This is a genomic window from Actinoplanes sp. NPDC020271 (assembly GCF_044388125.1).
Lineage (GTDB): Bacteria > Actinomycetota > Actinomycetes > Mycobacteriales > Micromonosporaceae > Actinoplanes.
In genome coordinates this window covers 1-57,671 of sequence record NZ_JBIRWQ010000016.1, presented here as the reverse complement: position 1 = coordinate 57,671, position 57,671 = coordinate 1, and the positions used below count along the sequence as shown (strand labels likewise).

At 71.4% G+C, this 57,671-nt stretch carries 48 protein-coding genes and 1 pseudogene (1 of these 49 running past the window's edge); 27 read left to right on the top strand and 22 right to left on the bottom strand.

What is annotated here, in order from left to right; translation table 11 throughout:
* Positions 1 to 3, bottom strand: partial view of an MFS transporter gene (locus ACH442_RS30050; protein WP_396341479.1) — the start only. 1,569 nt of this gene lie to the left of the window's left edge; the window shows 3 of its 1,572 coding nt (coding positions 1–3); its start codon is at positions 1 to 3; the stop codon falls past the left edge of the window.
* Between the two features lie 165 nt (positions 4 to 168).
* Between ACH442_RS30050 and ACH442_RS30045 the strand changes: the two genes are divergently transcribed.
* Positions 169 to 1,176: an aldo/keto reductase gene (locus ACH442_RS30045; protein WP_396341478.1), complete on the top strand. Its 1,008-nt coding sequence runs from the start codon at positions 169 to 171 to the stop codon at positions 1,174 to 1,176.
* On the opposite strand, the gene ACH442_RS30040 is transcribed toward ACH442_RS30045, so the two are convergent.
* A complete protein-coding gene (locus tag ACH442_RS30040) occupies positions 1,099 to 3,399 on the bottom strand; it encodes a putative bifunctional diguanylate cyclase/phosphodiesterase (protein WP_396341476.1) in 2,301 nt (766 codons plus the stop codon). The two genes, ACH442_RS30045 and ACH442_RS30040, sit on opposite strands and share 78 nt — an antisense overlap.
* A gap of 214 nt (positions 3,400 to 3,613) precedes the next feature.
* Entirely contained in the window at positions 3,614 to 4,024 is a 411-nt protein-coding gene (locus tag ACH442_RS30035) for a MarR family winged helix-turn-helix transcriptional regulator (RefSeq protein WP_396341475.1), read from the bottom strand.
* 179 nt (positions 4,025 to 4,203) lie between these two features.
* On the opposite strand from ACH442_RS30035, the gene ACH442_RS30030 reads away from it, so the two are divergent.
* From ACH442_RS30030 to ACH442_RS30015, 4 genes are read left to right on the top strand one after another with little or no spacing between them, the layout of a single operon-like run.
* A complete protein-coding gene (locus tag ACH442_RS30030; RefSeq protein ID WP_396341474.1) occupies positions 4,204 to 5,073 on the top strand; it encodes an SDR family oxidoreductase in 870 nt (289 codons plus the stop codon).
* Positions 5,070 to 5,942, top strand: coding sequence for an amidohydrolase family protein (locus ACH442_RS30025; RefSeq protein WP_396341473.1), 873 nt, complete (start codon positions 5,070 to 5,072; stop codon positions 5,940 to 5,942). The genes ACH442_RS30030 and ACH442_RS30025 overlap by 4 nt, the downstream gene beginning before the upstream one ends.
* Positions 5,939 to 6,394, top strand: a complete 456-nt coding sequence (locus tag ACH442_RS30020) for a MaoC family dehydratase (RefSeq protein WP_396341472.1) — start codon at positions 5,939 to 5,941, stop codon at positions 6,392 to 6,394. Before ACH442_RS30025 ends, ACH442_RS30020 begins: the two co-directional genes overlap by 4 nt.
* 9 nt (positions 6,395 to 6,403) lie before the next feature.
* On the top strand, positions 6,404 to 7,870 hold the full coding sequence (locus tag ACH442_RS30015) for a long-chain fatty acid--CoA ligase (protein WP_396341471.1): 1,467 nt from the start codon (positions 6,404 to 6,406) through the stop codon (positions 7,868 to 7,870).
* A 101-nt stretch (positions 7,871 to 7,971) separates the two neighbouring features.
* On the opposite strand, the gene ACH442_RS30010 is transcribed toward ACH442_RS30015, so the two are convergent.
* Positions 7,972 to 8,724: an SIR2 family NAD-dependent protein deacylase gene (locus ACH442_RS30010; protein WP_396341614.1), complete on the bottom strand. Its 753-nt coding sequence runs from the start codon at positions 8,722 to 8,724 to the stop codon at positions 7,972 to 7,974.
* Positions 8,725 to 8,854: 130 nt separating this feature from the next.
* On the opposite strand from ACH442_RS30010, the gene ACH442_RS30005 reads away from it, so the two are divergent.
* Positions 8,855 to 9,397 carry a hypothetical protein gene (locus ACH442_RS30005; RefSeq protein WP_396341470.1) on the top strand — a complete coding sequence of 181 codons (543 nt, stop codon included), beginning with the start codon at positions 8,855 to 8,857 and terminating at the stop codon, positions 9,395 to 9,397.
* Positions 9,373 to 10,578 carry a hypothetical protein gene (locus ACH442_RS30000; protein WP_396341469.1) on the top strand — a complete coding sequence of 402 codons (1,206 nt, stop codon included), beginning with the start codon at positions 9,373 to 9,375 and terminating at the stop codon, positions 10,576 to 10,578. Before ACH442_RS30005 ends, ACH442_RS30000 begins: the two co-directional genes overlap by 25 nt.
* 183 nt (positions 10,579 to 10,761) lie before the next feature.
* On the opposite strand, the gene ACH442_RS29995 is transcribed toward ACH442_RS30000, so the two are convergent.
* Complete coding sequence (locus ACH442_RS29995; RefSeq protein WP_396341468.1) at positions 10,762 to 11,619, bottom strand: alpha/beta fold hydrolase; 858 nt, start codon at positions 11,617 to 11,619, stop codon at positions 10,762 to 10,764.
* Positions 11,620 to 11,738: 119 nt separating this feature from the next.
* Here ACH442_RS29995 and ACH442_RS29990 point away from each other — a divergent pair, with 119 nt between their 5' ends.
* Both ACH442_RS29990 and ACH442_RS29985 read left to right on the top strand, forming a co-directional pair.
* Positions 11,739 to 13,394, top strand: a complete 1,656-nt coding sequence (locus ACH442_RS29990; RefSeq protein ID WP_396341467.1) for a GMC oxidoreductase — start codon at positions 11,739 to 11,741, stop codon at positions 13,392 to 13,394.
* Entirely contained in the window at positions 13,391 to 14,959 is a 1,569-nt protein-coding gene (locus tag ACH442_RS29985; protein WP_396341466.1) for a flavin-containing monooxygenase, read from the top strand. Before ACH442_RS29990 ends, ACH442_RS29985 begins: the two co-directional genes overlap by 4 nt.
* A 132-nt stretch (positions 14,960 to 15,091) precedes the next feature.
* On the opposite strand, the gene ACH442_RS29980 is transcribed toward ACH442_RS29985, so the two are convergent.
* The 4 genes from ACH442_RS29980 to ACH442_RS29965 are packed head-to-tail and all read right to left on the bottom strand — an operon-like array spanning position 15,092 to position 21,684.
* Positions 15,092 to 16,603, bottom strand: a complete 1,512-nt coding sequence (locus tag ACH442_RS29980) for a putative bifunctional diguanylate cyclase/phosphodiesterase (protein WP_396341465.1) — start codon at positions 16,601 to 16,603, stop codon at positions 15,092 to 15,094.
* Positions 16,600 to 17,766, bottom strand: a complete 1,167-nt coding sequence (locus ACH442_RS29975) for a PAS domain S-box protein (protein ID WP_396341464.1) — start codon at positions 17,764 to 17,766, stop codon at positions 16,600 to 16,602. The genes ACH442_RS29980 and ACH442_RS29975 overlap by 4 nt, the downstream gene beginning before the upstream one ends.
* A 37-nt stretch (positions 17,767 to 17,803) precedes the next feature.
* Positions 17,804 to 19,189: a family 43 glycosylhydrolase gene (locus ACH442_RS29970; RefSeq protein WP_396341463.1), complete on the bottom strand. Its 1,386-nt coding sequence runs from the start codon at positions 19,187 to 19,189 to the stop codon at positions 17,804 to 17,806.
* An 11-nt stretch (positions 19,190 to 19,200) separates the two neighbouring features.
* A complete protein-coding gene (locus ACH442_RS29965) occupies positions 19,201 to 21,684 on the bottom strand; it encodes an alpha-L-arabinofuranosidase C-terminal domain-containing protein (protein ID WP_396341462.1) in 2,484 nt (827 codons plus the stop codon).
* A gap of 508 nt (positions 21,685 to 22,192) precedes the next feature.
* Here ACH442_RS29965 and ACH442_RS29960 point away from each other — a divergent pair.
* The 6 genes from ACH442_RS29960 to ACH442_RS29935 all read left to right on the top strand — a co-directional run bounded on the left by ACH442_RS29960 (position 22,193) and on the right by ACH442_RS29935 (position 27,697).
* A complete protein-coding gene (locus ACH442_RS29960) occupies positions 22,193 to 22,732 on the top strand; it encodes a sigma-70 family RNA polymerase sigma factor (protein WP_396341461.1) in 540 nt (179 codons plus the stop codon).
* On the top strand, positions 22,716 to 23,948 hold the full coding sequence (locus tag ACH442_RS29955; protein ID WP_396341460.1) for a hypothetical protein: 1,233 nt from the start codon (positions 22,716 to 22,718) through the stop codon (positions 23,946 to 23,948). Before ACH442_RS29960 ends, ACH442_RS29955 begins: the two co-directional genes overlap by 17 nt.
* Before the next feature lie 70 nt (positions 23,949 to 24,018).
* Positions 24,019 to 24,492 (top strand): SRPBCC family protein, encoded by a 474-nt coding sequence (locus ACH442_RS29950; RefSeq protein WP_396341459.1) that lies wholly within the window; start codon positions 24,019 to 24,021, stop codon positions 24,490 to 24,492.
* Positions 24,489 to 25,586, top strand: a complete 1,098-nt coding sequence (locus ACH442_RS29945) for an acyltransferase family protein (protein ID WP_396341458.1) — start codon at positions 24,489 to 24,491, stop codon at positions 25,584 to 25,586. Before ACH442_RS29950 ends, ACH442_RS29945 begins: the two co-directional genes overlap by 4 nt.
* Positions 25,583 to 26,521, top strand: coding sequence for a phosphoglycerate dehydrogenase (locus ACH442_RS29940; protein WP_396341457.1), 939 nt, complete (start codon positions 25,583 to 25,585; stop codon positions 26,519 to 26,521). The genes ACH442_RS29945 and ACH442_RS29940 overlap by 4 nt, the downstream gene beginning before the upstream one ends.
* 75 nt (positions 26,522 to 26,596) lie before the next feature.
* Positions 26,597 to 27,697 (top strand): ATP-binding protein, encoded by a 1,101-nt coding sequence (locus ACH442_RS29935; RefSeq protein ID WP_396341456.1) that lies wholly within the window; start codon positions 26,597 to 26,599, stop codon positions 27,695 to 27,697.
* A gap of 79 nt (positions 27,698 to 27,776) precedes the next feature.
* Here the strand turns inward: ACH442_RS29935 and ACH442_RS29930 are convergent, their stop codons facing one another.
* Complete coding sequence (locus ACH442_RS29930) at positions 27,777 to 28,538, bottom strand: enoyl-CoA hydratase/isomerase family protein (protein WP_396341455.1); 762 nt, start codon at positions 28,536 to 28,538, stop codon at positions 27,777 to 27,779.
* A 99-nt stretch (positions 28,539 to 28,637) separates the two neighbouring features.
* Between ACH442_RS29930 and ACH442_RS29925 the strand changes: the two genes are divergently transcribed.
* Positions 28,638 to 29,537, top strand: a complete 900-nt coding sequence (locus ACH442_RS29925; RefSeq protein WP_396341454.1) for an endonuclease/exonuclease/phosphatase family protein — start codon at positions 28,638 to 28,640, stop codon at positions 29,535 to 29,537.
* Between the two features lie 52 nt (positions 29,538 to 29,589).
* On the opposite strand, the gene ACH442_RS29920 is transcribed toward ACH442_RS29925, so the two are convergent.
* A complete protein-coding gene (locus ACH442_RS29920) occupies positions 29,590 to 30,159 on the bottom strand; it encodes a helix-turn-helix domain-containing protein (RefSeq protein WP_396341453.1) in 570 nt (189 codons plus the stop codon).
* 51 nt (positions 30,160 to 30,210) lie between these two features.
* Between ACH442_RS29920 and ACH442_RS29915 the strand changes: the two genes are divergently transcribed.
* Together ACH442_RS29915 and ACH442_RS29910 are read left to right on the top strand one after the other, a co-directional pair.
* A complete protein-coding gene (locus ACH442_RS29915; protein WP_396341452.1) occupies positions 30,211 to 31,806 on the top strand; it encodes a methyltransferase domain-containing protein in 1,596 nt (531 codons plus the stop codon).
* A gap of 109 nt (positions 31,807 to 31,915) precedes the next feature.
* The gene (locus tag ACH442_RS29910) at positions 31,916 to 37,153 is read left to right on the top strand and encodes a DUF3320 domain-containing protein (protein WP_396341451.1); all 5,238 of its coding nucleotides are present in this window, start codon (positions 31,916 to 31,918) and stop codon (positions 37,151 to 37,153) included.
* 88 nt (positions 37,154 to 37,241) lie between these two features.
* Here ACH442_RS29910 and ACH442_RS29905 read toward each other — a convergent pair whose 3' ends face one another.
* Positions 37,242 to 38,591, bottom strand: coding sequence for a macro domain-containing protein (locus ACH442_RS29905; protein ID WP_396341450.1), 1,350 nt, complete (start codon positions 38,589 to 38,591; stop codon positions 37,242 to 37,244).
* 92 nt (positions 38,592 to 38,683) lie between these two features.
* On the opposite strand from ACH442_RS29905, the gene ACH442_RS29900 reads away from it, so the two are divergent.
* The 4 genes from ACH442_RS29900 to ACH442_RS29885 all read left to right on the top strand — a co-directional run bounded on the left by ACH442_RS29900 (position 38,684) and on the right by ACH442_RS29885 (position 42,017).
* Complete coding sequence (locus tag ACH442_RS29900) at positions 38,684 to 39,211, top strand: hypothetical protein (RefSeq protein WP_396341449.1); 528 nt, start codon at positions 38,684 to 38,686, stop codon at positions 39,209 to 39,211.
* Complete coding sequence (locus tag ACH442_RS29895; protein ID WP_396341448.1) at positions 39,208 to 40,953, top strand: hypothetical protein; 1,746 nt, start codon at positions 39,208 to 39,210, stop codon at positions 40,951 to 40,953. The genes ACH442_RS29900 and ACH442_RS29895 overlap by 4 nt, the downstream gene beginning before the upstream one ends.
* Positions 40,954 to 40,969: 16 nt before the next feature.
* Entirely contained in the window at positions 40,970 to 41,656 is a 687-nt protein-coding gene (locus tag ACH442_RS29890) for a TIR domain-containing protein (RefSeq protein ID WP_396341447.1), read from the top strand.
* A gap of 121 nt (positions 41,657 to 41,777) precedes the next feature.
* Positions 41,778 to 42,017, top strand: a complete 240-nt coding sequence (locus ACH442_RS29885) for a hypothetical protein (protein WP_396341446.1) — start codon at positions 41,778 to 41,780, stop codon at positions 42,015 to 42,017.
* Here ACH442_RS29885 and ACH442_RS29880 read toward each other — a convergent pair.
* Both ACH442_RS29880 and ACH442_RS29875 read right to left on the bottom strand, forming a co-directional pair.
* Positions 41,997 to 43,199, bottom strand: a complete 1,203-nt coding sequence (locus tag ACH442_RS29880) for a hypothetical protein (RefSeq protein WP_396341445.1) — start codon at positions 43,197 to 43,199, stop codon at positions 41,997 to 41,999. The two genes, ACH442_RS29885 and ACH442_RS29880, sit on opposite strands and share 21 nt — an antisense overlap.
* Before the next feature lie 73 nt (positions 43,200 to 43,272).
* Positions 43,273 to 43,605: a hypothetical protein gene (locus ACH442_RS29875; protein ID WP_396341444.1), complete on the bottom strand. Its 333-nt coding sequence runs from the start codon at positions 43,603 to 43,605 to the stop codon at positions 43,273 to 43,275.
* 389 nt (positions 43,606 to 43,994) lie between these two features.
* On the opposite strand from ACH442_RS29875, the gene ACH442_RS29870 reads away from it, so the two are divergent.
* Both ACH442_RS29870 and ACH442_RS29865 read left to right on the top strand, forming a co-directional pair.
* On the top strand, positions 43,995 to 45,392 hold the full coding sequence (locus ACH442_RS29870; RefSeq protein ID WP_396341443.1) for a non-reducing end alpha-L-arabinofuranosidase family hydrolase: 1,398 nt from the start codon (positions 43,995 to 43,997) through the stop codon (positions 45,390 to 45,392).
* Positions 45,393 to 45,565: 173 nt separating this feature from the next.
* Positions 45,566 to 46,417, top strand: coding sequence for a phosphatase PAP2 family protein (locus tag ACH442_RS29865; protein WP_396341442.1), 852 nt, complete (start codon positions 45,566 to 45,568; stop codon positions 46,415 to 46,417).
* 70 nt (positions 46,418 to 46,487) lie between these two features.
* Here ACH442_RS29865 and ACH442_RS29860 read toward each other — a convergent pair whose 3' ends face one another.
* The 5 genes from ACH442_RS29860 to ACH442_RS29840 form a co-directional block, all read right to left on the bottom strand.
* Positions 46,488 to 46,688 carry a ferredoxin gene (locus tag ACH442_RS29860; protein ID WP_396341441.1) on the bottom strand — a complete coding sequence of 67 codons (201 nt, stop codon included), beginning with the start codon at positions 46,686 to 46,688 and terminating at the stop codon, positions 46,488 to 46,490.
* Positions 46,685 to 47,875, bottom strand: a complete 1,191-nt coding sequence (locus tag ACH442_RS29855) for a cytochrome P450 (RefSeq protein ID WP_396341440.1) — start codon at positions 47,873 to 47,875, stop codon at positions 46,685 to 46,687. Before ACH442_RS29855 ends, ACH442_RS29860 begins: the two co-directional genes overlap by 4 nt.
* Before the next feature lie 108 nt (positions 47,876 to 47,983).
* Positions 47,984 to 48,622 carry a TetR/AcrR family transcriptional regulator gene (locus ACH442_RS29850; protein WP_396341439.1) on the bottom strand — a complete coding sequence of 213 codons (639 nt, stop codon included), beginning with the start codon at positions 48,620 to 48,622 and terminating at the stop codon, positions 47,984 to 47,986.
* Between the two features lie 83 nt (positions 48,623 to 48,705).
* Positions 48,706 to 50,241, bottom strand: a complete 1,536-nt coding sequence (locus ACH442_RS29845; RefSeq protein WP_396341438.1) for an AMP-binding protein — start codon at positions 50,239 to 50,241, stop codon at positions 48,706 to 48,708.
* Position 50,242: 1 nt separating this feature from the next.
* Positions 50,243 to 51,466: an acyl-CoA dehydrogenase family protein gene (locus tag ACH442_RS29840; protein ID WP_396341437.1), complete on the bottom strand. Its 1,224-nt coding sequence runs from the start codon at positions 51,464 to 51,466 to the stop codon at positions 50,243 to 50,245.
* A gap of 128 nt (positions 51,467 to 51,594) precedes the next feature.
* Here ACH442_RS29840 and ACH442_RS29835 point away from each other — a divergent pair.
* Positions 51,595 to 51,783 (top strand): annotated as a pseudogene (locus ACH442_RS29835) (cellulose binding domain-containing protein); the annotation flags it as partial.
* Between the two features lie 85 nt (positions 51,784 to 51,868).
* On the opposite strand, the gene ACH442_RS29830 reads toward ACH442_RS29835, so the two are convergent.
* A complete protein-coding gene (locus ACH442_RS29830; protein WP_396341436.1) occupies positions 51,869 to 53,146 on the bottom strand; it encodes an acetyl-CoA C-acetyltransferase in 1,278 nt (425 codons plus the stop codon).
* A gap of 54 nt (positions 53,147 to 53,200) precedes the next feature.
* Here ACH442_RS29830 and ACH442_RS29825 point away from each other — a divergent pair, with 54 nt between their 5' ends.
* Positions 53,201 to 54,541, top strand: coding sequence for a 3-oxoacyl-ACP reductase (locus ACH442_RS29825; protein ID WP_396341435.1), 1,341 nt, complete (start codon positions 53,201 to 53,203; stop codon positions 54,539 to 54,541).
* Position 54,542: 1 nt separating this feature from the next.
* A complete protein-coding gene (locus tag ACH442_RS29820; protein WP_396341434.1) occupies positions 54,543 to 55,388 on the top strand; it encodes a MaoC/PaaZ C-terminal domain-containing protein in 846 nt (281 codons plus the stop codon).
* 94 nt (positions 55,389 to 55,482) lie between these two features.
* Here ACH442_RS29820 and ACH442_RS29815 read toward each other — a convergent pair whose 3' ends face one another.
* Positions 55,483 to 56,835, bottom strand: a complete 1,353-nt coding sequence (locus tag ACH442_RS29815) for an alpha/beta hydrolase family protein (RefSeq protein WP_396341613.1) — start codon at positions 56,833 to 56,835, stop codon at positions 55,483 to 55,485.
* Positions 56,836 to 56,881: 46 nt separating this feature from the next.
* Positions 56,882 to 57,265 carry a hypothetical protein gene (locus ACH442_RS29810; RefSeq protein WP_396341433.1) on the bottom strand — a complete coding sequence of 128 codons (384 nt, stop codon included), beginning with the start codon at positions 57,263 to 57,265 and terminating at the stop codon, positions 56,882 to 56,884.
* Positions 57,266 to 57,671: the final 406 nt, after the last annotated feature.

The following is a 57,671-nucleotide window of genomic DNA, read 5'->3' as shown; positions in this document are numbered from 1 at the left end:
CATCCGGTGTTTCCCCCCGGTTTCGAAACGGAACTGTCTCGTATCTCAATAGGGACAGTAGTCCGGCACGATAGGAAACGGAACGCTCTCGTATCGAAAGTGTCTCCCGTCACTGAAGTCGCCGCCGGTGGTTGACCTGGAGCGCGCTCCAGGTCATACGGTCGGGTCATGGAAATGATCGAACTGGGTCAAACCGGCACTCAGGTCAGCCAGCTCGCCCTGGGCGCCATGCAGATGGGCGGCGCCACCGCCGAACCCGACGCCATCCGCATCCTCGACCGGTTCCTCGACGCGGGCGGCACCTTCCTGGACACCGCCGACTGCTACGAGTGGTGGTCACACCGCGGCAGCCGGGGCGGCGAGAGCGAGGAACTCCTCGGGCGCTACCTCACGGGCCGCCGTGACCAGGTCTTCCTCGCGACGAAGGGCAGCGCCGTCCCGGCGTACTCGGACGAGCTCTGGAACGCCGACGGGAGCGCGAACTGGGAGCTGGCGCGGCGCACCTTCGCCGGGGCGGGCGCGGACACGCTGCGGCACGCGCTCGACGGCAGCCTGCGGCGGCTCGGCACCGACCACGTCGACCTCTACTACGTGCACGTCGACGACCTGAGCACGCCGCTGGAGGAAACCCTGGAGGCGCTCGACGAGCTGGTCCGTGCGGGCAAGACGCGCTACCTGGGCTGGTCGAACGTACGGACCTGGCGGCTCGAGGCGATCCGGCAGCTCTGCGACCGGCACGGCTGGGCAGCACCGGTGGCACTGCAGCAGCAGCACTCCTATCTGCGGGCCAAGGCCGGGAACGCGTCCGCCTCGATCGTCGGGGTGGAGCAGCTGGAATACCTGGACCGGCACCGCGACCTGCAACTGGTCGCGTACTCGCCGATCCTCAAGGGTGTCTACGACGACCCGGCGGCGCGGCGGACCGGCGAGTGGGCACTGGAGAACTATGCCGGGCCGGACACGGACGCCCGTCTCGGCGTACTCAACGAGGTGGCCCTTGAAGTGGGGTCGACGCCCAATCGCACGGTGCTGGCCTGGCTGCTGCACCAGACCGCGCCGTCGGTCGTGCCGCTGATCGGGCCGAAGACGCCCGCGCAGCTAGACGACCTGCTCCCGGCCCTCGACATCAAGCTCGACGCCGGTCAGCTGGCCCGCCTCGACGCGGCCGGGGCGTAGCTCCACCGACTCGCGCGGCTCGACCTCGGCCAGTTCCAGGATGCCCTCCTGTCCGACGGGGTGGGACAGTAGGTAACCCTGGGCGAACTCGCAGCCGAGCCGCGCGAGGACCTGCAGGTCGGCGGCGTTGTCGACGCCCTCGGCGACGGTCACCATGCCGAGGGCGCGCGCCATCTTCACCATCGCGTCGGCCAGCGACGTGCGGGCCTGGTCGCGGTGGATCCCGGCGACGAACGCCCGGTCGATCTTCACCACGTCCCAGCCGTGGTCGGCGACCCGGGCCATCGACGAGTACCCGGTGCCGAAGTCGTCCACGGCGATCTTCACGCCGGCCCGGCGCAGCGGACCGAGCGCGGCCTCGACGGTCGCGGGCTCGGCCATGCCGGTCTCGGTCAGCTCGAGGGTGAGCATGTCCGGCGGGGTGCCGGTGCGCTCCAGCGCGGTCAGCACGAACTGGGCCGTGGTCTGGTCGAGCTGACGCGGTGACAGGTTGACCGCGACCGGGATCCAGCGGCCGGTCCGGTCGAACCAGCCGCGCTGCTCGGTCAGGGACTGGTCGAGGACGACCGCGAACACCTGCGCGATCGTGCCGGCCGCCTCGGCGATCGGCACGAACACGGCCGGCGGCAGCACGCCGTCGGCCGGGTGCCGCCAGCGGACCAGCGCCTCGACCGAGCTCAGCCGCCCGTCGTCGACCCGGAACACCGGCTGGTAGACGCAGAAGATCTCCCCCGGGTGGCTCAGTGCGCGCCGCAGGTCGGCGTCGATCCGCAGCCGCTGCGCCGCCTCGGCCCGGATCTCCGCGTCGAACCGCACCATCCGGCCCCGGCCGGCCGCCTTGGCCTGGTACATCGCGGTGTCCGCGTCCTGCACCAGGGCGTCCGGGTCGGCGTCGCGGTCGGCGGTGGTGCGCAGGCCGATCGAGAGCGACGCGAAGAACTCGGTGCCGTCGGCGAGGCGCATCGGCCGTCCGAGGTACTCGGCGACCCGGTCCGCGATCTGCGCGGCCTGCTCCTCGGTGGTCTCCGGCATCAGGATGACGAACTCGTCGCCACCGAGCCGGCACACCACGTCGCTGTCCCCGACCGCGGCCCGCAACCGGGTGCTGATCTCGATCAGGAGCTGGTCACCGGCGTCGTGGCCGAGGCTGTCGTTGACGTCCTTGAAGTGGTCCAGGTCGCAGAAGAGCAGCCCGACGCGGGCCTGCGGGGTGTGTGGCATCGAGCTGAGCGCCGGCGCCAGGCGGTCCATCAGCAGGCTGCGGTTGACCAGCCCGGTCAGGATGTCGTGCCCGGCCCGCCAGGACAGCTCGTGGATCGGACCGGCCAGCCGGACCGCGACCAGCGCCATCGACAGCGCCGAGCCGAGCACCAGCGGTGTGTCCGAGCCCGGCTCCCAGAACAGGTGCAGACAGGGCAGCAGCAGCGCCGCGCCGAACAGGATCAGCGCCCGGGTCAGCGTCAGCGTGGTGATCGCCGACCGCCGGGGCGCGGTCGCCACCATCGACGGGTGCAGCGCGGCCGTGCCGAGCAGGATCGGCATCGCCATCCAGCCCAGATCGATCAGACCCCCTTCCCGGTACGACCCGGTCAGCCCCTGATGCGTGTAGAGCGCGTCGGAGACGAACCAGGCCACCAGGCCCGAGAGCAGCCAGCGCACGCCCGGCGCGCGCAGTTCGACGCCGAGTGCCAGCGCGAGCGCGCAGTAGACCACGATCAGCGTGTTGACCGGCGCCGACATCGCGAAGAACCGGGCCGTCAGGCTGCCGCCCACCCTCAGCGTCGGGTCGACCACCAGGATCCAGGCGATCCCGGCCAGCGGGGAGAGGATCACCGCGGCGTCGACGAAGGCGGTCCGCCCGGCGCGGGACGCGAGCATCGCCGTGCCGGCCGCGATCGTCAGGTGGCCGAAGAGGTAGAGCACGTCGGCCGAGGACGGGAACGCGGGCGTGCCGTGACGGGCGGTGTGCACCGCGAAGATCACGTCCCCGGCCGCGGAGAAGGCCAGGCCCAGGCCGATCACCAGCCAGCCCCCGCGCCGCTGCGGGACGTGCCCGCGCAGGCCGATCCAGGTGGCGATCGGGGCGGTGCTGTTCACCACCACGTAGATCCACCGGGTTTCCGCGGTGAACGGCACGGTGAGGTAGACGACCGCGAGCGCGGACGTCACCAGCAGGTAGACCCACCACAGGTGGCGCGGGCCACCCCGGGTACGACCGGTCATGCCTCGTCACCGGTCTCGGGTCCGCGGGTCTGCACGCCGCTCCTATCGGCCGCCGTCCGGCCCGGCGGAGAACTCCGGGCGGTGCGGTTCCCCGCAAGTGCCACTCGGCGAATGCTGCCCCACGGGGGCGGTATCGGTGCGATCTTTCGCTCAGCGCTCATTCTTCGTCTTCGGCGGCGGGTTGCTTGCGGGTGGAGCGGCGCGCCCCTGCCGCTCAGGCGAGCGACTGCCAGGCCGTGATCAGCGACTGCCGCAACTCCGCCGCCTGGTTCTCCGTCAGCTTGGCGATCATCCGGCCCTCCAGTTCCCGGACCGGCTCGGCCACCGCCGCCAGCAACCCCCGCCCGCCGTCGGTCAGATGGATCAGCAGTTCCCGCCGGCTGGCCGGGTTCCGTTCCCGGCGGATCAGTCCGCGGTTCTCCAGCGCGCGCACCATGTCCGCCATGCTCTGCGCGGTCACGAACGAGTCCCGGGCGAGCTGGGCCGCGGACAGCCCGTCGTGCCGTTCGAGGACGGTGAGTGACGTGTATTGCAGGGCGGTGATGCCGTGTCCGCGGACCACCTCGTCGAGCCGGGCGCGGACGGCCAACTCGAGCTGTTTCACCAGGTAGAGCAGCGACGGCATGGGGCCCTCCGGGGTGCTGAAAGATGCTGCGACATTACCCCGTTGACAGGAAACCTGATTATCCGTGAGACTCCAGATCAACAGGAATCCTGTTAATTGTGATGGGTGTACCGAGTTCGACGGGCTGCGGGGCCCGGACCCGTCGCGCCGCCCACCGTCTTCGTGAGAGGTTGAGACACATGGATCTGAGCGGCAAGGTCGCCGTCGTCACCGGTAGCGGCCGGGGCCTCGGGCTGGCATACGCCAAGGCGCTCGCCGCGGCCGGCGCGTCCGTCGTCGTCAACGACGTGGACCGGGCCGCGGTCGACGCGGCGGTGGCCGAGGTGCCCGGATCCGTCGGGGTCGCCGCCGCGGTCGGCGACGCCGAGAGCGCGGAGCGGTTGGTCGCGGCCGCGGTCGAGGCGTTCGGCAAGCTCGACGTGCTGATCACGAACGCCGGCATCCTGCGCGACCGGGTCCTCTGGAAGATGACCGACGACGACTTCGACGCGGTGATCAGGACACACCTGCGCGGCACGTTCACCTGCGCCCGGGCCGCCGCGATCCGGATGCGGGAGCAGGGCACCGGCGGCCGGATCATCCTGATCGGCTCGCCGGCCGGGCAGCGCGGCAACTTCGGGCAGACGAACTATGCGGCGGCCAAGGCCGGGATCGCCGCGATGGCCCGCACGTGGGCCCTGGAGCTGGCCCGCAACGAGATCACGGTCAACGCGGTGGTGCCGGTCGCGGCGACCGAGATGACCAAGACGATCCCGGCGTTCGCGCCCGCGATCGAGGAGGCCGAGCGGACCGGGCAGCCCTATCCGGCCTGGCTGCGCCACGACGAGGGGCTCGGGACGGTGGAGGACGTGACCGGTTTGATCACGTTCCTGGCCTCCGACGCCTCGAAGGGGATCACCGGGCAGGCGATCGGCGTCGGCGGGGACAAGCTGGCGCTCTGGTCGCACCCGGCCGAGCGCGAGGTGCTCTACAAGGACGGCGGATGGTCGGCCGACGACATCGCCGGCACCTGGAACTTCGCGCCGGAGACCTACGGGATCCCGTCATGAACGTCGACGATCTCGCCGCCATCGACGTGCACACGCACGCCGAGGTCAGCAAGGACGGTCACGGCTCACTGAGCCCCGAGCTCCTCGGCGCCAGCGCGGATTACTTCAAGGCGCAGGACCACCGACAGCCCACGATCGACGAGATGGCGGCCTACTACGAAGAGCGCACCATGGCCGCGGTCGTCTTCACCGTCGACGCCGAGCATGCCACCGGCCACCCGCGCATCACCAACGAGGAGATCGCCGAGAGCTGCGCGAAGTATCCGGACACGCTGATCCCGTTCGCCAGCATCGACCCGCACAAGGGGAAAGCCGGCGTCCGCGAGGCCCGGCGACTGGTCGAGCAGTACAAGGTCCGAGGCTTCAAGTTCCACCCCAGCATCCAGGGGTTCGCGCCCGACGACCGGCTCGCCTACCCGCTCTACGAGGCGATCGAGGAGCTCGGCGCGGTCGCGCTCTTCCACACCGGCCAGACCGGGATCGGCGCGAACGTGCGCGGCGGGGGCGGTATCCGCCTCAAGTACTCCAACCCGATGCTGGTCGACGACGTGGCCGTGGACTTCCCGGATCTGCGGATCATCCTGGCCCATCCGTCGTTCCCGTGGCAGGACGAGGCGCTTGCCGTCGCCACCCACAAGGAGCACGTGCACATCGACCTGTCCGGCTGGTCCCCGAAGTACTTCCCGCCCCAGCTCGTGCGGTACGCGAACAGCCTGCTCCAGGACAAGGTGCTGTTCGGCTCGGACTATCCGGTGATCACGCCGGATCGCTGGCTGGCGGACTTCGCGAAGCTGGAGCTGAAGGACGCCGTACGGGAAAAGATCGTGAAGTTGAACGCCGCCCGTCTGCTTTTTGGAGGAGAGAAGTGACCACGATCGTGAACGGCCTGGACGAGCTCAAGGCCCTGGCCGGCAAGGACCTCGGCGCCAGCGAATGGCTGGAGATCACCCAGGAGCGGGTGAACACGTTCGCCGACGCGACCGGTGATCACCAGTGGATCCACGTCGACCCGGAGCGTGCCGCGGACGGCCCGTTCGGCGGCCCGATCGCGCACGGTTACCTGACGTTGTCGCTGGTCATCCCGCTCTTCGGTGACCTGCTCAAGGTCGAGGGGACGAAGATGGGCGTGAACTACGGGCTGGAGAAGGTCCGCTTCCCGCACCCGGTCCGGGTCGGTTCGAAGATCCGGCTGGCCGCGAAGGTGGTCAGCGTCGAGGACGTGCCCGGCGGCACGCAGAGCACGTTCGACTTCACCGTGCAGATCGACGGCGTCGACAAGCCGGCCTGCGTCGCCCGCACCGTCTACCGCCAGTACTTCTGAGGTGTGACCATGCACAATGCGGGGCTGGGCTCCTGGCCGGCGCGCCGGGCGGCGATGTCGCCCGGGCGCGTCGCGCTGATCTTCGAGGGCCGGCGGGTGACCTACGCCGAGCTGCACGTGCGGATCGCCCGGCTCGCCGCCGCACTCCGTGAGTCCGGGGTGCGGCGGGGCGATCGGGTGGCCTATCTCGGTCCGAATCATCCGTCGTTCGTGGAGTCGATGTTCGCGACGTGGGCCCTGGGCGCGATCTTCGTGCCGTTGAACTTCCGTCTCACGGCGACCGAAATCGAATACCAATTGGACCACAGTGGCGCGGCGGTTCTGATCAGTGCGCCGGGCATGCCTCCGGTCAGCGCGCCGGTCACTTTCCCGGCCGACGAGCTTCCGGCCGCGGATCCGATCTATCCGGATGAAATGGTTGCGCTCGACGACGTGGCCTGCATCCTCTACACCTCGGGGACGACCGGCCACCCCAAGGGCGCGATGCTCACCCACGGCAACCTGGTCTGGAACTGCTACAACCTGCTGGTCTGCGTCGACGTCGCCGGCGACGAGGTCACCCTGGTCAGCGCCCCGCTCTTCCACGTCGCGGCGCTCGACCAGTGCCTGCTGCCGACGTTCCTCAAGGGCGCCACCTCGGTGATCATGCCGGGCTGGGACGTCGACGCCTGCTTCGACCTCATCGCCGAGCATCGCGTGACCTGGATGTTCGGTGTCTCCACGATGTACGCCGGACTCAGCCAGTCCCCGCGCTGGGCGGACGCCGACCTCGGCTCGATCCGCTGCCTGATGACCGGCGGCGCGTCGGTGCCCGAGGCGCTGATCCACCGCTATCAGGAGCGTGGCCTGCTGTTCTGCCAGGGCTACGGGATGACCGAGACCGCGCCCGGCGCGACCTTCCTGGAGGCGCGCGAGAGTCGCGAGCACGCCGGCTCGGCCGGGCTGCCGGTGTTCTTCGCCGACGTGCGCTGCGTCCGGCCCGACCTGACCGAAACTGATCCGGGGGAGCGCGGCGAGGTGCTGGTCCGCGGACCGAACGTGACCCCCGGTTACTGGAACGACCCACAGGCCACCGCGGCGGCGTTCGAGAACGGCGGCTGGTTCCGCTCCGGCGACGTGGCGGTCGTCGACGAGCACGGCCACTTCCGGATCGTCGACCGCATCAAGGACATGTTCATCTCCGGCGGCGAGAACGTCTATCCGGCCGAGGTCGAGGCCGCGATCTTCGAGCATCCGTCGGTGGCCGAGGTCGCCGTGGTCGGCGTGCCCGACCCGAGATGGGGCGAGGTCGGACGGGCGTTCGTCGTGCCGCGCCAGGGCTCGTCGCTCGCACCGGACGACGTGCCGGCGTTCCTCCGCGGCCGTCTGGCCACCTACAAGATCCCGGTCTACGTCGACGTGGTCGGCGACCTGCCGAAGACCGGGTCGAACAAGGTGCGCAAGGGGCCGCTGCGCAGTCTCCCGCTGCCCCGCTGAAACCCGGCGGCGTTCCCCCTGCTCACGGTCTCTGCCGCCGGTCGCTCCGCGCTGCCGGTCGCGGCCACCACGCGGCAGTACGTCGTGAGCACCGCCCCACCTCAGCCCCAGGCGGCCGAGACCAGGGCCGGCAGGATCTCGGCGGCCGCCCCGCGCAGGTTGGCCGCCGTGATCGGGTCGAGCGGTGTGGCCTGCGGGTTCACCTGGATGACGGCGGCACCCGAGCGGGCGGCCAGCCGGGGGATCTCAGCGGCGGGATAGACCAGCCCGGACGTGCCGACGGTCAGCAGCAGATCGCACCGCGAAGCGGCCTGCGCGGCGGCGAACAGCGCCTCCTCGGGCAGCTGCTCGCCGAACCACACCACCCCAGGCCGGACCAGGTCGCCGCAGAGCGTGCAGCGTGGTGGTGGGATGCGGCTGCCCTCGCCGGGCTGCTCCACGGTCTCGGGCAGCGGCGCGGGGTGCAGACAGGAGACGCAGCGCGGCGCGAACAGGCTGCCGTGCAGGTGGACCGGTGCGTCCGAACCGGCGCGTTCGTGCAGGTCGTCGACGTTCTGCGTGATCACGGTCAGCTGCGGGGCCCACGCGGCCATCCGGGCGACGGCGAGATGGCCGTGATGGGGGCGAACCTGCTGGACGAGCCGGCGGCGCCACTCGTACCAGCCCCAGACCAGGTCCGGGTCCTCCTGGAAGGCCTGCGGGGTGGCCAGCGACTGCGCGTCGAAACGGGACCAGAGCCCGGTCAGCGCGTCACGGAACGTGGGCACGCCACTCTCCGCCGAGATCCCGGCGCCGGTGAAGACCACCACGTGGCGGGCCTGTGCCAGCAGTTTCGCGGCGTCGCTCAGAGTCATGTCGGCGCGCTCCTCGTCGGGTGCTGCTCGTTGTTCCACCGATGGGCAGTGTGGCAGCCGGGGTACGCGGGCCGCATCACCGTTCCCGCCGTGGGTCGTTTGAGGATCAGACGGGTGTGGTGGAGGTTCGGTGATTCGAGGGCGAACCCTCTTGGTGGCCGTGGTGCTGGCCGGGATGACGCTGTCCGGCTGCGGTGGGTCCACCGGGGCGGCGGCGGGACGGGCGCTCGGCCCGATCGCCGGGAGCCTGCCGCCGGGGACGGTGGCCACGACCGCCTCGCCGAGCGCGCCGGCCCGGGTGATTCTCGCGCCGGAGGATCCGGTTCGGACCGTTCTGCCCGGTGGTGAAACGCCGGCGGAGGAGGCTCCGTCCGCGTCTCCTCCACCGGCTACTGAACCCGTCCCCACGCGCGAGCCGACGCCGCAGCCGCGTGCGGCGCGCAAGTCGGAGCCACCGGCCCGGCCGCGCGCAGCGGTGGTCCCGGCCCCGGCCGCCCGGACCCCCGCGCCGGCCCGGACCTCCTCGCCGGCGCCCCCGATCAAGCCGAAACCGCAGTCCAAGCCGAAGAAAGCGCCGGCCACCGCGCCCGCGGCGACCACCCCGGCCCCCGCTCCGGCGACGACCCCGGCCGCGGCCCAGGAGAGAGCGTGCGCCGCCGCGGAGTGCCGTTGACCCCGGCGCGGACCGCCTCGGACTGGCGCACCCGGATCGATCGATTCGGATCCCGCGCGATGGCCGCGGTCGGCGACTGGATCGCACCCGGCCCGCGGCCCGGCCCGTCCGAGCCGCGGATCAGCGCGCTGGTCGCGCTCGTCGCCCTGGCCGGGGGCGTACTGCCGATCATGATCATGGTGGTGACCTGGGCGGCCAAGCCGAAACCGGTGCATCATGACTGCCCGGTGGCGGCGCACGGACGGTCCGGGACGGTGCTCGCCGACCAGCCCGCTCAGGAGCGCTACCGACCCGCCGGGCAGTGCAATTCGGCCGGATCGGAAAACCGGATCGAGCGTACGGCCGTGGGCCGCTACCGCGTGACCTTCGGCAAGCTGGGGCAGGACGGTGGCGTGGCCGAGGTCACGCCGGTCACCGCCGACGACCGGATCTGCACACTCACGGACTGGCGGCCCGACGGTGACGACGAGCAGGTCGAAGTGGCCTGCTTCGACCGATCCGGGGCGGCGGCGGACAGCGGCTTCTCGGCCCGGTACCGGTACCTGCGCGACGGCGGTGGGACGGCGGCCTACCTGCGGCTGGGCGATCCGGGGCGGACCAGTCAGACGGTTGAGGACGCGTACGGATACAACTCGGCCGGCGGGATCAACTCGGCGGACCGGGAGGACGTCGGCTCCTACGTGGTCTATTTCGGACGGCAGGAGCAGGCGGCCGGCGGGACCGTGAAGGTGTCCGCCGTCGGGGAGGCGGCGACGGTGTGCGGCGTCGAGCGGTGGTTCACCTATCCCGAGGGCAACTATCTCGCCGTCCGGGTCCGCTGCCGCGACGCCGCGGCGCAGGCCGTGGACTCGCGATTCGCGGTGTCGTTCACGGTGGGGGCCGACGGCGGGGCCTATCTGCGAGCCGATCGGCCGTCGGAAGCCGGGTACACCGCGACCGGGGACTACCAGTTCAACGGCGCGGGACGATCGAACACGGTCAGCCGGGCGGCGGTGGGTCACTATCTCGTGAGTCTGCCGGGTGTGCTTGCCGACGGCGGGAACGTGCAGGTCACGCCGTATGCCGGCGACGCTGTCTGCGTCGTCGACCCCCGGGACCGGAATTCCGCCGTACGGGTGGTCTGCCGGGGTCCGTCGGGGACGCCGGTGGACGCGCAGTTCCTCCTCGCCTACTGGCGCTGACCCTCTCGGCTGCTGGTTTCTTCCCGGCTGCTGCCTCTTCCGGACTGCTGCCTCTTCCGGACTGCTGGTCTCTCCCGTCGGCTGGTGATGGCCGGAACCGATCAGCCTGGCCGTCGGCGTGCCCGATGCGGCGTTTGACTCTGCCCCGAGGGCAGGGTTCAGGCTCTCCTCAGCGCCGGGAGCTCACACCGCGGCGGGATGCAGGAGCAGATCGGCGCAGCGTCGTGGTGCGTCGGGGAAGGGGAGGTGGCCGCAGCCCGGCAAGGGGACGTGACGGGCGGCGGGCAGGGCGGTGCGGGCACGGAAGGCCTGACGGCGATAGGGAAGGACAGCGTCCCGGGTGCCCCAGGCGATGGTGACCGGGATGGCGGCCAGAGCGCCGAGGTCCGCGGCGGACCACGGGGTGAGGTGGCGGAAAGCGGAACGGGAGGAGTGGAAACCGGGGGCACCGGCGAGCGCCCGGGCGTCGGCCAGGCAGCCGGCGGGGTTCAGGCTGCCCGGGTGGGCGTAGAAGACCGAGCACAGGGCCGTGCGGCCGGCACGGGTGGCCAGGAGACGAGGGAGCGAGGAGGCGAGCGCGGTGCTGCCGGCGTGGGCCGCGCCGACGACGAAACGGCACCACCGGCCGCCGCCGGGCGGCCAGAAGCCGACCGGGGAGAAGGCGGTGACGGCACGGGCGCGGCCACGGCGGCCGAGTTCGAGGGCGATGCCGCCGCCCATCGAGCTGCCGCCGACGTCGACGGCGCCGAGGCCGAGCGAGTCCAGGAACGACTCGACCAGGTCGGCGAGGTGCGGCACCGACCCGGGGACGACCCGGCGCGACGCCTGACCGGGGGCGGCTCGGTGGGTGGTGTTGTCGGCGGTGGGGAGTGGCGGCCAGAGAGGAGAGGTGCCGAAGCCGGGGAGGTCGATGGCGATGACCTCGCGATGCGGGGCGAGGAGATCGAGGATCGGGGACCAGACCTGCCGGCGGCTGCCGATGCCGTGGATCAGCAGCAACGGCGGCCCGGAGCCACGGCGGTCGTGGGCGAGGGACGTCACCCGAGCACCATGCCGGGACAAGAGGGGAAGCGGCAGTGTCGAGGGGGTGGATTCGCGGTGTGAGCGAGACCGGAAACGCGTTGTTGACATGTTGCCAATAAGGGCGTGATGCTACGGCGATGTCGTACGACTACGACGTCCTCGTGATCGGCTCCGGGTTCGGCGGCAGCGTGACCGCGCTGCGGCTGACCGAGAAGGGCTACCGCGTCGGCGTTCTCGAGGCCGGCCGCCGGTTCGCCGACGAGCAGTTCGCCAAGACGTCCTGGCGGCTGCGCGACTACGTCTACGCGCCTGCGCTGGGCTGCTACGGCATCCTGCGCCTGACGCTGCTCAAGAACGTACTGATCATGTCGGGAGCGGGGGTGGGGGGTGGGTCCCTCGGTTATGCGAACACGCTGTACGAGCCGCCGGACGCGTTCTACGCCGACCCGCAGTGGTCCGCCGTCACGGACTGGAAAGCCGAGCTCGCTCCGTACTACGACCAGGCGAAACGGATGCTCGGCGTGACCGTGAACCCGGTGGAGACCGACTCCGACCGGGCGTTGCGGGCAGTGGCGGAGGAGCTCGGGGTCGGGCACACCTACCGGCGTACGCCCGTGGGGGTCCTTTTCGGACGCGAAGCCGGCGCCGAGACGCCCGACCCGTTCTTCGGCGGCGCCGGCCCGGCCCGGCGGACGTGCACGCTGTGCGGGTCCTGCATGACCGGCTGCCGCAACAACGCCAAGAACACCCTGGTCAAGAACTATCTGTATCTGGCCGAGCGGGCGGGCGCGACGGTTCACCCGATGACCACGGTCCGCGACGTCCGGCCGCGGCCCGGCGGCGGGTACACCGTCGGCACCCGGCGGACCGGTGGTCTGCGGAAACGCACCTTTACCGCCGAGCAGGTCGTTTTCGCGGCCGGCGCGCTCGGCACCCAGCGGCTGCTGCACCGTCTGCGCGACCGTGGCAGCCTCCCGGCCGTCTCCCCGCGCCTGGGCGAGCTGAGCCGCACCAACTCGGAGTCGATCCTCGGCGCGCGCACCCGCCGCAGGGACCGCGACTACAGTCACGGCGTCGCGATTACCTCGTCGATCCACCCGGACGAGAACACGCACGTCGAGCCGGTGCGGTACGGGCCGGGCAGCAACCTGCTCGCCCTGCTCTCCACCGTCATGGTCGACGACGCCGGCCGCCGGCCGCGCTGGTGGGCCGGCCTGAAGCAGCTCGCCACAGCGGGCCGTGACCTGCGGCTCTACCTGTCCCCGAGGGACTGGTCGCGACAGACCGTGGTGCTGCTGGCGATGCAGCCGCTGGACAACTCGATCACGGTGTTCCGCCGCCGCGGGCGCCTGACCAGCAGGCCCGGCATCGGTGAGCCGAACCCGGAGTGGGTCCCGGCCGCGCACGACGTCGCCCGTCGCACCGCGGAGAAGGTCGACGGGGTGCCGCTGGGCTCCTGCACCGAGCTGGTCGGCAAGCCGGTGACCGGCCACTTCATCGGCGGCTGCGCGATCGGGGCGGTCGTCGACCCCTATCACCGGCTCTACGGGCATCCGGGCCTGCACGTGATCGACGGCTCGGTGGTCGCCGCGAACCTCGGGGTGAACCCGTCGCTGACGATCACTGCGCTGGCCGAACGGGCGGTCGCGCTCTGGCCGAACGCGGGGGACCCCGAGGTGCGCCCGGCGATCGGCGACGATTATGTGGCGATAAGTCCGGTCATACCGCGTCGGCCGGTGGTGCCGGAAACCGCGCCCGCCGCCCTGCGCCTGATCCCGGCGGAGAAGCGATGACCACCCGCACCTCCGGCGCGAGCACCCCGGGCGGAGAAGCGATGACCACCCGCACCTCCGGCGCGAGCACCCCGGGCGGCGAAGCGATGAGCCCCCGCATCATCGTCATCGGCACCGGCTTCGGCGGCGTGGCGGTCGCGAATGCCCTGCTCAAGGCCGGCTTCACCGACCTCACCATGCTGGAGAAGGCCGACCGCCCCGGCGGCGTCTGGCGCGACAACCTCTACCCGGGCTGCGCCTGCGACATCCCCGCGCCGCTGTACTCGTTCTCCTACGCGCAGAACCCCGCCTGGAGCAGCCGCTTCCCACCCCAGCGGGAGATTCTCGCCTACCTCGACGACTGCATCGAGCGGTTCGGCCTCGCCGACCGGATCCGATGCGGTACGGAGGTCGCCGCCGCCACCTGGACCGGCGCGTTCTGGCAGGTCACCACCACGACCGGCGAGACCCTGGAAGCCGACGTGCTGATCCCCGCGGTCGGCCAGCTGTCCCGCCCGATCGTCCCGGCCCTGCCGGGAAGGTTCACCGGTCCGGCCATGCACACCGCCACCTGGGACGCGTCCGTGCCGATCACCGGCAGGCGGGTCGCCGTGATCGGCACCGGCGCGAGCGCGATCCAGCTGGTCCCGGCCATTGCGGGCGTCGCCGCGCACGTGACGGTCTTCCAGCGGACCGCGCCGTGGACGCTGCCCAAACCGGAGCGCCGCTACGGGCGTACGCGCAAAGCTCTTTACGGGTTCTTGCCCGCGTTGATGGGCCCGGCGCGCGCCGGAACGTGGCTGATGACCGTCGTCACCGGACTCGCGGTGACCGGCAACCGGGCCGCCGGCGCGCTGCTGCGGACCATCTCGGTCGCGCAGCGTCGCTGGCAGGTCCGCGACCCGGAGCTGCGCCGCAAGGTCACCCCGGACGAGCCGATGGGCTGCAAGCGCGTCCTGTTCACGAACGCCTGGCTGCCCGCCCTGGCCCGGCCGGACGTGGACCTGGTCACCGAGCAGATCGTCGCGGTGACCCCGGACGCGGTCCGGACCGCGGACGGTACCGAGCACCGGGCCGACGTGCTGGTCTACGGCACCGGGTTCGCGGCCACCGACTTCCTGGTCCCGATCAAGGTCACCGGGCGTGACGGCGAGTCCCTGGAAGCGGCGTGGAAGGACGGCGCGCACGCCTACCTCGGCATGGCGGTGCCCGGCTTTCCCAACATGTTCCTGGTCTACGGCCCGAACACGAACACCGGCAACACCTCGGTGGTCTTCTTCCACGAGGCGCAGGCCCGCTGGATCGTCCAGGCCGTCCGTCATCTGACTCGAAATCAACACCCGATGGAGGTACGACCGGAGGTCGCGGCCGACTATGACCAGGAGCTGCAGTCCCGTCTGACCGGCAGCGTGTGGGCGTCCTGCCAGAGTTGGTACCGCACCGCGAGCGGCCGCATCGTCACGAACTGGCCCGGCATGGCCGCCGAGTACCGCCGCCGCACCGCCCGCCTGCGCCCCGCCGACTTCCAGCCGCTCGTGCCGGCCCAGCGATCCGCCCCGGTCACGGAGTCAGCTGACCGGAACTGATCGCAGCTCGACCACCCGCCGTGCCCGCATTCGTGACGGCCTCCCCGTTCGCGGCACGCCAGCGGGCCTGCGGCCGGCGAGCGACCACCCGCGGGCGTGGCGTGCGGGCGGGCCACCGGCGTACTGCGGGAATCAGGCGGCCGGGACCAGTGGGCGAGCCGGCAGCAAAGGGACCGCCTCGGGTGGGGTCGGGCGGTTGAGGTGGTAACCCTGGAGCAGGTCGACCCCGGCGCGCGCGAGGTCCGCCGCGGTCGGCTCGTCCTCGACGCCTTCGGCGACGACCTTCATGCCCAGCGAGCGCGCGATGGCGATCACCGAGTCGATGATCGTGGCGTGGGCGGCGGACTCGTGCATCTGGACGACGAACGAGCGGTCGATCTTGAGTTCGTCGATGGGCAGGCGGGGGAGCAGGCCCAGCGACGTGTACCCGGTGCCGAAGTCGTCGATGGCGACGCGGACGCCGCGCAGGCGGAGTTCGGCGAGCTGGGCGGCCACCTCGTCGGGCCGGGTCAGCACCGCGGTCTCGGTGATCTCGACGGTGAGCAGTTCGGCCGGGACCCGTTCGAGCCGGAGCATGGCCAGGATGGTGGGGACGGCGCGTTCCTGGGCGAGGTACGCGGCCGGCAGGTTCACCGACACCGGCACGTGGTGACCGTTCCGTTTCCAGGTCGCGGCCTGGTGCAGGGCTTCGGCGAGCACCCAGTCGGTGAGTTCGAGGATGACGTCGGAGCGTTCCGCGTCGGGCAGGAACACGCCGGGCGGCAGCAGGCCGCGCTGCGGGTGCTGCCAGCGGACGAGGGCTTCGACGCCGTTCATCTCGCGGGACACGGCGTCGTGCAGCGGCTGGTAGTGCAGGCGCAGGTGGCCGCTCTTGAGGCCGGACCGCAGTTCGGTGAGCTGACGCAGGTCGACCCGCTGGGTGCTGTCCAGGCCGGGCGTCCATTCGACGACGCCGGTGCGTTCCTGCTTGGCGCGGCGCATCGCGGCGGCGGCGCGGCGCTGGAGCACCTGGAAGTCGTGGTGGCCGGCCGGGCTGATCCCGATGCTGACCTCGACGCCGATCGGCAGGCCGTCGATCTGGTGCGGCCCGCGGATGCCGGCCGCGAGCTGCCGTCCCAGGCTCTGCGCGGTGTGCCCGCCGGGCAGTTCGGTGAGCAGGACCAGGAACTGGTCGCCGTCGAGCCGGGCGGCCAGGTTCCCGGGGCCGTGCGCGGCGGTCAACGCGACCGCGACCCGGTACAACAGCGCGTCGGCGCCGTGGTGGCCGAGCACGTCGTTGGCGTCCTGGAACTGGTCCAGGCCCAGGTGCAGCACGGCGACCAGGTCACCGCTGTCGAGCCGGCGCTGCCCCTCGGCGGTGATCATGCCGCGGTTGGGCAGCCCGGTGAGCTGGTCGGTGCGCGTCAGTTTGGCGTAGCGGCCGGCCATCGCGGCGAGCACGTCCATGACCGGGACGATCCCGCAGCGGCCGTCGGGCCAGACGACCAGAACCGGTTCCTCGCGTTCGCCGGCCGGGCGGGCCAGCGCCGCTTCGGCGGCCACGTCGATGTCGGTGCCGGCCGGCAGGGTGAGCGAGCCGACCGGCCGGCGGTTGGTCGGGACGGCGAGTTCGCCCAGCTTGCGGGGCAGGCGCGGCGCGCTCACAGGCGTTCGCCGTGGGTACGGTCGAGCAGGATCCCGTCCCACACGATCGCGCCACCGGGTTCGCGGTGCGGCCGGGCCATGCCGTGCAGCCGCCGGCGCTGCCCGTCCCGGCGGATGACCTCACCCCGCCATTCCCACGGTTCCATGGTCTGCGCGGAGTGCTGCACCGACGCGAGGTAGCTCTCCCGGTCCGGTGCGGCGATCCGGTTCATGAACTCGGCGGAGGAGGCGACCACCTCGGCCGGCTCGACGCCGTAGAGGTCGCGGCAGGCCTCCGACACGAAGCTGAACCCGGACGTGCCGTCCGGTTCGACGCGGAACTGGTAGAGCATGCCGGGCGCGTTGTTCACCGTGCTGCGGAAGCGCTCCTCGCCGGCGGCGAGCGCGGCCTCGGTCCGGCGGCGGGCGGTGTCGTCGATCGCGATCGTGCACACGCCGTAGACCGAGCCGTCCGGGTCGGCCAGCGGGACGCGGGTGACGACGTACTCCCGGATCTCGTCGCCGAACGGCAACTCCTCCAGGACCGTCCGCGCGTCGCCGGAGTCGGTCACCTCGACGTCGTGGGCGCGGCTGCCGGCGGCGATCGGGGCCGGCAGCACGTCCTCCTCGCCGCGCCCGGCCATGTCGGCGGCGCTGACCCCGAAGACACGCTCGTACTCGCCGTTGACGAACAGGTAGCGCCCGTCCAGGTCCTTGGCCGAGATCACCGCGGTGGTGTGCTGCAGGATCGCGTTGATCAGCTGGTTGCTGCGCTGCAACTCCTGGCGGCCCTGATGCCACTCGGTCTGGTCGGACAGGAACGCGCCGAAGCCGGCCTCGCCGAGCGAGTCCAGGTTCATGGTCACGTTCAGTTCGGTGCCGTCGCGGTGCACGGCCGGCATCTCGAAACGGTGACCCATGTCGGGGCCGTCGCCGAGCGCGACGCGGCGGGCGAACCCGGCGTTGTGCCCGGAGCGCAGTGCCGGCGGGACGATCGTGTCGGCCAGCGGCCGGCCCAGCACCTCGTCGCGCGACCAGCCGAACAGCCGCTCGGCGGCCGGGTTCCAGTCCTGGATCAGGCCGGCGCGGTCGACCTGCACGTACGCCAGGGAACTCGCGTCGACGGCCCGGAACCGGCCGTCGCCGGCCACCGGCTGCTCGCTGAGCTGAGGGGCGCTGAACACCCCGGCATCATCGGGCTGCCGGTGGCCGACCTGAGCGTTAGCTCAACCGGAACACGGTGCCGGTCTTGCCGGTGGTGACCACGCCGGCGGCGACCCGCAGGTAGACGGCCGGGTCGGCGACCGTCCGGATGGTCACCCCGCCCCGGGCCGCGACCCGGCGGACCGGCGTGCCGGTGGCGTCCAGCGTCACCGACGTGCCGTCGATCCGGAGGTACAGCGACGGCTTGTCGACCGACTGGACCAGACCGCTGTCCAGGAACCGGAACTGGGTCGCGCCCAGGTCGTGCGGTGCCGGCGCGACCTGCACGGCCGTCCCGGCGTGGTGCACGAACTGGTCGCCGGAGCTGAGCCGGACGATCGGGCCGCCGTCACCGACGGGCACGCCGAACAGCGGCGTCCCGTCCGGGTGCCAGTAGAGCTTCTGCACCCGGGTGTGGCGGTTGGGGTCGTACAGCGGGTCGCCGGTGATCTGCTTGTAGTCGCGGGCGTGGTAGACCAGCACGTCGGTCTTCCCGTCCTCGGCCACCGTGAACGAGTTGTGCCCGGGACCCCACCGTTTCGTGTCGTCGTTGCTGACGAAGATCGGGTCGGGGTTCTTGGTCCAGCTCGCCCGGTCCAGCAGGTCCGAGTGCGCGTCGGCGGTGAGCAGGCCCATGCAGTAGTTCGCGTCGGTCGCGCTGGCCGAGTAGGTGAGGAACACCCGCCCGTTACGGATGATCACGGCCGGGCCCTCGTTCACCCGGTAGCCCTGGATCTCCCAGCTCTTCGTCGGCGTGGTCAGCCGCGTCGGCTTGCTCTTCAGCGTCCACGGGTTGGCCAGTTCGGCGATGTAGACGCTGGAGTTCGCCACGATCTCCGGCTCGCTCTGCGCCCACAGCAGGTACTGCCGGCCGCGGTGACTGAACACGGTCGCGTCCAGCGCGAAGCTGTCCCACTCGAGGGCGATCTCGCCCTTCACGGTCCAGCCGGCCGGGTCCATCGGATCGTCAAGCGCCGATTCGAGGACGAACGGGCGGATGTGCCAGATGTCGTTCGCGTCGCTGCTGGTGAAGTAGACGTACCACTTCCCGCCGATGCGATGGATCTCCGGCGCCCAGACGAACCCGCCCATCTTGCCGCTCGACGGCCGGGTCCAGATGGTCGTCTCGGCGGCGTCGGTGAGCCCGGCCAGCGTCGGTGAGCTGCGCAGCACGATCCGGTCGTACTCCGGCACCGAGCCGGTGAAGTAGTACTTCCCGTCGTACCGCCGGCTGATGAAGGGGTCGGCCCGCTGACTGATCAGCGGCTGGGTGGTCGGCACGCCGTAGATCTCGGCATCGCTGCGGACCGGGTCGGTGTGCGGGGCGCCCTCGGCGCCGACGGGCAGGATGACGGCGAGCGTGCCGAGTGCGGCGCCGCCGGTCAGCAAGGTCCGACGATTCATGATCGGGCTCCTCATCGGGTCCGGATGCGCAGGAAGGTGACCGAGTTCGCCGGGAACTCGCGGGTGAAGCTCGACGAGACGCCCTTGATCGTGCTGGTGACCGGCAGGATCGGTTCCGCCGTACGGGTGTTCTGCTCCCCGGGGTCACCGGCGAGAACCGTCATCTTCGCCGTGCCCGCGACCTTGCGCTTGCCCAGGTCGATCCTCGTGGTCGCCGGGGTGTCCTGGGCGTTGACCACCTTGACGATCAGCTCACCGGTCTTCGCGTCGGTCGTGACGACCTGGGCGAACGGTTCGGTCACGGCGTTGTCGTCGAAGCTGCCCCACTCCTGGCCGTCCAGGTAGAGGGTCACCTTCGTACCGCGGACGGAGATCTTCAAGTCGTAGGTCCGACCCGTGGTGACCGTGTTGGGCTTGGTCAGGATCTGCTCCTTGGCGCTGGTGACGCCCTTCTCGACCGCGCCCTGCGTGTTGTTCCAGCCGCCCAGGTTCCACCAGTAGAAGTTGCCGGTGTCCTGGATGCCGAACGCGACCAGGAAGCCCTCGGCGCCGGCCTGCTTGGTCGCCTTGAGCGTGTAGTCGTAGTCGGTGTCCGTGACGGTCGCCGCCTTGACCATGGTGTCCTCGGTGTCGGTGGTCGTCTGCGCGTACCCGCCGTCGGCGACCGTCCAGTTGCCGCGGCCGGCCACCGGCGTCCAGCCGTCGGCGTTGCCGTCGTTGAAGTCGTCGCTGTAGATCACCGTGCCGTCCGGCCTGGTCACCCTGACGTCGTCGTAGGTGGCCGCGGTCCGCCAGGTCGACAGCCCGATCGCGCCGGTGATCGGCTTGGGTTGCACCACGCCGCCGCCGCTGACCGTGCTGGGCACGACCCGGTCGCCGACGTTGTTCATGAACAGCTTCTGCATCTGGTAGCTGGTCGAGCCCCACGACTCGTCGTTGTCGAACCAGATCATGTCCGGCTTCCACTGCACGTTGTCGACGTCGGCGAGCAGCGGCGCGTAGGACGCCATCTTCACCACGTCGGCATTGCGTTCCAGGCCGGTCATGTAGGCGGCCTCGGCCAGGGAGTTGGCGAACTTCGCGTCCAGTGACGCATATTCGCCGAGGAAGACCTTCGGACCATTTCTGTCGTACGAGTCGTAGCGCGCATTGTTCTGCAGGAACCACGACGGGCTGTTGTAGTAGTGCTCGTCGACCATGTCCGTACCGTGGGCCTTGTTCTTGGCCCACAGGTTCTCGAACGTGCTGCCCTGGTCATCGGGGCCGGAGTTGCTGACGACCGTGAAGTTCGGGTACTTCGCCTTGATCGCGCTCTCGAACTTCAGGAAGTTCGCCCAGTACGCGTCGGGCAGGTTCTCCTCGTTGCCGACCGCGACCGTGGTCAGCCCGAACGGCTTCGGGTGGCCCATCTGGGCGCGGAGCTTGCCCCACGTCGAGGTGACCGGCCCGTTGGCGAACTCGATCAGGTCGAGAGCGTCCTGGACGTGCCGCTGCAGCAAGGCGTCGTCGACCGTGGCCTGGTTCTGCCCGCAGCCGGTGACCAGCGCGGGCAGCACCGGCAGCGGCATCGCGCCGATGTCCTCGGAGAACTGGAAGTACTCGTAGTAGCCGAGGCCGTAGGACTGGTTGTAGCCCCAGAAGTTCTTGTTGGTGGCGCGCGTCTCGACCGGCCCGACCGTGTCCTTCCACTGGTAGGACCGGGCGCGCGGGTAGTTGGCGGCCGCGTCGTAGGAGTACATGCTGCCGGTGTTGACCAGGCAGCCACCGGGGAAGCGGACGAAGCCGGGGTGCAGCGCGGCGATCTTCTCGGCGAGGTCAGCGCGCAGCCCGTTCGCCCGCCCTTTGTAGGTGTCGCGCGGGAACAGTGAGACCTCGTCGACCTTGACCGCGCCGCTGCTGGCGACGGTGAGCCGGCCCTTGTCGGTGGTGGTGGCCGCCCGGAACGTGGCGGTGTACTTCTTCCAGGTGTCGCCGGCGGCCGCGATCGTGACCGGCTCGGCGCCGGTCAGCGTGACCCGCAGCGACGCGGTGCCGCGGGCCCAGACCGAGAAGTCGTACCGCTCGCCCTTCCTCGTGGCGATGCCGCTGTCGAAGCCGGCGTTGGTGACGCTGCCGTCGAGTGCCAGGTAGTTGCGGTTGCGGTCGTTGAGCCGCTGGTCGTCGTTCACCACGGTGGCCGAGCCGGTCGTGGTCCAGGCGGTGAGGCCGTTGAAGCCGGTGGCGTCGGTCGCGGTGAACTCGAACGAGCGGTTGCGGACCAGTTCGGCGTAGAGACCGCCGTCGGCCGCGTAGTTGATGTCCTCGAAGAAGACGCCGTACTGCTGCTTCGAGAGCGCGGCGCCGTTCGCGGTCGGGCTGACCCTGATCGTGTAGTCCGGTTCGACCGCCGAGGCGGAGACCGGCGGCGCGACGGCCAGCGGCAGGGAGACCAGCACGGCGGCGACGCCGACCAGTCGTTTTCTACTGTGCCACGGGAAAATCGAAGGTGTGGGCATGCGGGGGTTCCTCCGGTGCGGGTGGAGACGCAACGTGGATGTATCGGGGATGTTTCGTTCCGGGGCGGTAGGCAATGTGTACGCAAACATCGATAGCTCTGTCAAGAGGGCGACGTCGATGTTCTGCCTGCTGAAACTCGGAAGCTAGCGGGGTTAGGAAGCTCTTGTTAGCGTTAACGCGACCGGCCGCCGCTCGGTTCTGACAGGACAGTTTCCTATCGATGATCAGCGCTGCGTCGGACGTGTGTGACCACCCCGCGCCGAACCGTCGGCAAGCCGGCCTCGGCCCGGCCGGACGGTGACTACGCCAAGCCGGCGGTCATCGTGACGTGGCGCGCCGGCGGTGGCCCGGTCGGCAGTTGATCATCCCGTTCCGGCACCTCGTCGAAAGAGTTCGACCAGGGCGAATAAGGTCGGGCGGAACTTTTCTGAAAAAAGTTCGGCCCCGCTGCGTCCGCGGCGGGGCCTTCCCGCCGTCTAGTGCTCGGACAGACGGGAGCCACGGTTGGTGAACAGTGACGAAGAGACGAACTATCGAAGTTTCGTCGACGCGCAGGCGCACTCGCTGCGCCGGCTCGCCTACCTCACCTGCGGCGACTGGCAGCTGGCGGAGGACGCGGTGTTCACCGCCCTGGCGAAGCTCTACACCCGGTGGCGGCGCGTCGACCGGCCGGAGAGCTACACCCGCAGCATGGTGGTGCGCGCCGCCATCGACGAGGGCCGCCGCCCGTGGTGGCGCCGCGAGCAGCCGGCCGGCCACGGCATCCCGGAGCGCGCCGTCCCCGACCGCACCCATGAGGTCGACGAGCGCCTGCGCATCCACGCCGCCCTCGGCCAGTTGCCGCGGCGCCGCCGGGCCGTGCTGGTGCTCCGCTATTTCGAAGGCCTGACCGTGCAGGAGACCGCCGAGGCGCTCGACTGCCCGGAGGCCACCGTGAAGAGCCACACCACCCGCGGCCTGCGGACGCTGCGTGAGCTCCTGGGCGCCGACGCCGATCTGCCGGCCGGAGAGTCAGACGAGGAGGCGCGCTATGCCAGATATGCGTGAGTTGCTGGAGACGGCGTCCGCCGGGGAACCGCCCATGCGGCGCAGCACCGACGACTTCGTCGCGGGTGGCCGCAGCCGCCGGGCCCGCCGGCGCGCGGCCTGGGCCGCCGGTGCGGCCGCGGCCGGGACGACGCTGGCGGCCGTCGCCGTGGTGGTCGTGCCGCAGGTCGTCGCCGGGCACCCGGCCGTTCCGGCGAGCGCCCGGACCGCGATGCGGTACCCGGTGACGGCGTTCGGCTACACCCTGACCGGTTACACGGTCAGCGGCATCGCGGTCAGCGACCCGGTCAACGTCACCCCCGGCTACCAGCAGGCGCGCATCCGGCGCGGCGACGAGACGGCCCGCCTCGACCGCGGCGACGGCACCTCGGAAACGGTCGAGTCCAGCAACTCGGTGCTCACCGTCTACCGGGACGGGGTCTTCGATCCGTCAGTGGTCAGCGGCGGCGAGCCGGTGCAGATCGGCGGGGCCACCGGGCGGTACGTCGTCGCTGACACGATGCTGGCCTGGCCGTACGGGCCGGACGCCTGGGCGGTGATCCGCTCCAGCCCCGGTTACCTGACCCGGGACGACATGGTGCGCGTCGCCGAGGCGATGCGGACCGGGGCGAGTCGTCCGGCGACCCTGCCGTGGCGGATGACCTACCTCCCGGCCGGCTACCAGCTCAGCTCGATGGGGCTCGTCGCGGACGACAGCCTGTCGGGCGCGCAGGTGCAGCGGGGCGACGCCCGGTTCACCCGGCAGCCGGAGAAGTACTCCGGGCTGAGCGGGCCGCTGACCGGCGCGGACGCCGACAGCCTGCGGATCAAGGTCTATCCCCGGTGGTACGGCGAGAAGCAGTTCTCGATCGTCTTCGGCGGCGCTTCTGCTCAGCCGTCCTACGGGCCGTCGAACGTCCCGTCCTACGAGCCGTCGAATGTCCCGTCCTACGTCCCGTCCTACGAGCCGTCCTACGAGCCGTCCTACGAGCCGTCACCCGGATCCTCGGAGTCCCCCTCGGCCGATTCGCACCTCGTCGATCCGTTCTGCGTGTCCGGGCAGAGCCGCTGCTTCCGGTACACCGCCGACGGCGCGTACGTGATCGAGGCGACCACCACGACGCCGGAGCCGGACGCGGAGCTGATCCAGGTGCTGCGCGGCACCCGGCTCGCCGATCCGGACGACCCCACCACCTGGTCGGAACTCGGCGAGGCGTTGCCCGGCCCGGCCAAGTAATCACCGAACGTCACGCGCATTCACCACCCCTCGGTGGCGAATCGATTCGCCATGCCCGGACGGAGTTTTCATGATCAACATGCAACGTCGCGTCATCCCGGTGCCGGTCGATCTTCTCGGCAAGCTGCTCGGCCGGCTCGCGGGCCCGGACGGCCCGCTCCGACTGGACGGCCCGCTCGGTGTCGGCGCGATCGGCGGCCACGAGAACCTCAGGTACACCGTCACCGCGTACGAGCCGGGCCTGCGGGTCCGCCTCGAATTCCTGGCCGGCTCGCCCCTCGAGGGCTTCCACGAGCTGTGGGTGCGCCCGCTCGGCGTGGACCGGTCCGAGATGGTGCACACCCTGGTGGCCCGGCCGCGCGGCGTGATGCTGCTGCTCTGGCCGCTGGCGACGCGCTGGACGCACCAGGCGCTCGTCGCCGACCTGCTGGACGACGCCGAACGCGCCGCCACCGGCCGGGTCCGCCACCCGGCCCGCTGGTCACCGTGGGTCCGGCTGCCGCACGCGGTGACCGCGGCGCCGGTGACGGAGCCGGCGCCGTGACGATCACGGCGGTCGAACCGCCCCGGCTCACCGAACCCGCGGTCCCGGCCACGCCGGACGGCCGGCGCCCACGCCTGGCCGCGCTCGACCTGTTCCGGATCGTGGCGGCGCTCGGCGTCGCCCTCTTCCACCTGGTGGCGGTCGCCGGCACCGGGGCCGTACGCATCTGGGGCCAGCCGCCCGAAGCGGTCTTCGGCTCGTTCTACCGGATCGCGGCGTACGGCTGGGTCGGCGTCCCGTTCTTCTTCATGATCAGCGGTTTCGTGATCTGCATGACCGCCTGGGACCGCACCCCGGCGCAGTACCTGCGTTCCCGGTTCGTCCGCCTGTTCCCGGCCCTGTGGGTCTGCATGACGATCACCACCGTGGTCGCGGCGGCCTATCCGCGGGTGTTCACGCCGGTCCCGTTCCGGGCGTTCCTCGCCAACGTGTTCCTGCTCGCCGACCCGCTCGGCGTGCGCCGCGTCGACGACGTCTACTGGACCCTCTGGCTGGAACTCAAGTTCTACCTGTTGTTCCTGATCGTGGTCTGGATCGGCGTCAGATACCGCAACGTGGTCGCGTTCTGCCTGCTCTGGAGCGCGACGTCGGTGCTGGCGGCCGAGATCGGGCAACCCTGGCTGGACGCGCTGGTGATGCGCGGCAACTCCCACTACTTCGTGGCCGGCATCGCGTTCCACCTGATCCACCGTCGCGGCTCCCGGCCCGAGCTGTGGCTGCTCGTCGCGATCAGCTGGGCCCTGTCGATGCACTACTACGAGGGCAACCCCTGGCAGGCCGGCCACGGCATGTCCTACACGCCGTCGAGCGTCGCGGTGACGTTCTGCTTCGGAGCCATGGCGCTGCTGTCGCTGGGCCGCCTCGACCGGATCCGCTGGCGTCCGCTGGCCGCCCTCGGCACCGCCACCTACCCGTTCTACCTGCTGCACTACGTCGCGGGATTCGCGGTGGTCCACCTGCTCCGCCGGCACACGACCATCGACCCGGTCATCCTGCTGGTGCTCGTCGTGGCGGCCCTGATCGGCGTGTCGCTCCTGCTGAGCCGCCACGCGGAACGGCCGCTCAGGGCCCGGCTGGGTTTAATGGGCGGATGAAGGTGCTGCTGCCCGACTCCGTGGAACTCGACGTCACCCTGCCGGACGGCGTCACCGCCGTCACCTACGCGATCGCCGCGCCCGTCCCCGACGAGCACACCGACGCGGAGGTGCTGATCGTCTGGGGCAACCCGCCGGATCGGCTGGCCGACGCGGCGCAGCGGCTCAAGCGGCTGCGCTGGGTGCAGACCCTGGCCGCCGGGCCGGACGCGGTGCTGCAGGCCGGCTTCGAGCCGTCCGTCGCGGTCACCGCCGGGCTCGGGCTGCACGACCGGACGGTCGCCGAGCACACCCTGGCGTTGCTGCTGGGCGCCGCACGCCGGATCAACCTGCTGGTCCGGGCACAGATCGGGCACCGCTGGGCCGGCGAACTGGGCGGCCTCCAACCTGTCCGAGAAAACCGTTCCTTCCGTACGCTCCGAGACGCGCACGTGGTGATCTGGGGCTTCGGCGGGATCGCGGCGACGCTGGCGCCGCTGCTGACGGCGCTCGGCGCCCGGGTCACGGGCGTGGCCCGCAGCGCGGGACAGCGGCACGGCTTCCCCGTCGTGACCGACGCCGGCCTGCCGGAGTTGCTGCCGACGGCCGACGTGCTGGTCGCGATCCTGCCGGCGACCGCGGAGACCGTACGTACGCTCGATGGCCGGGTCTTCGATCTTCTGCCGTCGCACGCCTGGGTGGTGAACGTCGGCCGAGGCAGCACCCTCGACGAGGACGCGCTGCTCAGCGCGCTGCGCGACGGGCGGATCGGCGGCGCCGCGCTGGACGTCTTCGCGACCGAGCCGCTGCCGGCCGGCTCCGGGCTGTGGGACGAGCCGAACGTGATCATCAGCCCGCACGCGGCCGGTGGGCGCCCGCTCGGCGCGGCGGCGTTGATCGGGGAAAACCTCGCCGCCTTCCGGGAGGGCCGCCCCCTGCGCAACCGGGTCGCCTAGGTTGACCATGTAACGCAGAACGGGCCTTTCCGGCTTCTGGGTACCGGACCGCGCGCGGCGGCCCGGCAGGCCGGCGTGCTCTTCGCACTGGCCGGGCTGCTGGCCGTGCTCGGCACGCTGAACGAACCCGACCGCGTCCGGCGGCTGCTGCTCGTCGCCGTCTGCGACGCCCTCGTCGCGCTGGTCGCCTTCCTGGTCCCGTGGCGGCGGGCCCGGCCGGACGCGCCCGCGCTGATCGGGCTGGCCGGGTTCGGCGTGCTCGGCATGGCCACCTGGTCGTTCGGCGGGGTGGCGGCCGGCACCGGGCCGTTCCTGGTGCTGCTCTACGCCTGGGCGGCGCTGCACTTCCGGCGGTGGATCCTGCTCGCCTACACCGTCCCGGCGACCCTCGCCTACGTGATCCCGCTGATCGTCACCGGTCAGCCGCCCCTCGTGCTGAGCAGCGCGGCGATCCTCATGCCGATCGCGCTCGCCGTCGCGCTGCTGATCGAGGCGCAGGCCCGGCACCTGCGCGACGACCGGGAACGGCTCGCCCGCATCGAGCAGTGGCGTGCCGCGATGATCAATACTCTCGCGCACGACGTGCGCAGCCCGCTCGGCGGCGTGCAGATGGTGCTCGACGAACTGCGCGAGGATGCGACCGGGATCCAGGCGGTCATGCTCGACGGGGCCTCGCGGCAGACGGCCCGGATCCACCGGCTCGCCGACGCGCTGCTCGACGTGCAGCGGATCGACAGCTCGGGGCACCTGAAACTGGATCGGCAGGTGCATCCGGCGCTGGGGCTCGTCCGGGACGCGCTGACCTACCTGCGGCCGGACGAACTGATCGAGGTGGACGTCGACCCGGCGTCGACGATCTGGGCCGACAAGCAGAGGTTCGAGCAGATCCTGCTGAACCTGGTGGGCAACGCGCTGCGGTACGGCGCCCCGCCCGTGGTGATCAGCATCAGCCGCGACGGGGACGTGGACCGGCTGGAGGTCCGTGACCACGGGGCGGGGATCCCGGAAGCGCTGCGGGGGTCGCTGTTCGGGCAGTTCGCGGTGGGCGGGCCGGACGGGGTCGGACTCGGGTTGTGGATCGTGCGTCAGCTGGCGGTGGCGCACGGGGGGACGGCGACCGCCGAGCACCGTGATCCCGGGGTGGCCATGGTGGTCACCTTCCCGGTTCACGCGTGACGGCTCGCGTGGGTGGGCGCTTTTCCGGTTCACCCGTGACGGCCCCGTGCCGCTGGGCGATTGTGCAGGATACCTGCGGCTATTCGCCGGTGAAGGTCGGGCTTCGCCGGGCCAGACTCGCCGCGATGCCCTCCGCCGCGTCCTTCGTCGCCCAGTGCACCCGCTGCTCCGCCAGCTCGTGATCGAGCGCCGCCCGCACCCGCCCGGCCAGATCGCCGCGCAGCGTGGCCCGGATCGACCGCACCGCCAGCGGTGCCGACGCGGCGATCTCCACGGCGAGAGCCCGCGCGGTCTCCCGCACCCGCCCGGTCTCGGCGAGCCGGTCGGCCAACCCGATCCGGTACGCCTCCTCACCGCCGACCCGGCGTGCGGTCAACATCATGTCGGTCGCCTTCTGCCGCCCGACCAGGTCCGGAAGCGTCACGCTGAGCCCGAACCCCTGGTGGAACCCGAGCCGGGCGAAGTTCGCCACGAACCGCGTGCCCGCCTCCGCCACCCGGAAATCGGCGGCGCACGCCAGGCCCAGGCCGCCCCCGACCGCCGTGCCCTGTACCGCGGCGACGATCGGTGTCCGCACGTCGAACAGTTGCACCGCCCGCCGGTACAGCCGGGCGGCCGCGTCCACATGATCGGCCGCGAAGTCCCCACCGCCGAAATCCGCCCCGGCGCAGAAATGCCGGCCCTCCGAGGCCAGCACGATCACCCGGCACCGCGGATCGTCGTCCAGCTCCCGCGCGGCGTCGACGATCCCGCCGATCAGCACCTCGTCGAAATGGTTGGCCGGCGGCCGCCGCATCTCCAGCAGCGCCACCCCGTCGTCCACGCTCACCGAGAGATCCACAAAGCCACAGCTTAACCACCTTTTCCCGGACGCCGTGATCCCGGCCCCGATCGCGGTATCTACAGTGATCACTTCTTTCGATCACAACGGGGAGAGATCTTGAGGAAGCTTCGCGCCGCCCTCACCGGTGTCCTGGTCGTGCTCGCCGCGCTGATGCCGGTCACCCCGGCCGCGGCCGCCGCGCCCGCCGGGACGAACCTGCAACTGATGTCGTGGAACATGTGCGACTCCCAGCGCGCCAGCTGGAACTGCGGGGCCTACGGCACCTTCGCCGACAAGCTCGGCGTCGTCAAGGACCACGTGGACAAGAACTACGTGCAGGCCCTGCTCCTGCAGGAGATCTGCGAGAACGACCTCACCACGCTGATGAGCTCGCTCGGCTCCGGCTGGAGCAAGAACTTCGCGCCGTACTACTACTCGAACGACGGAGTGCGGACCAACAGCCGGTGCGGCGAGGACAACAGCAGCCGGCAGGACCGGTACGGCACCGCCATCGTGATCCACGCCGGGCTGTCCGACCCGCAGATCATCCCGACCACTCAGCCGTGGAACGGGCAGAACACCGTGCAGCAGTGCGCCACCGCCACGTACTTCGACGCCATCCGGCTCTGCAACCTGCACATCTCCCGGTACGGGGTCAACCCCGACCACCCCACCTGGGACTACGCCGACGACCAGCTGGCCGAGGTCAAGACGGTGGTCGACCGGTACGAGCACGTGGCCTTCGGCGGTGACCTGAACGTGGTGCCGCCGGACTGGCCCGGCGACAACTCCCGCGACTGGGTGTGGCCGGCCGGCCTGTACTGGGACGGCACCACCGGATACCGCGAGTGCGACCAGTCCGACCCGGCGAACCCGGTGCGGACCGGACGCTCCACCACGGTGTGGAACGTCAAGCTCGACCACGTCTTCAGCACCGAGCCGTGGCGCTGGTGCGTGGTCGCCGACACCCCGTTCTCCGATCACGACCCGGTCATCTACAGCATGAAGATCGCCTGACCGGCCCGCCCGGTCCGCCCGTGCGGGCCCGGAGCGGGCCGCGGGGTGGGGGTCAGGCCTTGGGGCGGGCGCGGACGTGGACCCGCTCGCCCTGCGGGCCGAACAGGCTGATGATCTCGGCGGGCTCGGTGCCCGGGTTCAGGACCAGGTGGGGCACCCTGGTGTCGAACTCCGCGGCCTCGCCCGGGGTCAGCACGATGTCGTGCTCACCGAGCCGCAGGCGGATGAGCCCGCTGAGGACGTAGAGCCATTCGTAGCCCTCGTGGGTCTGCTGTTCGAGCCCACAGTCCGGCGCGGTGGGCGGGATGATCTGCTTGAACGCCTGAACACCGCCGGGGCGGCGGGTCAGCGGGATGTAGATCTGACCGTTGCGCTCGACGGGCCGCTGCCGTACCCGCGGGTCGCCCGTCTCCGGGGCGTCGACCAGCTCGTCGAGGGTGACCTGGTACGTCTCGGCGAGCGGCAGCAGCAGCTCCAGGGTCGGTTTGCGGTCGCCGGACTCGAGCCGGGACAGCGTGCTGACCGAGATGCCGGTCGTCTCGGCGACCTGGGTGAGTGTCAGGTCGCGTTTCTGTCGCAGGGATCGCAGTTGCGGCCCGACCGAGGCCAGCGCTTTTGCCATAGCAGCAAAGATACTTGCCGTTCTGTGGCCCGGCGAGCGACCGTGGCGGCAGTGACGACGAGAGGGCAGACGATGGAGCAGACGTACGACGTCGTGGTGATCGGTGGCGGCGCGGCCGGGCTGAGCGGGGCGGTGACCCTGGCCCGTTCCCGCCGGTCGGTGCTGGTGATCGACCGGGGGGACCCGCGCAACGCCCCGGCCGGGCACGTGCACAACCTGCTCGGCCGGGAGGGTGTCCCGCCGGCGCAGTTGTACGCGGCGGGCCGGGCCGAGGTCGCCGGGTACGGCGGGGAGGTGCGCGACGGCACCGCCGAGCACGCCGAACGGGTCGACGGCGGGTTCCTGGTCACGCTGGCCGGCGGTGAGCGGGTGCGCGGTCGACGGCTGCTGGTCACCACCGGGCTGGTCGACGAGCTGCCGGACGTCCCGGGGCTGGCCGCGCACTGGGGCCGGGACGTGGCGCACTGCCCGTACTGCCACGGGTGGGAGGTGCGCGGCCGGCGGATCGGTGTGCTCGCCACCGGCCCGTTGAGCCTGCACCAGGCACACCTGTGGCGCCGGCTCAGCGACGACGTGGTCTACCTGCTCAACGGTGGTGCGGCGCCGGCGCCCGAGGCCGCCGAGCAGCTGGCGGCCCGCAGGATCCCGGTGGTGCGCGAGCCGATCACCGAGGTGTTGAGTGCGGACGGGCGTCTTTCCGGCGTACGGCTGGATGATGGTCGTGAAATTGATCTTGAGGTGATCGTGGTCGGCCCGCGGTTCGTGGCGCGCTCCGAGTTCCTCGGCTCACTGGGGCTGGAGCCTGGCCCGATGGAGATGAACGGGCACGTCATGGGCTTGCGGATGCCGGCCGAGGAGTCCGGCGCGACCGCGGTGCCCGGCGTCTGGGTGGCCGGGAACGTGACGAACCTGGGCGCGACCGTGGCGGTCGCCGCGGCGGCCGGGCAGACCGCCGGCGCGATGATCAACATGGATCTGATCGCGGAGGAGACGCGTGACGCGGTCGCCGAGTACCGCCGCCAGCAGGCGACCATGTTCGAGGCCGACGCCTGGGAGGAGCGCTACCGGACCCGGGACGCGATCTGGTCCGGGAAGCCGAACGTGCAGCTCGTGGCCGAGGCCGCGGACCTGCCGGCCGGGCGCGCGCTCGACGTCGGCTGCGGGGAGGGCGCCGACGCGGTCTGGCTGGCCGAGCGTGGCTGGGAGGTGACCGGCGTGGACATCTCGGCGGTGGCGCTGGAACGGGCGGCCGGGCACGCGAAGGCCGCCGGGCTCGCCGACCGGATCACGTTCACCCGGGCCGACCTGCGCGAACAGGCGCCGGAGGAGGCGTACGACCTGGTGTCGGCGCAATACCTGCACCTGCCGGCCGAGGTGCGGCGCGAGCTCTACGCGCGGCTGGCGGGCGCGGTGAAACCGGGGGGCACGCTGCTGCTCGTCGGCCACCACCCGGACGACCTGGCCACCGCGCCGCGGCCCATGCACTTCCCGGACATGATGTTCACGGCCGGGCAACTGGCGGCCGAGCTGGACCCGGCCGCCTGGGAGGTGCGGGTGGTGGAGAAGAGGCCGCGCGAGGGCCATGACGGCGTGGTTCACGACTCGGTCCTGGTGGCTCGGCGACGGGAGCCGGGCGCGGCCGGGTGACGCGTCACGGGCGGCGACGCGGCTCGCGGGACAGCGCCGGACGCGTAAACGCGGGTGTCTTTCGGACGAATCGCCAGCAAGGAATCGGTTGCCTTGCTGCAATGGGCTCATGCGGCGCGATGATGCAGAAGGACAGAGCGGGCCGGGCGACGACGCTCGCGCGGCCCTCGCCGCCTGGCGCGACGGGCTCACCGATCCCGGCGCCGCCGACCGGCTCGTCGACCTGCCACGGGCCGGGGCCGACCTGGTCGAGATCACCGGCCCCGGCCCGGACGCCGTGCTGGACCGGCTGCGCCAGGGGCGGGACTGGTCGTTCGGCGCGGGCGGCGACACCCTGCACACCGAGCTGGCCGCCGACGCCCTGCAGACGCTGCTGCGGCACCTGCGCCGGCACTCCCACCAGGAGAGCCTGGACCGCGGCGAGGACGTCCTGCACCTGGCCACCGGCCTGCTGCACTGGCAGGACGCGGACGGCTCGGCGCACGCCGGTCCGGTGCTGCTCACCCCGGTCGACCTGGTCGCGCTCGGCCCCGGCGACGTGCCGCGGCTGCGCGCCGGCACCGGCGACCCGGTGCTCAACCCGGCCCTGGCCCGGCGGCTGCGGGCGCTCGGCGTCGAGCTGAGCGCGGACCGCGCCGAGCTGCGCGAACGGATCGCGAAACGGCCCGGGTGGCGGCTCACCGACACGGTGGTGCTCGCCGCGTTCGACCTGGCCGCCGAGGCCGTCCGGGAAGATCTGACCGAACACGAGCCGGCCGTCCTGGAGCACCCGGTGGTCCGGGCGCTGGCCGCCGAGGACGGCGCTTTCGGGTTCGAGCCGGGCGAGCTCGGCGACGACGTGCCGCTGCTGCTGGACGCCGACGCGGACCAGCGGGCGTGCATCGCCGCCGCGCTCGACGGGCACAGCTTCGTCGTCGACGGGCCGCCCGGGACCGGCAAGTCGCAGACGGTGGCGAACATGATCGGCGCGCTGACCCACGCCGGGAAGCGGGTGCTGTTCGTCTCCGAGACCGCGTCCGCGCTCGACGTGGTCCAGCACCGGCTGGCCGCCGCCGGGCTCGGCAACTACCTGCTCGACCTGCACGGGCGGCGCGCCGGGCGGCGCCAGGTGGCGTCCTCGCTGGCCGCGGCTCTGGAGGCGGTTCCGCTGCCGTCGGCCGGGATGGACGAGCCCGACCGGGAGACGCTGCGGGAACGGCGGGAGCGGCTCACGGCGTACGCCGAAGCAATGAACGAAGTCAGGGAACCGCTGGGGGCAAGCCTGCATGACGTCCTCGGGCGCCATGCTCTTCTCGACGGGATCCCGGAGAGCCCGGCACCGGGGTTGCAGCCGCTCGCGCTGACCGAGGAGGCGCTGGACCGGGTCCGGGAGGCCGCGCTCCGGCTGCGGGACGCGTGGCGGCCGGCCACCGAGCGCAGCGGCTTCCGCTGGCGCGAGGTGATGGAACGCGAGTCGCTGGCCGCGGCGCTGGAGCAGGCTCAGCTCGCGCTGGACGTGCTGGGGGAGGCCACCGACGCGTACGCGCCGATCGCCGCCGCCTTCCACGTGCGGCTCCCGGTCGACGCGGCCGGCCTGTCCGATCTCGCCGCGCACGCCGCGGCGCGCCCGGCCGCGGCCGCCGACCACTGGCTCACCGCGGCCACCCTGCGCCCGGTCCGGGAAGCCGCGGAAACGCTGGCCCGCCTGATCGACGACGTCCGGCAGGCCGAGGAGCAGGCCCGCGCCCGCACCGGCCTGGACCCCGCCGCGCTGGCCCAGCAGGAGGTCACCGCCCTGCCCGAGCAGCCGGAACTCGACCCGCCCGCGGTCGCGATCGCGCCGCTGACCGCGGCCGCCGCGAAGACCCTGGCGGGCCGGTTCGCCGCCGACGCCGACGAGCTGGAACACCAGCAGAAGAGCCTGGACCGGATCACCGGCCGGCTCGGCCTGCCCGACGTGGTCAACTTCTCCGACGTCGAGCTGGTCACGCTCGTCGCCGAGCTCGGCGCCCGCCCGGACAAGCCGGAGGCGGCCTGGTTCGGGCCGGGCGCGCAGGCCGGCGTGCACGCCGCCGCCGGGGCGCTGCGCCGGCACGTCGAGGCGGTCGCCGGTGCCCGGGCCCAGGCCCGCGAGTACTTCACCGAGGCGGTGCTGCACGAACCGGTCGAGGACCTGGCCGAGCGGTTCGCGACCGTGCACCGCGGCGTGCGCAAACTGCTCGCCGGGCACCGCTGGGACAAGGAGACCGTGGCCGCGCTGGCCGAGCCCGGCGTCACCGTCGACGAGGCGATCGCCCACCTGCCGCTCGCCGTCGCCTGGCGGCGCGCCGACGAGGGGCTGACCGCCGCCGAACGGCAGAACGCGGCGCTGCTCGGCCGCTACTGGAAGCGGCTCGACACCGACTTCCTGGCCATCGGCCGGGCCCTGGAGACGGTCGGCGAGGTGCTGCGCGTGACCCCGCCGGAGGCGCTCGCCGCGGTCATCGACTACGTCTGCCACCGTGGCGACAGCGAACTGCCGCGCGTGGCCGGCGAGGCCCGCGACGTGTTCCGGCACTGGCGGTCCACGCTGCGGCCGGCCCCCGAGCCCGCGGCCCGCCCCGAACTCGGCCAGGGGCCGGTGACCGCCGCCGTCGCCTGGCTGCGGGCGCAGGTCGGACCGCTGCGAGCGGTCGCCGAGACGGTCGGGCAGCTCAGCGCGGCCACCGGGCGGGACCTGGACCTGGCCACGGCCACGGAGGTCGCCGCGGCGCGCCGGCAGGTGCTCGGCACCGCCCGGGCGCTGGCCGAGGCGACGCCCGGGCTGCAGGCCACGCTGGGCGACATGTTCCGCGGCCGGGACACCGACCTGCCCGCCGTCGACCGGGCGCTGGACTGGACGGCACAGGCCCGGACCCTGCGGACCGGCTCCGACGCGGCGCTCACGGCCGAGCAGGCCGCCGCGCTGCGCAGCGCGACCAGCCCCGACCTGTCCGACTTCATCGCCCTGTGGGACGAGGCCCGGCAGCGGATCATCGACGCGTTCGGCCCGGCCCGGCAGGTCCGGCTCGGCACCAGCCTGGACCGCTTCGAGACCGCCCGGGACCTGCTGCGCGACCTGCGCGAGGACGAGACCGGGCAGCGCGAGTGGTTCGACTACCTGGCCGCCCGCGAGGTGCTCGCCGAGCACGGCCTGGACTCGGTCGTCGACTACTGCGCCGATCACGGCATCGAGGTGGGCCGGCTCGGCGCGGTGATCGAACGGACCGTCTACCGGGCCTGGGCCGACGCGGTCATCGCCGACGACGAGCGCCTCGAACCGCACGCCGCGGCCGGGCGCAACGAGCTCGTCGAGGACTTCCGCCGGCTCGACACCGCCCTCATGCAGGACGCGGCCGGGACGATCATCGAGGCGATCGACGGACGACGGCCCCCGGTGACCAAGGACGGTGCGCCCGCGCTCCTGCGGGCCGAGGGCCAGCGATCGGACGGCCATCTTCCGGTCAAGGACCTTCTTGCCCGTACGTGGGAGACCGCCGCCGCCCTGAAACCGTGTTTCGTGATGCCGCCCGCCGCGGTCAGCCGCTACCTGCCGGCCGGGCGCCGCTTCGACGTGGTGATCATCGACGAGGCGTCCCGGATGACGCCCGCCGCGACGGTGGCCTGCGCGTACCGCGGGGAGTCGCTGATCGTGATCGGCGACGACGCGCAGCTCGCCCCGGCCAACGGCCAGGCGTCGGTGCTGGTCGCCGCCAACGACTGCGGGGCGTTCACCCGGCTGGCGCTGACCCGGCACTACCGCAGCCGCCACGAGTCGCTGATCGACTTCGCCAACCACACGTTCTACCTGGACCGGCTCGTCACGTTCCCGAGCGCGCACCCGGCCGGGCCCGACCTCGGCCTCGAACTGCTGCCGCCCGTGGACGCCACGGCCGAGGCGGACCTGGTCGCCGACCGGGTCGCGCACCACTTCACCACCCGCCCCACGCTGTCCCTGGGCGTGATCACGCTGACCGCCGGGCAGGCCGACGCGGTCGCCGATGCGGTCGAACTGGCCCTCGGCGCCCGCCCCGACCTGGAACGTTTCCTCGGCGACGACCCGCTCACCGGGTTCTTCGTCAAACCGGCCGACGCGGCCCAGGGCGACGAACGCGACGTGATCATCCTGTGCACCGGGCCGGACCTGGCCGCGGCCGGGGGACCGGCCGGCGCCCGCCGCCTCGACGTGGCGATCACCCGCGCCCGCCAGCGCCTCGAAGTCGTCACCGCGATCGCCGAGGCCCGCCGCGAGGAACCGGCCGACGAGGGCGAACGGCGGCTGGCCGCCTACCTCGGCGCCGCCGCGACCAGCCGGGACACCGCGGAGCTGTCGCCGCTGGCGGCCTCCGTCGCCGCCGTCGCCGAGAAGTGGGGCTACGCCGTCACGCGCCAGGTCGGCGCGGGTCACTGCCGCATCGAGATCGGCGTACGGCACGCCGGCACCGGCGCCTACGCCCTCGGCGTGCAGTGCGACGGCCCCGGCTACGCCGCGCTCGCCGACGCGCGCGACCGGGACCGGCTGCAGGAACAGGTGCTGCACGGACTCGGCTGGCACCTGCACCGGGTGTGGAGCATCGCCTGGTTCCGTCACCGGGCCGCGGAGGAGGACCGGCTGCGGGCCGCCGTCGAGAACGCGCTCGCCGTCCCCGACGTCTTCGCCGAACCCGACCTCGACCTGGTCACCCGGCCCGCGCAGCCACCCGAGTGGGCGCTGCCCTACCGCCACGCCGAACTGGAGCCGCTGCCCGCGGCCGCCCGGATCAACGACGCGGTGGTGCGGGCGTTGCTCGTCCGTACCGTCGAAGCCATCGCCGAGGTGGAAGGGCCCGTCCACATCGCCGTGCTCGTCCGCCGGATCCGCGAGGCCTGGGGCATCAGCCGGGTCACGCAACCGATCCGCCAGGCCATCGAATCCGCGATCCAGGAATCCACCACCGATTTCGACGGTACGTTCGTGACCGCGGCCGACGCCCCGATTCCCGCCGTGCGGGTGCCGGGCGACGGGGTGGCCCGCAAACCGGAACAGGTCGCCGACTCGGAGCTGCAGCTCGCCCTCGAATACCTGGTCCTCGACGCCGGCCTGGTCGAGAGCGACGACCTGATCGCGGCCGCGGCCCGGCTGTTCGGGTGGAGCTCGAACAAGGCGGGATCGGCCCGGCTCGCCGCGATGCTCGACGACCTGGTCGCCGGCGAACGACTGATCGCGCACCGCAACGGGCTGATCGCCGCCCCGGCCGACGACCTGTTCGACCTGCCCGACCCGGCCACCCTGCCGCACCGCGACGACACCACCCCGATCGGCCTGGAGGATCAGTCGTCGAGACCGGACATGTCCAGCACGAACCGGTAGTGGACGTCGTCCTCGAACGCGAGCAGCGCAGCAGCGGTGACAGGTCGTGCTCGGCGGCTTCCGCGCGGCCTTGCCCCGGAACCCTGCTCTACTGCTTGCCGAGGAACTCGGCCAGCGACTGCAGGTCGAGCCGGGCCAGATCGCCCGGGCGCAGGACGATCCGCAGCTCGGTGCTGAACCGGCCGGCCCGGTTGCGGGCGACGAACGAGCCGACGAGCAGCGCGACCAGGTCGTCCGGCGTCGCCGAGTCGATCCGCGACAGACCGGCACCGATCAGCGGGACGGCGACCGGCTGGAGCTGACCGTGCAGGTAGAGCGCGTCCCACAGCCGGTCCAGGCTGACCGTGAGGTCGTGCTCGGAGGAGCGGGCGACCAGGTCGTTGCCGAGTCTGCTGTAGGCCACCGCGTACATCTGCCGGCCGGCGGCCCGCAGCACCGCCACGGTCCCCACCGGGTACCGGATCAGCTTGCCGTGCCGCTTGCCGGCCCGCGTCTCCCGGGCCAGCGGCGTGACGTTCCGCAGGGCGGTCCGCAGGTGCTGGTCCAGTTTCTGCCGCCGGTCGCCGAACAGCCGCCGGGTCGCCTCGGCCTGCAGCGAACGACTGTTGATCACCAGGTCCGCGCGGGTGTCGGTGTCGAAGGTGTCGGTGAAGCCGATGACCAGGTGCGCGTCGGTCATGGCGAAGATGTCGCCCTCCACGACCGATACCACGAACGGGTGTGGACCGTCGAACACCCGGCGCAGCGGGTCCCGGCGGGCGCTCCGATGCCGGGCCCGCAGGCTCGTGATGAGGCGGGTCAGCTCAGGGTCGTCCGGCGCGCCCGCGCTCAGGCGATCCGCCAGGTCGAGTGCGTCCGCCGAGCGGCCGGCGTCGGCGTACGCCTGCACCAGGTCCCGATCCGCGGCCGCGCGCAGGTCGCGGAGGCCGCGGATGACCGGCGCCGCGAACGGCAGGTCGGCCACCTCCGGCATCGGATCGCCGCGCCACAGCGACGACGCGTCGCGCAGCAGGCGTACCGCCGTGGCGGCGTCGACCCGGCGAGCCTGCTCGACCAGGCGCCGGTAGCACCGGAAGTCGACGTGGTCGGCGTCGAGCCGCAGCCGGTACGACGACGTGTGGCCGTGCTGATACGTCTCGACGACCGTGCCGCCGGGAACCGGAGCCGCCCGGCGGATGGTGTTGACCGCCTTCTGCACCTGTGTGCGTTCGACCCGGCCGATCGTCCGGCGGTCGCCACCCCACACGTCCCGGTACAGCTCCGCCACCGTGACGAACTCGTCGGGCTGCACCGCGAGCCGCAGCAGCACGGCCAGTGACTTGGGCGGCAGCCGCCGCCGGGTGTCCTCGACGACGAACTCGGCCGGACCCAGCACGGCCAGGAACGGAAGCGGACCGGAAGCACTCCGGAAGCGCTCGGCATCTTTCGCGGGAAGCATCGTTCGGATTTCCTTGAGGAGCGAGACCGGAATTGTTCCGGCACGCCGGGGAGGCGATACCGTATGGCCAGTATCAACATCGGCAGGCGACAATGGAAATGATCGTGGGCTGGCTGCAGGACGCGGCGGTCCTGATTCCGATCATGATCGGGGCGGTCGCCGGTGCCGTGCCCACCGCGATGATCGAGAGAATGCGGAACAGGGCGGCACTCGACACCCGCTGGGATTCAGCTATCCAGAGAACATGTGCGGACTTCGCGGCCTGCGCCCGCACCATTCTCGATCTCACGGAACACCACGACCCGGAGATCCCGGACGTCCCCGAGGCGACCCGCCGCGAACACAGCCGCCTGCAGGTGCTGATGGCCGAGGTCCGGATCCTGGGCGACGAAGCGGTCCAGCTCGCCGCCCGCAGAGTCGTGCGGCACGCCTGGGCGCTGCAGGTGGAAACCGCGACCGGGACCGACCCGCGGGCCGCCGACCATCCCTCGCTGACCCCGCGCGAGCGCCTGCTCGGCGCCCTTTTCGACTTCTATCGCGCGGCTCGGCGGCAACTGCGGGTGCCGGCCGCCGCCGAGCTGATTCCTCTCAACCCGCCCGACGAGGTGGTGCTCCGATGACGCACGAGGACGAGGACGAGCCCGGCGGTGGGATCACCGTCCGGCCGCCGGCACCACGCCTGCCGGTCACGACATTGCCGACACGTCAGCTGTGCGCTGCGATGAACCTCGACGCCGAGCTCCGCGGCTTCGTGCTCAGCCTGTTCCTGGGGCAGCGGCATCGCGCCTGGGGCCCGAACTACGGCGTGGACACGACGACGGTCATCCGGCACGCCTGGCGGGCGCGTCGCTGGCAGCGCCTGCGCGACGCGGTCCTCGGCGTGGCGCTTCTCGGCATCGTCGCGCTGCTCGTGCTGCGGTGGTGGAGCCGCGGCGACCTGCCCGCCGTCGCCACCGCGGTGGCCTGGGTCGTCGCGGCCGTGGTGTTCCACCGGATCGTGCGCCGGAGGAAGGGAACCGTGTGGAAGACGCTGCGGTCGATGTGGGGGAAGAAGACCACCGGCCGGCGTGTCCTCGTCGTAGCCCTGTTCGGTCTCCTGGCCTCCGGCTACTGGCTCGTCCAGGCACTCCGCCGAGGCGACCTGGTGGTCGCGCTGGCTCTGCTACTGATCGTCCTGGCCATCGCTCTCGTCGATGCCTTCGTGGTGGTGCGGCGGGTTCGCGCGGCGCTGACCGGTGGGCTCCCGGACGGGGTCACCCCGCTGTTCCCGCACGACCAGGCGCCGGCCCTGTCGACCAAGCGGGAGACGTGGCTGGCGGCCCTCAGCGACGTTGCCGAGTCGGCGTGGCCGTCCGAGGATCCGCATGCGCGAGTCATCGCCTACGACCTCGACAACTGGCGAGAGGACTCCCTGAAGAACACCTTCGTCGGGAGTGGCTTCTCGGTGGGTGACTTCGAGATCAGCATCGATGTCTCCAAAGGCCGCCAGACCAGGAACGGAAAGGTGAAGAAGTCGCAGACCATCGACCTGATGTCCCTGCACCGGAGCCTGGAGGAGATCGCGCTGACCAAGGATCTGCCCGGGGCATGGACCGGTTATCGCATGTACGTGGACGGCCGGAACCTGAGAGGCAAGAACCTGCTGTCCGAGGCCGGCGGACGTCCGGTGAGCTGGCTACCGCTGGACGAGGTGCTCGCCGGTCTGACCGGCCCGACGGCGAGCCTGCGGACGTACCAGTGCTTCCAGGTGCCGGTCGTCAACTGGAACGAGAAGATCATCCTGACGTTGTTCATCCGTGCGGACCTGACCGAGACGAACCTGATCCTGCACACCGAGATGCTGATGCTCCCGATGATGGATCTCAGCGGCTGCCCGCTGATCGCGGAGATGCCCCGTGACTGGTGGACACACGCGACCGCGGCGGTCAGGCTGGGCGCGACCCAGGTGTGGCGCACCTCGCTCCATTGCTTCCTGTGGCCTCTCACGGATCTGCGCCAGGTCCTTCGCCGCCGCCGCGCCGCCTGGACCGTGCGATACCGGCTCCGGCATGAGCAGGTGGTGAGCCACGGCGCATTCTGCTCGGTCCGGGAGAGCCTGGCCGAGGGGGTACGCGTCGTCCACCCGAATGCCGTCCAGGACATCAACCGCACGATCCACTTCCTGATGCAGGAATTGCGCAACGGGCTGGCCGGATATCTGCGCGCCAACGACATCGACACGTCGTCGCTGGGGGAGGAGATCAGTACGGTCATCACCAAACAGAAGATCGCGATCGACCGTCTCAGCGCCGACAACGTCGTGATCGGCAAGGGCAAGGCAGGCGACACCGTGAAAACCGCGAAGGGCGACACCGGAAGCTGATTCGGGAGGCGGCGCAATGGGACAGGACATCAACGTCAAGAGGTTCAAGGCCGAGAAAGGGGTCATCGGCAAGGGCAGAGCGGGTGATGACATCACGCAGGAAATCGCTGAACCGGCGAGATCGGGCCGGCACCGGCGACTGGCTGTGGATCCGCGGACGGTGTTCGTCATCCACGGGCGCGACATCGAGGCCCGCGACGCGCTCTTCGCATTCCTGCGCGCGCTTCGTCTCGAGCCACAGGAATGGGAGCACCTGGTCCGGGCCACCGGCAAGGGCGCGCCCTCGCTGGCCGAGGTGGTGGACCGAGCGGTGCGCGAGGCGCAGGCGGTGGTGGCCCTGCTGACGCCGGACGACGTCGTGCGACTGCATCCGGATCTGCGCAACGGCTCGGACGCTGCCGTGGATCGCGAGGCCGGTTGCCAGGCCCGTCCGAACGTCTACCTCGAGCTGGGAATGGCGCTGGCGGCGCTTCCGGACGCCACGGTCATCCTCGAGGCCGGGGGTTTGCGTCGCACCACCGACCTGGCGGGCCTGAACTACGTGACCGTCGACTCGTCCGCGGAGTGGCGGAACAAGGTCGCCGAGCGGCTGCACAACGCCGGCTGTCCGGTCGACCGGGGCGGCGGCGACTGGCAGCAGCCACGCTGGTTCGCCGACCTGCAGGCCTATCACCGCCGGGCCGCGAAGAAGAACGGCGCCTGAGCGACGTCCCGGGCCGGCTGTCATGGCGTCGTGCGCCGTGGACCACCGCCACGGGAGGCGGGCCGCGGCGCGACGCCGGTTGCTACGTCCGCCGGCATGGATCTTCCGTCGCCGCGGCCGCGTGGCCCCGCCGGCCCGCACCGCCCTCACCCTGGTCCGGGCCCTGAACCTGGACCGGGACCCGGGCCGGGCCGCCCGGCTGCCACGGTTGACCGAGGTGGCGGTGCCGCGCCGAGCCGGCCGCCGTGACCTCGAGGGCAGAGCCGTCACGATCCAGCAGATCGGCAAGCAACGGCAGCTCGCCGGCCCCGGCCGGTCCGGAGCGCCTACGCCGGGGTCGTCAGGTGCCTGGCGATGGTGAACCAGCCGGCGGTAGTGCTGCGTCGAGTGTCTCCGTCGGCTCATCGCGTGCGGGCAGCGGCCGGCGGGGACGGCTGAGTCGTCGGGTTCGTTCTCGCAGCTCACCGATGAGGGCGAGGTCGAGATCGATGGCGGCCAAGGCCCGTTCCGGCTGCTCACCCGCCTGAGCCGAACGTCGCGACGCCTCGGCGACTGCGAGCAGCCGCTGGGACTGGTTCGTCACCGCCTCGCTCAACCCGGCCTGCATCTGCCACTCGATCGCGCGGATCCCGTCGCGTGCCCGCTTGCCGACAGCCATCCGGAAGGTGTCGATCAGCGACCTCAGCTCGGCGGCGCTCTCGCTGTTGCGCCGGCTGCGTTGCCGCTGCTTCTCCCCGGCGAGGGCGGTCCCGCCGAGGGCGATCGCGCCGGACGCCGCGACGGCCGTGGACAGCCAGTACGGCATCGCGAGGCCGAGGAACCGGGGAACGATGAGGGCGATCATGATGCCGCTGTAGGCCGGCATGAGGACGCCGATCAGCCGGGTGGCCATCGTCTGCCGCTCGGACAGTATCCGTGGGCCGCGGCGGATGTGGGCGACCAACTCCGCCGGCGCTTCGAGGTCGAGATGCGCCGGCGGCACCGCCTCGCTCACCCCGATCGAGGCGGCGACCCGCTCGCCGATCTCGCGCGCGGCCACGCGCAACGCCCGATGTACCGCCTCGGTCTCGGCCACGAGGCGCTGTCGCAGCCAGCGGTCGAGGTCGGCGCCGGCCAGACCCTGTGACTCGATCACCGCGGTGCCCTCGTCGAGCAGGGCCCGCAACCAGTTGTGCACGGCGAACTCGATGTCCGACATGGTCGCCGCCAACGCGTCGCTGAGTGCCCGTGGCCATTTGCCGGCTTGTGCCTGGAACGCGCGCAGGCGGGCCTCGTCGTCACGCGCCTCGGCGGCGAGGCGCGCCCGGTGACGGGGGTCGGCCATCGCCGCACGCCGGCTCCGAAGCTCGACTTCCAGCTGCTGCAGAGCGTGCATCACCGCTTCCGCGATGATCATCGTGGGGTGCCCGTCGGCGAGCTCCGCGGCGGCCAGCCGCATCCGGCGTTCCAGATCGGGGCGTACGTTGGCGGCGGCTCCCTGCAGCACCTTCTCGACCACGTCCAGAAGGTCGTCCTGAATGCTCAGGTCGCTCCGCACGGTCATCGCAGCCTCCGTCAGGTGCCGGTGCCCGGCCGGCAGCCGGCGGCCCGTTGCCGCCGGCTGTCAGCGCACGTCGTCAGTGGCAGAACGGGATCATGTGGTGGTCGTGGCCCATCGGACTGCCGCCGCCCCGGCCCGGGTCGCAGTCGTCGAAGCTGCCCCGGCCCGGGTCGCAGTCGTCGAAGCCGCCCCGGCCCGGGTCGCCGCCGGGACCGCCCCAGCCGTGGTCACCGCCCCAGCCGTGGTCGCCGCCGCCGGCCTGGCCGCCGTCGCCGCAGTCATCGGCGCCGCCCCATCCTCCGTTGTGCTGCTGCCCGTGGCCGAAGCCCTGGTCCCCGCCGCCGAACAGACCGCGACCGAGGTCGAGACATCCGCTGCCGCCTTCGAGGGAACTCTGCCAACCGCTCATTTCACATCCTTGCTATCGGGGGGTCTGACTCGTCTACGCCAACGACGGAACCGGCCCCAGGACACCGAGTCCATGCGGGCGACCAACTTCACTGTCAGGACCCGTCACCTTTGGCGTAGGAGAGATCCGGCCTGCGACCGGCGTCTTGTGGTGCCGGGAACAGTGCGTCGATGTCGTGTGCTCGGCCGGGCCGCTTCGTTGCCGGAGAGGTGGTGGGCAGATGCCCGGCACAGCTACATCAACATCGATACATCCAAATCTGGCGTTGAAGGTTTGGGAGCGCTCCCGTAACATGCAAGTAACGTTTGTTAGCGCTAACAACGCGGTCTGCTCGGAGCTGAGAGCCACCGCCTTCGCTCAGGAGAGAATCTGTGAACAGATCCAGACGAATGAATGCCGCTCTGGCCTCGGCCGGCGCCGCGCTGCTGGGATCGGCTGCGCTGGCGGTGACGATGCCGGCCAGTGCCGCCGCAGCGGGCTGTTCGGTCAACTACACCATCGCCTCGCAGTGGCAGGGCGGGTTCGGTGCCGCCGTATCCGTCAAGAACCTCGGCGACGCGCTGAGCAGCTGGACGCTGACCTGGACATACGATGCCGGGCAGACCGTGACCCAGTCGTGGAACACCTCGCTGACCCAGAACGGTCCCTCCGTCACGGCCAAGAACGTCAGCTACAACGGCTCCATCGGCACGAACGGCGAGGTGTCGTTCGGCTTCAACGGCTCGTCGAACGACCGCAACCCGATCCCGTCCGACTTCGCCCTCAACGGCGTGGCCTGCACCGGACAGTCGACCACCACCCCGCCGGTCACCCCCTCCTCGGAGCCGCCGATCTCCCCGAGCTCGCCGCCGCCGTCGAGCCCGCCGGCCTCCTGCGCGCTGCCCACGTCCTACCGCTGGTCGTCGACCGGCCCGCTGGCGCAGCCGAAGTCCGGCTGGGCGTCGCTCAAGGACTTCAGCATCGCCCCCTACCAGGGCAAGCAGCTGGTGTATGCCACCACCCACAGCAGCAGCGCCAATGGCGGCTGGGGCTCGATGAACTTCGGTCTCGTCGACAACCTCGACCAGCTCGGCTCGGCCGGCCAGAACGCCATGAGCCAGGGCGCCGTCGCGCCGTCGCTGTTCTACTTCGCCCCGAAGAACATCTGGGTTCTCGCCCACCAGTGGGGTCCGACATCGTTCTCGTACCGCACGTCGACCAATCCGGCCAACGCCAACGGCTGGTCGGCCCCGCAGCCCCTGTCGACCGCGACGATCACCGGCTCCGGCACCGGCGTGATCGACCAGACGATCATCGGTGACAGCCAGAACATGTACCTGTTCTTCGCCGGCGACAACGGCAAGATCTACCGTCAGATCATGCCGATCGCGAACTTCCCGGGCAGCTTCGGCTCCAGCTACACGACGATCATGAGCGACACCTCGGAAAACCTGTTCGAGGCGCCGCAGGTCTACAAGGTGCAGGGCCGCGAGCAGTACCTGATGATCGTCGAGGCCAGGACCAGTTCCTGGGAGCGCTACTTCCGCTCGTTCACGGCGACCAGCCTGAGCGGCACCTGGACCCCGAACGCGGCGACCTACAACAACCCGTTCGCGGGCAAGGCCAACAGCGGTGCCACCTGGACCAACGACATCAGCCACGGCGAACTGCTACGCACCAGCGCGGATCAGACGAACACGATCGACCCGTGCAACTTGCAGCTGCTGTACCAGGGGCGCGCCACGAACTCGAGCGGTGACTACGGCCTCCTGCCGTACCGGCCCGCTCTGCTGACCCTCCGCCGCTGATCCCGACCAGGTGAGACGACGAAAGGCGGGCCCGGTCCTCACCAGGCCCGCCTTCCGGCCACCAGCCGGCCCCGTGGCTGACGACGGCACTCTCGTGGCCGATCAGTAACGTCCGGGGAGACCGTGCCGGTTCGGTGACTCCGCCCCCGAGCCCGGCTGGCTATGGTGACCGCGTGAATGCGTCGGGGCACAGCGGACATCCACGACCTGCCCCGGTCGCCGAGGCCGGCGCAAAGCCCGCGACAGGCGGGATCGCGCGCGTCTGGGCAACCGGGCTCGCGCGGCGTGGCCGGCGCCCTGGCGCGCTCGTCGAACTGGCTTTTCTCCTGGTCTGGTTGCTGCTGTTCACGCGTCTCGACGCGGCGGTCGGCAAGGACTTCGCGGCCGCCGCTGCCAACGCGCGGGACCTCCGAGCCGTGGAGCACACCCTGCACATCGACATCGAGTTGGCCGCGAACCGCTGGCTGTCCGGGAATCCGGTCCTCGATCATCTGGCCGTGTATGTGTACCGGCTGTACTACGCGGTGATCGCCGGCGTGCTGCTGTGGGTATTCATCCGGCGTCCCGGCGTCTACCGCCAGGTCCGCCGGACGATGCTCGCCATGACGGTGCTCGTCCTGCCCGTCCATCGGGCCGTGCCGGTGTCGCCGCCGCGCTTCGCTCTGCCGGGCGTCGTCGACATCGTCGCCAGGCACGACATCGTGGGCCCGGCCGCTCGGCAGAACTGGATCCATCCCAGCCACCTCACGGCCATGCCCAGCCTGCACGTGGGCTGGTCGCTGTGGTGTGCGTACGCCGTATGGACCGCGCTCCGCGGCACGTGTCCGCGTGCGGCTCTGTTGTCCTGGTTGTTCCCCGTGCTGATGGCGGCGACCGTGCTCACCACGGGGAACCACTACGTCCTCGACGTCGCCGGCAGCATCGTGCTGCTGGCCGGCTCCGTTCTCGCCGCGTCGATCTGGGGAAACGTCGTACGCCGCTTCCCCTTCCGGCAGCCCGACGATGCGTCAGCGGGCCGTGCCTGACGCCGCTGCCGGAGGATGTGCCGCAGTTCGTGGCCGGTCTCATTCCGAGGTCACCGGTGACCGCTCGCGGTTACTCCGCGAGGGAAAGGGCCCGGCTCGGGCAGATGTCGACGGCGGTCCGTGCCCGCTTCAAGGCCTCGTCGTCCGCCGGGGTGTCCTGCAGGAGGACGACCGTGCCGTCCTCCTCGCTCTGGTCGAAAGCGTCGGGGTCGGTCAGGACGCACTGGCCCGATCCGACGCAGCGGCCGACGTCCGCCACGATGGTGGTCATACCGGGTCCTCCCAGGTCACGGGGACCTCGTGGATGCCGTAGATGAAGGCGTCGTCCTTGTAGGGCAGTTCGTCGGCGGGTGTGGCGAGCCGCAGTGTCGGAATGCGGCGGAAGAGGGTGTCGAAGACGATCTGCAGTTCCATGCGAGCCAGGTTCTGGCCGAGGCACTGGTGAATGCCGAACCCGAAAGCGACGTGGTTCCGGGCGCCGCGGTCGAGTTTGATCTCGTCGGCCTCGTCGAAGGCCGACGGGTCGTGGTTGGCGGCGTTGCTCAGTGCCAGGACGGGGTCACCGGCCCGGATGGTCACGCCGTCGAACTCCACGTCCTCGACGGCGACGCGGGAGTTGGCGAACTCGGCGATGGTGTAGACCCGCAGCAACTCCTCGATCGCGGGGAGGGTCCGCGTGGGGTCGTCGCGCAGCGCTGCCAGTTCCTCCGGGCGTTCGAGCAGGGTCACCACGCCGAGCGAGATCATGTTGGCGGTCGTCTCGTGGCCGGCGATCAGCAGCAGGAAGGCCAGCGACAGGACGTCCTCCGGGTCGTTGCCCTGGGCGAGCTGACGGCCCAGCAGGTCGTCGGCCGGGCCGGCGGCCTTCTCGGCGATGAGCGCTTCGAGATAATCGCGGATCTCCGTGGCTGCCTGCCGCCGGCCCTCGGCGGTGACGGTCCGGCTGAGCAGGGCTGAGCTGCGAATCTGGAAGAACTCGTGGTCGTGGTAGGGCACGCCGAGCTGTTCGCAGATGACCAGGGACGGCACCGGCAGGGAGAGGGCTCGGACGAGGTCGGCGGGGCGCCGGCCGGCCAGCATGGTGTCGATGTGGTCGTCGACGATCTGCTGGATGCGGGGGCGGAGGGCGGCCATGCGGCGCACGGTGAACTCACCGACGACGGCCTTGCGGGCCGGACCGTGCTCAGGCGGGTCCAGCTGGATGATCGAGGGCCGCATGAGGCCGAAGGCGGGCTGCTCGCGGGTGAACCGGGGAAAGTTCGGGTGCTGGCGATCGGAGCTGAACCGCGGATCGGTGAGCATGGCGCGGATGTGCTCCAGCCGGCTCAGCGCCCAGGCGACCTGGCCACTGGGCAGGGTGACCCGGGAGATCCCGGATGCGGTGTCGCGGATGCGGGCGTGCTCGTCCGGGGGCGCGTACGGGCAGCGGCGGGTGGTCTGCAGGAGGGGAGCGGTCACCGGGAACCTCCATCGATTGCAGTCGAGCCTAAGCGGAAAGAAATCCTCCGATTCGTCGCCGAGAATAGCTCTGAATCCGGACAATCGTCCAGACTCGACGGTGATTCGTCAGGAATCCAGATGAAGGTCGGTCACGCTGACCGGCTCGCCGGGGAGCCGGCTCTGCCCGCCGGAGTGCAGGCCGTCCAGGACCAGGCTCAAGCAGCGGCGCATCAGCAGGTCGGACATCTCCGCGGAACGGCTCGGTGGCGGCTTGAGCAGCAGCGACACCACCGCCAGCACGTCACCGGCCCCGACGTCGGACCGCATCGAGCCTTCCGCCTGGGCCCGCTCGACCAGCTGCTCGACCAGGTCGAGCACCGCGGCGCGGGTGTGCCGGAAGTCGGGTGCCTCCTTGAGGGCCTGCCGGGCGTGCTCGTCCATCATGGTCACGTGCGTGCTGAACCGCAGGTCGACGGCCCGGCGGACGACCCGCGCAAGGGCATCCCAGGCGGCCGGCTCCTCGTTGATCGCGGCGTGGGCGTCGGCCAGGACGCCCGAGAGGCTCTCCAGCGCCACCGCGCGCAGCAGTGTCCCCCGGTCGGGGAAGCGGCGGTAGAGCGTGCCGACGCCGACCCCGGCCCGCCGGGCGATCTCGTCCATCGGCGCACCCGGGCCGATCTCGGCGAACACCGCCCGGGCCACGGCCACGATGTGGTCGCGGTTGCGCTGGGCGTCGGCCCGCAGCCGGGTTGTCTCAGCCTTCATCGAATCCTCCCGCGTTCCCGGCAGATTAGCCGGGTGCGATCGTGCCGGCCACCGCTTCGCGGGCGGTGCAGCCGGCCGTGCGCTCAGCGGGGGAGTTGCCGGGTGACGACCTTGCCGGTGGCGTTGCGGGGGAGCGCGTCCAGGAAGACCACGTCGCGGGGCACGCAGAAGCGCGCGCGATGCTGCCGCACGTGGTCGCGGACCGTTTCCGGGGCGAGCGTCTCGCCGTCGCGCAGGACCAGGTAGGCGGCGAGCCGCTGGCCGTACTCCTCGTCCGGCACGCCGATCACCGCGACGTCCCGCACCTGCGGCAGGTCGGCGAGCAGGTCGGCGACCTCGCCGGGGTACACGTTCTCGCCACCGGAGACGATCATGTCGTCCTCGCGGCCGTCGACGTAGACGCGGCCCTCGGCGTCGACGTGCCCGAGGTCGCCGGTCGCCAGCAGACCTTCGTGCATCGTTTTCGAGGCGCCGTTCGTGTAACCCTCGAAGAGCATTTCGTTGCCGACGAACAGCCGGCCCACCTCGCCCTGCGGGACCGGTTTCCCGGCGGGGTCGAGCACGGCTATCCGCGTACCGTAGGGGGGTCTTCCGGCGGTGTTCGGCGCGAATCGCAGATCGGCCGGGGTGGCGATCGACGCCCACGATGCCTCGGTCGAACCGTAGAGGTTGTAGAGGACATCGCCGTAACGGTCCATGAAGCGGGTCGCCAGGCCGCCCGGCAGGGCCGAACCGCTGACCGCGACCGCACGCAGCGCCGGTTTCCGGGCCGGTTCCGGCAATTCCATGAACTGTTGCACCATCACCGGAACCGCGATCATCGCGCTGCAGGAATGGTCGGTGAGGTCGCCGAGAACGGCGGCCGGGTCGAACTTGCGGCGCAACACGATCGTCGCGCGCAGGGCCAGCGCGATCTGCAGCCCGGCGAATCCCCAGGTGTGGAAGAGCGGGGCGGCGATCAGCACGCGGTCCTGAGCGCGCAGCGGAATCTGGTCGATCACCGAGCAGAGCGGCCGGAAACCGCCCGGTGTCGGACGGCGGGCGCCTTTCGGCACGCCGGTGGTTCCCGAGGTGAGCACAATGGTGCGGCCCGGGCGTTCCGGCGGCGTCGAACGGGCCGCGGGCGCCTGCGCGATCAACTCCTCGAAACGGGATTCGCCGATCTTCTCCACACCGTCGACCAGCGCGACCCGCTCGGCGAACTCGTCGTCGAAAATCAGCGCCCGCAGGCCCTGATCCTTCGCGACCGTGGCCAGTTGACTCGCCGACAGGCCGGTGTTCATCAGCACCGGATCGGCGCCGAGCGTGGTCGTGCCGATCAGCGCCTCGATCATGCGCGCCGAATTTCGGCACAACAGACCGACCCTTTCCCCCGGCGCCGCCGGAAGGCTGCGGGCCAGCTTCTCCGCACGGTTCAACAATTGCGCGTACGTGATCTCGCGCCGATCGTCGATGACCGCGATCCGCCGCGGGCTGCGGGAGGCGGCCTGGCGCAGTTCGCCGGCGAGCCCGAATCCCCAGCGGCCGAGCGCCGCGAACTGCCGCACGATCCGCACCGGATTCCCCGGATTCAGCAGCCCGCGCCGCAGCATCGTGCCGCCGACGAAAAGCGCGTCCATGTCAGCGGATCTGCATGCCGGAGATGGCGCGGGAAATGACCAGGCGCTGGATCTCCGAGGTGCCCTCGAAAATCGTGTAGATCTTCGCGTCCCGGAACATCCGCTCCACCGGGTGCTCGCGCAGATAGCCCGCGCCACCGAGGATCTGCACCGCTTTCTCGGTGACCGCGACCGCCACCTCGCCCGCTTTCAGTTTCGACATCGAGCCCTCGCCGGCGGTGAACGGCTTGTCGTTACGCCCCATCCAGGCGGCCCGCCAGACCAGGAGCCGGGCGGCGTCGATCTCCGTCTTCATGTCGGCCAGCGCGAATGCGATCGCCTGGTTCTCGATGATGGGACGGCCGAAGGCGACGCGGTTCTTCGCGTATTCCAGCGCGTACTCGTAGGCGGCGCGGGCGATGCCGATCGCCTGGGCACCGACGGCCGGGCGGGACAGTTCGAACGTCCGCATGGCGGCATTCTTGTTCTTCGGCGCGGCGTTACGGGCCCGTTCCAGGCGCTCGTCGAGGGCTTCCTTGCCGCCGAGCAGGCAACTGCCCGGAATGCGTACGTCGTCGAGGAAGACGTCCGCGGTGTGCGAGGCCCGCAGGCCGAGCTTCTTCAGCTTCTTCGTGCCGGCCAGCCCTTTCGTGCCGGGCGGGACGACGAACGCGGCCTGCCCGCGCGAACCCAGCGACGGGTCCACACTGGCGGTGACGACGTGGACGTCGGCGATGCCGCCGTTCGTCGCATACGCCTTCTGGCCGGTCAGCACCCACTCGTCGGTGGCCTCGTGGTAGACCGCACGTGACTTCATCGAGGCGACGTCGGAACCCGCCTCCGGCTCGGTCGAGCAGAACGCGGCGACCTTCGGGTCGTCGGCATCCCCGAAACACTGCGGCACCCACTCGACGAGCTGCTCCGGCGTGCCCGACCCGTAGATCGCGGCGACCGCCAGCGACGTGCCCGAGATCGCCATACCGATGCCGCCGTCGCCCCAGAAGAGCTCCTCGTTGGCGATCGGCAGGGAGAGGCCACTGTTGTCGGACCAGGCGTTGATCAGGAACTCGAACCCGTAGAGACCGATCTTGGCGGCCTCCTGCAGGACCGGCCAGGGTGTTTCCTCGCGCTCGTCCCACTCGGCGGCGGCCGGGCGGATGACCTGCTCGGCGAAGCCGTGCACCCAGTCGCGCAGGTCCGATTGTTCCTCGTTGAGATCGAGCCAGAACTCCACAGCGGTGCCCATTCTCTTCCGGCGTTACGCCTACCTAACTCGCCAGTAACCCTAAGCGCGGGTAACCCCCATCACAACCCCCCGGGGTTTTCCACTGCCTCGGTGTTGTTCAGCGTGCCGCGGGGGATCCGGGTGAGGCAATGGGGGCAGGACGAACGCACGCTCTCCTCACCGGCTGGAAGGTCCGCGTCACGCTGCCGCCCGGGGCCGCGATCACCACCTCGTGGCGCACCACGGCCGGCGGCGCGAGCGGCGCGGTGACGTTCAGCAACGTCAGCTGCAACGGCAGCGTCCCGGCCGGTGGCAGCACCAGTTTCGGCTTCCAGGGGGCCGGCTCGGCTCCCCTCCGCCCACGCGACCTGCACCGCCTGACCGTTTCAAGAAGCCGCGCCCTCCCGCGAGGGCGCGGCTCGGTCAGCGTTCCAGAATGGCGACGACGCCCTGACCGCCGGCGGCGCAGATGGAGATCAGGCCGCGGCCCGAGCCCTTCTGCGCCAGCAGTTTGGCCAGTGTCGCCACGATGCGGCCACCGGTCGCCGCGAACGGGTGCCCGGCGGCCAGCGACGAACCGTTGACGTTCAGCTTGGTGCGGTCGATCGAGCCGAGCGGCCCGTCCAGACCCAGCTTCTCCTTGCCGAACTGCGGCGACTCCCACGCGGCCAGCGTGGCCAGGACCTGCGACGCGAACGCCTCGTGGATCTCGTAGTAGTCGAAGTCCTGCAGGGTGAGGCCGTTGCGGGCGAGCATGCGGGGCACCGCGTACGCCGGGGCCATCAGCAGCCCCTCGTCGCCGTGCACGTAGTCGACCGCGGCCGCCTCGGAGTCCGCGAAATACGCCAGCACCGGCAGCGAGTGCGCGGCGGCCCACTCCTCGGAGGCCAGCAGGACCGTGGACGCGCCGTCGGTCAGCGGCGTCGAGTTGCCCGCCGTCATCGTCGCGCCCTCCTTGCCGTACACCGGCTTGAGAGTCGCCAGCTTCTCCAGCGAACTGTCCGGCCGCAGGTTCTGATCCCGGGTCAGTCCCAGATAGGGCGTCAGCAGATCGTCGAAAAAGCCTTCGCCGTACGCCGTGGCCAGGCGCTGATGCGACGCCAGCGCCAACTCGTCCTGCGCCTCGCGGCTCACGTTCCACTTCAGCGCGGTGATCGCGGCGTGCTCGCCCATCGACAGCCCGGTGCGCGGCTCGGCGTTGCGGGGGATCTCCGGCTGCAGCGCCTGCTGCGGGCGCAACTTGGCGACGGCCTTGAGCCGCTGCCCGAGAGTCCTCGCCCGGTTCAGTTCCAGCAGCGCCTGGCGCATGTCCTCGTTGACCTGCAGCGGCGCGTCCGACGTGGTGTCCACACCGCCCGCGACGCCCGCGTCGATCTGCCCGAGCGCGATCTTGTTGGCGACCAGGACGGCGGCTTCCAGGCCGGTGCCGCAGGCCTGCTGGATGTCGTACGCCGGGGTGCGCGGGTCGAGGCGCGAGCCGAGCACCACCTCGCGGGTCAGGTTGAAGTCCCGCGAGTGCTTGAGCACCGCACCGGCCACCACCTCGCCGAGACGCTCGCCGGCCAGGCCGAACCGGGCGATCAGCCCGTCCAGCGCGGCGGTCAGCATGTCCTGGTTCGAGGCGGCGGCATACTTGCTGTTCGACCGGGCGAACGGGATACGGTTGCCGCCCAGGACGGCGACGCGGCGCACGGTCGGCACGGCGATCCTCCATACATTGACGTCATCGAAGCTACTGACCGGTAGGGTACTCGCATGGCTGACAGGTACGCGAACTTCGCCAACTCCGGTCTCGGCCGGACCGTGGTCAAGCGTCTCGGGCTGCCCGACCCGCCCCGGTTGCGACGCTACCGCCCGGGCGACCCCGTCGCGCCCGGTCCGGTGCTGCTCGGCGCGGCACCCGGCGGCCGGCTGGCCGAGCCCGTCGGCAAACTGCTGGAGAGCGCCGGGGTGCAGGTCACGGAGACCGGCGCCGACAACGCCGAGTACTCGGCGCTGATTTTCGACGCCACCGGCATCGCCGACTCGACGGGGCTTCGCAGTCTTTTCGACTTCTTTCACCCGTACGCGCGGAGCCTGAACGTCTCCGGCCGCGTGATCGTGCTGGGCACGCCACCGGAAGCCACCGCGGACCCGAAAGAGGCGACCGCGCAGCGGAGCCTCGAAGGTCTCACCCGCAGCATCGGCAAGGAGTTCGGCCGCGGCGTGACGGCCCAGCTGGTGTACGTCGCGCCCGGCGGCGAGCAGGCCGTCGAGTCGACCCTGCGGTTCCTGCTCAGCGGCCGCTCGGCGTACGTGTCCGGCCAGGTCATCCGCATCGGCGCGGGTGCCGTGACCGCCCCGGCCGACTGGGAGAAGCCGCTCGCCGGCAAACTCGCCCTGGTCACCGGCGCGGCCCGGGGCATCGGCGCGTCGATCGCCGGTGTCCTCGCCCGCGACGGCGCCGAGGTGATCGCCCTCGACGTGCCCGCTGCCGGAGACGCGCTCGCCGACGTCGCCAACAAGGCCCGCGGACGGGCGCTGCAACTGGACCTGACCGCCGCCGACGCGCCCGAGCGCCTCGCCGGGTACCTGGCGGCGGGCCCGCACGGTGGCGTCGACATCGTCGTGCACAACGCCGGCATCACCCGCGACAAGACCATCTTCAAGATGGACGAGAGCCGGTGGGACTCGGTGATCAGTGTCAACCTGACCGCGCCCGAGCGCGTCAACGACCTGCTCCTCGAACGCCGCCTGATCAAGCCCGGCGGCCGCATCGTCGGCGTCGCCTCGATCGCCGGGATCGCCGGCAACCGCGGCCAGACCAACTACGCCACCAGCAAGGCCGGCGTGATCGGGCTCGTCCGGTCGACCGCGCCCGCGCTGCTCGACCACGACATCACGTTCAACGCGGTGGCGCCCGGCTTCATCGAGACGGCGATGACCGCGAAGATGCCGCTCGGCCTGCGCGAGGCCGGCCGGCGGCTCAACAGCATGTCCCAGGGCGGCCTGCCGATCGACGTGGCCGAGACGATCGCGTGGTTCGCGTCGCCCGGCTCGTCGACGATCACCGGCAACGTCGTACGGGTGTGCGGCCAGAGCCTGCTGGGAGCCTGACGTGGTGGCGGTGGTCGAGCTGACCGAAGGGCCGGGGACCGGTGCGGCGTACGCGAAAGCCGCCCTCGGACTGCTGCGCCGGCCCGGCACGTCGCTGCCGGACGTGGAGCTGGTGCACCGTGGCGTCACCGTGTCCCGCGAGCACCTGGCCCGCTACGACCGGGTGTGCGGGTTCCGGCTGACCGATGCGCTGCCCGCGACGTACCCACATGTCCTGGCCTTTCCCCTGGCCGTGCGACTCATGTCGGCGGCGGAGTTCCCGCTCCCGATGATCGGCCTGGTCCACGTCGCCAACCGGATCACCGTGCACCGGCCGATCGACGCCTCCAGCCGCCTCGACCTGACCGTGCGGGCCGTGGACCTGCGGTCGCATCCGCGCGGCCGGCAGTTCGACATGCTGGCGACGGCCTCGGTCGACGGGGAAGAGGTGTGGCGCGGCGTCTCGACATATCTGCGCAAGGAACCCACCCCGTCGTCGCCTTCGGCCTCGGCTCCGCGGGAGACCGAGCCGGTGCCGTCCGGTGGCGCGGTCTGGCGGCTCCCCGCCCGCACCGGCCCGGACTACGCGGCCGTCTCCGCCGACCGCAACCCGATCCACACGTCCCGCCTCGGCGCGAGACTGTTCGGATTCCCGCGGCAGATCGCCCACGGCATGTGGACCAAGGCGCGCTGCCTGGCCGCGCTCGAAGGTCGGCTGGCTCCGGCGTACACCGTGGAAGTGGCCTTCAAACAGCCGATCCTGCTGCCGTCGACGGTCCGCTTCACCTCGACTCCGACCGGCGCGGGCCGGGACTTCGCCGTCGCCTCGAAGCGCCCCCACCTCACCGGCGCGATCACCACCGCCTGACCACGGCCGGGCACGACCCGCTCGCCCGGCTGGTCGTCATGGGCATTGTTCGTCCCTGACAACGCCCATGACAGCCAGCCGGGACCCGGCGCTCTCAATCGGCGTGGACCGACAGGGTGCCGTATTTCGCGAGCGTCGCGGGGAGGTCCGCGGCCCTGCCGTTCAGCGTCGCGTCGAGGAAGGCGGCGGTGGTCTCCACGGTCATGTGCAGGCTCGAGGCCGGGCCGAGAGAACCCACCACCGACGGCACCGGCGGCAGGAAGAGCGGCGCATCGGTGAAGCTCAAGTGCGCGCTGCCCGGAACGCTGAGCCGGTACCCGGTCGCGCTGCCGCCGTCGAGCACCTCGGTGACGCGGGCGACGAAGTCGGCGTCCGCCCGGTCGCGGACCTCGTGGGTCAGGACCAGGGTGGGCTGCTTCGACGGGCCCTGGTCGGCGTTGAGCCCGCCGTCCAGGTTGATCACCGAGGTGAACCGTGGATCCAGCTCGGCCGCGCGCATGGCGGCGGCCCCGCCGAGGGAGTGACCGGTCGCCGCCGCGCGGGAGGTGTCGAGCCGCCCGGCCAGCGGACCCGAATCGAGACGGGTCAGCCGGGTGAGGACGAAACTGAGGTCCGCCGCCCGCACCGAGGTCCACGAGATCCGCCGCCGGTCGTCCTCGGCGCGGTTCCCGCTCGAGGCGATGCGGGTCTTCACGGTACGACCGTCGGCGAGCACCACCGCGGCCGAGTCGTACAGGTGGTCGACCCCGGCCACGACGTAACCGCGGCTGGCCAGCTCCTCGGCCCACGCCGTGTTCTGGGTCCGCACCCCGCCGAGCCCGGGAGAGAACAGCACCACCGGGAAACGGCCGGCCGCCGCCGTCGCCTCGAACACCGCGTGCGTGTGGGCGCGAGCCGGCCCGTCGAGCACGAAGCCCGGCGCCCCGAGGTACGCGGCTTCCGCGTCGGCGACGATGTCCGCCTCGCGGCGGGTGCGGCCCAGGTACTGCGCCCGCGGGGCGTCCCCGGCGACCGGCTGCGCCGGGTACCACAACTGCACGACGACGGTACGGCCCTGGTCGCGGGCCGGGTCGGTCCACTGCACCACCGTCGTGCCGACCGCGGACGGCCCCGACAACCGCGGGAAGACCGGCACCGGCAGCGCCCAGGCCACCACCGTGCCGCCGAGCACCAGCGCCCCGGCGAGCAGCGCGCCGAGCAGCGCGATCCACCGGCGTTTCAGCAGCCACACCGCGCCGGCGAGCAAGTCGGCCACCAGCACCAGCAGGATCTGCCAGCGAGGCACCGGCAGCGTGAACACCGCCCCGGCGACGACCACGAGGGCCGCGACCAGAGCGGTGACGCGCCGGCCGGCGGACGGCAGCCACCGGGCCGCCACCAGCACCGCGGAACCCAGCACGACAGCGGTCTCGGCGACAGTCAGGTGCGAACCGGCGATCAAGATCATCACGACCCCAGCATTCACAGGAACCGCTGTGGGCACGCTGAGGACGTCACCCGAACGTCAGGACGGCGGCCATCGCCGACGTCAGCAGGGTCCCGGCCCCGCCCGCGGCGACCTGCGTTCCCAGCACGAGCCCCGACCGGGCCGACCGGGAGAGGACGACGACGACCGCCACGGACACGGGAATCACCAGCAGCACCGCCGGCAGCGCGAGCAGCATGCCCAGGCCCAGCAGGACGCCCCGGTCACTGAGGCATCCGAGCCCGCTGCACCCGGGCGGCGGCCCGTCGGCCGAGTACGCGACCAGCAGATAGCTCACCGCCCCGGCCAACCACCAGGCCGCCGCGACCAGCAACGCCCGCCGCCGGACCTCGGCGATCTCGAGGCGCACGAACTCGGCCGTCGGGTTGTCCGGGCGGTGCGGCGCTCTCACGAGCGAGCCGAACGAATCATGGCGGCGAGCCTAGGCAACGAATGTGCGCGATTCGTGTCGATGACGGGGTGAAGACGTGCAGGAGTTACGTCCGTACCCGCTTCACTGTTCCGGGTGATCGCCGGTGCCCGGGACGCCGGTAGCAAGAGAGGATGTCCGCACGGCGTGCCGAGGAGGTCGCTGCGCTCGCCCGCGACCTGCTCACCGACCCGGATCGGTACGCCGACGCCGTGTCCCGCACCGCGCGGCCTTCATCTGCGAGTGGCGCTGACCGGCTTATGAAAACGCCTTAGAGGATCAGACGTCCTCTTACTGGACGTTTTAATAACGTTAGGTGAGTTATCGGAGGGTTGAGAACACGCAATCTCGGCTACGGCTGGCCGATACGCCCGAATCAACCCTTTCG

Bases quoted from the DNA above. Each gene is read 5' to 3' on its own strand.
- ACH442_RS30045 (WP_396341478.1), top strand. From the start codon at position 169: ATGGAAATGATCGAACTGGGTCAAACCGGCACTCAGGTCAGCCAGCTC.
- ACH442_RS30040 (WP_396341476.1), bottom strand. From the start codon at position 3,399: ATGACCGGTCGTACCCGGGGTGGCCCGCGCCACCTGTGGTGGGTCTAC.
- ACH442_RS30035 (WP_396341475.1), bottom strand. From the start codon at position 4,024: ATGCCGTCGCTGCTCTACCTGGTGAAACAGCTCGAGTTGGCCGTCCGC.
- ACH442_RS30030 (WP_396341474.1), top strand. From the start codon at position 4,204: ATGGATCTGAGCGGCAAGGTCGCCGTCGTCACCGGTAGCGGCCGGGGC.
- ACH442_RS30025 (WP_396341473.1), top strand. From the start codon at position 5,070: ATGAACGTCGACGATCTCGCCGCCATCGACGTGCACACGCACGCCGAG.
- ACH442_RS30015 (WP_396341471.1), top strand. From the start codon at position 6,404: ATGCACAATGCGGGGCTGGGCTCCTGGCCGGCGCGCCGGGCGGCGATG.
- ACH442_RS30010 (WP_396341614.1), bottom strand. From the start codon at position 8,724: ATGACTCTGAGCGACGCCGCGAAACTGCTGGCACAGGCCCGCCACGTG.
- ACH442_RS29990 (WP_396341467.1), top strand. From the start codon at position 11,739: ATGTCGTACGACTACGACGTCCTCGTGATCGGCTCCGGGTTCGGCGGC.
- ACH442_RS29985 (WP_396341466.1), top strand. From the start codon at position 13,391: ATGACCACCCGCACCTCCGGCGCGAGCACCCCGGGCGGAGAAGCGATG.
- ACH442_RS29970 (WP_396341463.1), bottom strand. From the start codon at position 19,189: ATGAATCGTCGGACCTTGCTGACCGGCGGCGCCGCACTCGGCACGCTC.
- ACH442_RS29965 (WP_396341462.1), bottom strand. From the start codon at position 21,684: ATGCCCACACCTTCGATTTTCCCGTGGCACAGTAGAAAACGACTGGTC.
- ACH442_RS29955 (WP_396341460.1), top strand. From the start codon at position 22,716: ATGCCAGATATGCGTGAGTTGCTGGAGACGGCGTCCGCCGGGGAACCG.
- ACH442_RS29950 (WP_396341459.1), top strand. From the start codon at position 24,019: ATGATCAACATGCAACGTCGCGTCATCCCGGTGCCGGTCGATCTTCTC.
- ACH442_RS29940 (WP_396341457.1), top strand. From the start codon at position 25,583: ATGAAGGTGCTGCTGCCCGACTCCGTGGAACTCGACGTCACCCTGCCG.
- ACH442_RS29920 (WP_396341453.1), bottom strand. From the start codon at position 30,159: ATGGCAAAAGCGCTGGCCTCGGTCGGGCCGCAACTGCGATCCCTGCGA.
- ACH442_RS29910 (WP_396341451.1), top strand. From the start codon at position 31,916: ATGCGGCGCGATGATGCAGAAGGACAGAGCGGGCCGGGCGACGACGCT.
- ACH442_RS29905 (WP_396341450.1), bottom strand. From the start codon at position 38,591: ATGCTTCCCGCGAAAGATGCCGAGCGCTTCCGGAGTGCTTCCGGTCCG.
- ACH442_RS29900 (WP_396341449.1), top strand. From the start codon at position 38,684: ATGGAAATGATCGTGGGCTGGCTGCAGGACGCGGCGGTCCTGATTCCG.
- ACH442_RS29895 (WP_396341448.1), top strand. From the start codon at position 39,208: ATGACGCACGAGGACGAGGACGAGCCCGGCGGTGGGATCACCGTCCGG.
- ACH442_RS29890 (WP_396341447.1), top strand. From the start codon at position 40,970: ATGGGACAGGACATCAACGTCAAGAGGTTCAAGGCCGAGAAAGGGGTC.
- ACH442_RS29880 (WP_396341445.1), bottom strand. From the start codon at position 43,199: ATGACCGTGCGGAGCGACCTGAGCATTCAGGACGACCTTCTGGACGTG.
- ACH442_RS29875 (WP_396341444.1), bottom strand. From the start codon at position 43,605: ATGAGCGGTTGGCAGAGTTCCCTCGAAGGCGGCAGCGGATGTCTCGAC.
- ACH442_RS29870 (WP_396341443.1), top strand. From the start codon at position 43,995: ATGAATGCCGCTCTGGCCTCGGCCGGCGCCGCGCTGCTGGGATCGGCT.
- ACH442_RS29860 (WP_396341441.1), bottom strand. From the start codon at position 46,688: ATGACCACCATCGTGGCGGACGTCGGCCGCTGCGTCGGATCGGGCCAG.
- ACH442_RS29850 (WP_396341439.1), bottom strand. From the start codon at position 48,622: ATGAAGGCTGAGACAACCCGGCTGCGGGCCGACGCCCAGCGCAACCGC.
- ACH442_RS29845 (WP_396341438.1), bottom strand. From the start codon at position 50,241: ATGGACGCGCTTTTCGTCGGCGGCACGATGCTGCGGCGCGGGCTGCTG.
- ACH442_RS29840 (WP_396341437.1), bottom strand. From the start codon at position 51,466: ATGGGCACCGCTGTGGAGTTCTGGCTCGATCTCAACGAGGAACAATCG.
- ACH442_RS29825 (WP_396341435.1), top strand. From the start codon at position 53,201: ATGGCTGACAGGTACGCGAACTTCGCCAACTCCGGTCTCGGCCGGACC.
- ACH442_RS29815 (WP_396341613.1), bottom strand. From the start codon at position 56,835: ATGATCTTGATCGCCGGTTCGCACCTGACTGTCGCCGAGACCGCTGTC.